The 56,444-nt window shown below is 61.9% G+C and carries 52 protein-coding genes and 1 pseudogene (2 of these 53 only partly in view); 28 read left to right on the forward strand and 25 right to left on the reverse strand.

Going from position 1 to position 56,444, the window contains the following annotated elements:
- A protein-coding gene (locus RHM60_RS16045) for an MFS transporter (RefSeq protein WP_322212200.1) crosses the window boundary here: on the reverse strand, positions 1–834 show its 5' portion. 456 nt of this gene lie to the left of the window's left edge; the window shows 834 of its 1,290 coding nt (coding positions 1–834); the start codon lies at positions 832–834; the stop codon falls past the left edge of the window.
- A 406-nt stretch (positions 835–1,240) separates the two neighbouring features.
- Between RHM60_RS16045 and RHM60_RS16050 the strand changes: the two genes are divergently transcribed.
- Both RHM60_RS16050 and RHM60_RS16055 read left to right on the forward strand, forming a co-directional pair.
- Positions 1,241–1,645 carry an acyl-CoA thioesterase gene (locus tag RHM60_RS16050; protein WP_003176975.1) on the forward strand — a complete coding sequence of 135 codons (405 nt, stop codon included), beginning with the start codon at positions 1,241–1,243 and terminating at the stop codon, positions 1,643–1,645.
- A gap of 58 nt (positions 1,646–1,703) precedes the next feature.
- Positions 1,704–2,603 (forward strand): D-hexose-6-phosphate mutarotase, encoded by a 900-nt coding sequence (locus RHM60_RS16055; protein WP_322212201.1) that lies wholly within the window; start codon positions 1,704–1,706, stop codon positions 2,601–2,603.
- A gap of 111 nt (positions 2,604–2,714) precedes the next feature.
- Here the strand turns inward: RHM60_RS16055 and RHM60_RS16060 are convergent, their stop codons facing one another.
- From RHM60_RS16060 to RHM60_RS16080, 5 genes are all read right to left on the reverse strand, one after another.
- Positions 2,715–3,251 (reverse strand): DUF3299 domain-containing protein, encoded by a 537-nt coding sequence (locus tag RHM60_RS16060; RefSeq protein WP_322212202.1) that lies wholly within the window; start codon positions 3,249–3,251, stop codon positions 2,715–2,717.
- A gap of 77 nt (positions 3,252–3,328) precedes the next feature.
- Complete coding sequence (locus tag RHM60_RS16065) at positions 3,329–3,574, reverse strand: GlsB/YeaQ/YmgE family stress response membrane protein (RefSeq protein ID WP_057006311.1); 246 nt, start codon at positions 3,572–3,574, stop codon at positions 3,329–3,331.
- Between the two features lie 105 nt (positions 3,575–3,679).
- Positions 3,680–4,765 carry a 5-(carboxyamino)imidazole ribonucleotide synthase gene (locus tag RHM60_RS16070; RefSeq protein WP_209986523.1) on the reverse strand — a complete coding sequence of 362 codons (1,086 nt, stop codon included), beginning with the start codon at positions 4,763–4,765 and terminating at the stop codon, positions 3,680–3,682.
- An 11-nt stretch (positions 4,766–4,776) separates the two neighbouring features.
- Positions 4,777–5,268, reverse strand: coding sequence for a 5-(carboxyamino)imidazole ribonucleotide mutase (gene purE, locus RHM60_RS16075; protein WP_003231730.1), 492 nt, complete (start codon positions 5,266–5,268; stop codon positions 4,777–4,779).
- Between the two features lie 285 nt (positions 5,269–5,553).
- Complete coding sequence (locus RHM60_RS16080) at positions 5,554–6,462, reverse strand: LysR substrate-binding domain-containing protein (RefSeq protein ID WP_010566930.1); 909 nt, start codon at positions 6,460–6,462, stop codon at positions 5,554–5,556.
- Between the two features lie 182 nt (positions 6,463–6,644).
- Between RHM60_RS16080 and aspA the strand changes: the two genes are divergently transcribed.
- The 5 genes from aspA (at position 6,645) to RHM60_RS16105 (ending at position 16,187) form a co-directional block, all read left to right on the forward strand.
- The gene (gene aspA, locus RHM60_RS16085) at positions 6,645–8,069 is read left to right on the forward strand and encodes an aspartate ammonia-lyase (protein WP_209986528.1); all 1,425 of its coding nucleotides are present in this window, start codon (positions 6,645–6,647) and stop codon (positions 8,067–8,069) included.
- Positions 8,070–8,459: 390 nt separating this feature from the next.
- Positions 8,460–9,905: an alanine/glycine:cation symporter family protein gene (locus RHM60_RS16090; RefSeq protein ID WP_209986534.1), complete on the forward strand. Its 1,446-nt coding sequence runs from the start codon at positions 8,460–8,462 to the stop codon at positions 9,903–9,905.
- Positions 9,906–9,982: 77 nt separating this feature from the next.
- The gene (locus RHM60_RS16095) at positions 9,983–10,960 is read left to right on the forward strand and encodes an asparaginase (RefSeq protein ID WP_322212203.1); all 978 of its coding nucleotides are present in this window, start codon (positions 9,983–9,985) and stop codon (positions 10,958–10,960) included.
- Positions 10,961–11,055: 95 nt separating this feature from the next.
- Complete coding sequence (locus RHM60_RS16100) at positions 11,056–15,627, forward strand: dermonecrotic toxin domain-containing protein (protein ID WP_322212204.1); 4,572 nt, start codon at positions 11,056–11,058, stop codon at positions 15,625–15,627.
- A 50-nt stretch (positions 15,628–15,677) separates the two neighbouring features.
- Complete coding sequence (locus RHM60_RS16105; RefSeq protein WP_245229048.1) at positions 15,678–16,187, forward strand: hypothetical protein; 510 nt, start codon at positions 15,678–15,680, stop codon at positions 16,185–16,187.
- On the opposite strand, the gene RHM60_RS16110 is transcribed toward RHM60_RS16105, so the two are convergent.
- Positions 16,149–17,699, reverse strand: a complete 1,551-nt coding sequence (locus RHM60_RS16110) for a PLP-dependent aminotransferase family protein (protein WP_322212205.1) — start codon at positions 17,697–17,699, stop codon at positions 16,149–16,151. The genes RHM60_RS16105 and RHM60_RS16110 overlap by 39 nt on opposite strands.
- A gap of 90 nt (positions 17,700–17,789) precedes the next feature.
- Between RHM60_RS16110 and RHM60_RS16115 the strand changes: the two genes are divergently transcribed.
- From RHM60_RS16115 to RHM60_RS16125, 3 genes are read left to right on the forward strand one after another with little or no spacing between them, the layout of a single operon-like run.
- Positions 17,790–18,428 carry an FMN-binding negative transcriptional regulator gene (locus RHM60_RS16115; RefSeq protein ID WP_322212206.1) on the forward strand — a complete coding sequence of 213 codons (639 nt, stop codon included), beginning with the start codon at positions 17,790–17,792 and terminating at the stop codon, positions 18,426–18,428.
- Positions 18,425–18,871 carry a GNAT family N-acetyltransferase gene (locus tag RHM60_RS16120; RefSeq protein WP_209986547.1) on the forward strand — a complete coding sequence of 149 codons (447 nt, stop codon included), beginning with the start codon at positions 18,425–18,427 and terminating at the stop codon, positions 18,869–18,871. Before RHM60_RS16115 ends, RHM60_RS16120 begins: the two co-directional genes overlap by 4 nt.
- A 10-nt stretch (positions 18,872–18,881) precedes the next feature.
- Complete coding sequence (locus tag RHM60_RS16125) at positions 18,882–19,553, forward strand: GNAT family N-acetyltransferase (RefSeq protein WP_209986549.1); 672 nt, start codon at positions 18,882–18,884, stop codon at positions 19,551–19,553.
- A 322-nt stretch (positions 19,554–19,875) separates the two neighbouring features.
- Here RHM60_RS16125 and RHM60_RS16130 read toward each other — a convergent pair whose 3' ends face one another.
- Positions 19,876–20,778 carry a homocysteine S-methyltransferase family protein gene (locus RHM60_RS16130; RefSeq protein WP_231422270.1) on the reverse strand — a complete coding sequence of 301 codons (903 nt, stop codon included), beginning with the start codon at positions 20,776–20,778 and terminating at the stop codon, positions 19,876–19,878.
- Positions 20,779–20,892: 114 nt separating this feature from the next.
- Between RHM60_RS16130 and RHM60_RS16135 the strand changes: the two genes are divergently transcribed.
- Together RHM60_RS16135 and RHM60_RS16140 are read left to right on the forward strand one after the other, a co-directional pair.
- Positions 20,893–21,714, forward strand: coding sequence for an ABC transporter substrate-binding protein (locus tag RHM60_RS16135; RefSeq protein WP_057006298.1), 822 nt, complete (start codon positions 20,893–20,895; stop codon positions 21,712–21,714).
- A complete protein-coding gene (locus RHM60_RS16140) occupies positions 21,711–22,481 on the forward strand; it encodes an amino acid ABC transporter permease (RefSeq protein ID WP_322212207.1) in 771 nt (256 codons plus the stop codon). The genes RHM60_RS16135 and RHM60_RS16140 overlap by 4 nt, the downstream gene beginning before the upstream one ends.
- 6 nt (positions 22,482–22,487) lie before the next feature.
- On the opposite strand, the gene RHM60_RS16145 is transcribed toward RHM60_RS16140, so the two are convergent.
- Together RHM60_RS16145 and RHM60_RS16150 are read right to left on the reverse strand one after the other, a co-directional pair.
- Positions 22,488–22,763, reverse strand: a complete 276-nt coding sequence (locus tag RHM60_RS16145; RefSeq protein ID WP_209986558.1) for a helix-turn-helix domain-containing protein — start codon at positions 22,761–22,763, stop codon at positions 22,488–22,490.
- Positions 22,760–24,094, reverse strand: coding sequence for a type II toxin-antitoxin system HipA family toxin (locus RHM60_RS16150; protein ID WP_322212208.1), 1,335 nt, complete (start codon positions 24,092–24,094; stop codon positions 22,760–22,762). Before RHM60_RS16150 ends, RHM60_RS16145 begins: the two co-directional genes overlap by 4 nt.
- 278 nt (positions 24,095–24,372) lie before the next feature.
- Between RHM60_RS16150 and RHM60_RS16155 the strand changes: the two genes are divergently transcribed.
- Positions 24,373–25,662, forward strand: a complete 1,290-nt coding sequence (locus tag RHM60_RS16155; RefSeq protein WP_322212209.1) for an autotransporter outer membrane beta-barrel domain-containing protein — start codon at positions 24,373–24,375, stop codon at positions 25,660–25,662.
- A gap of 85 nt (positions 25,663–25,747) precedes the next feature.
- Here the strand turns inward: RHM60_RS16155 and oadA are convergent, their stop codons facing one another.
- A complete protein-coding gene (oadA, locus tag RHM60_RS16160; RefSeq protein WP_231422267.1) occupies positions 25,748–27,556 on the reverse strand; it encodes a sodium-extruding oxaloacetate decarboxylase subunit alpha in 1,809 nt (602 codons plus the stop codon).
- A gap of 11 nt (positions 27,557–27,567) precedes the next feature.
- Positions 27,568–28,983, reverse strand: a complete 1,416-nt coding sequence (locus tag RHM60_RS16165) for an acetyl-CoA carboxylase biotin carboxylase subunit (protein WP_322212210.1) — start codon at positions 28,981–28,983, stop codon at positions 27,568–27,570.
- 194 nt (positions 28,984–29,177) lie between these two features.
- Between RHM60_RS16165 and RHM60_RS16170 the strand changes: the two genes are divergently transcribed.
- Positions 29,178–30,152 carry a LysR family transcriptional regulator gene (locus tag RHM60_RS16170; RefSeq protein ID WP_209986569.1) on the forward strand — a complete coding sequence of 325 codons (975 nt, stop codon included), beginning with the start codon at positions 29,178–29,180 and terminating at the stop codon, positions 30,150–30,152.
- Here RHM60_RS16170 and RHM60_RS16175 read toward each other — a convergent pair.
- The 3 genes from RHM60_RS16175 to RHM60_RS16185 form a co-directional block, all read right to left on the reverse strand.
- Positions 30,082–30,279 (reverse strand): PA3496 family putative envelope integrity protein, encoded by a 198-nt coding sequence (locus RHM60_RS16175; protein WP_082638316.1) that lies wholly within the window; start codon positions 30,277–30,279, stop codon positions 30,082–30,084. The two genes, RHM60_RS16170 and RHM60_RS16175, sit on opposite strands and share 71 nt — an antisense overlap.
- A gap of 151 nt (positions 30,280–30,430) precedes the next feature.
- The gene (gene hexR, locus RHM60_RS16180; protein ID WP_003177007.1) at positions 30,431–31,297 is read right to left on the reverse strand and encodes a transcriptional regulator HexR; all 867 of its coding nucleotides are present in this window, start codon (positions 31,295–31,297) and stop codon (positions 30,431–30,433) included.
- Between the two features lie 162 nt (positions 31,298–31,459).
- Positions 31,460–34,333 carry a putative bifunctional diguanylate cyclase/phosphodiesterase gene (locus RHM60_RS16185; protein WP_209986575.1) on the reverse strand — a complete coding sequence of 958 codons (2,874 nt, stop codon included), beginning with the start codon at positions 34,331–34,333 and terminating at the stop codon, positions 31,460–31,462.
- A gap of 275 nt (positions 34,334–34,608) precedes the next feature.
- On the opposite strand from RHM60_RS16185, the gene uvrD reads away from it, so the two are divergent.
- The 3 genes from uvrD (at position 34,609) to RHM60_RS16200 (ending at position 38,398) form a co-directional block, all read left to right on the forward strand.
- The gene (gene uvrD, locus RHM60_RS16190) at positions 34,609–36,792 is read left to right on the forward strand and encodes a DNA helicase II (RefSeq protein WP_209986578.1); all 2,184 of its coding nucleotides are present in this window, start codon (positions 34,609–34,611) and stop codon (positions 36,790–36,792) included.
- A 189-nt stretch (positions 36,793–36,981) separates the two neighbouring features.
- The gene (locus RHM60_RS16195; protein WP_209986582.1) at positions 36,982–37,854 is read left to right on the forward strand and encodes a Tim44 domain-containing protein; all 873 of its coding nucleotides are present in this window, start codon (positions 36,982–36,984) and stop codon (positions 37,852–37,854) included.
- Between the two features lie 136 nt (positions 37,855–37,990).
- Positions 37,991–38,398 (forward strand): SMI1/KNR4 family protein, encoded by a 408-nt coding sequence (locus RHM60_RS16200; RefSeq protein ID WP_209986585.1) that lies wholly within the window; start codon positions 37,991–37,993, stop codon positions 38,396–38,398.
- 143 nt (positions 38,399–38,541) lie between these two features.
- On the opposite strand, the gene RHM60_RS16205 is transcribed toward RHM60_RS16200, so the two are convergent.
- Positions 38,542–40,305, reverse strand: a complete 1,764-nt coding sequence (locus RHM60_RS16205; protein WP_209986588.1) for a cation:proton antiporter — start codon at positions 40,303–40,305, stop codon at positions 38,542–38,544.
- A 290-nt stretch (positions 40,306–40,595) separates the two neighbouring features.
- On the opposite strand from RHM60_RS16205, the gene RHM60_RS16210 reads away from it, so the two are divergent.
- The gene (locus tag RHM60_RS16210) at positions 40,596–41,072 is read left to right on the forward strand and encodes an acyl-CoA thioesterase (RefSeq protein WP_028618540.1); all 477 of its coding nucleotides are present in this window, start codon (positions 40,596–40,598) and stop codon (positions 41,070–41,072) included.
- Positions 41,073–41,132: 60 nt separating this feature from the next.
- Here RHM60_RS16210 and pdxY read toward each other — a convergent pair whose 3' ends face one another.
- Positions 41,133–42,005, reverse strand: a complete 873-nt coding sequence (pdxY, locus tag RHM60_RS16215; protein WP_209986591.1) for a pyridoxal kinase PdxY — start codon at positions 42,003–42,005, stop codon at positions 41,133–41,135.
- 117 nt (positions 42,006–42,122) lie between these two features.
- On the opposite strand from pdxY, the gene RHM60_RS16220 reads away from it, so the two are divergent.
- The gene (locus RHM60_RS16220; RefSeq protein ID WP_209986594.1) at positions 42,123–42,518 is read left to right on the forward strand and encodes a DUF3301 domain-containing protein; all 396 of its coding nucleotides are present in this window, start codon (positions 42,123–42,125) and stop codon (positions 42,516–42,518) included.
- Here RHM60_RS16220 and RHM60_RS16225 read toward each other — a convergent pair.
- Genes RHM60_RS16225 through dksA form a run of 4 tightly spaced genes read right to left on the reverse strand, consistent with a single transcriptional unit; the run spans position 42,512 to position 45,800 of the window.
- Positions 42,512–43,474, reverse strand: a complete 963-nt coding sequence (locus tag RHM60_RS16225) for a CobW family GTP-binding protein (RefSeq protein ID WP_322214631.1) — start codon at positions 43,472–43,474, stop codon at positions 42,512–42,514. The genes RHM60_RS16220 and RHM60_RS16225 overlap by 7 nt on opposite strands.
- A 44-nt stretch (positions 43,475–43,518) precedes the next feature.
- Positions 43,519–44,163: a DUF1826 domain-containing protein gene (locus RHM60_RS16230; RefSeq protein WP_322212211.1), complete on the reverse strand. Its 645-nt coding sequence runs from the start codon at positions 44,161–44,163 to the stop codon at positions 43,519–43,521.
- Entirely contained in the window at positions 44,163–45,368 is a 1,206-nt protein-coding gene (zigA, locus tag RHM60_RS16235) for a zinc metallochaperone GTPase ZigA (protein ID WP_322212212.1), read from the reverse strand. Before zigA ends, RHM60_RS16230 begins: the two co-directional genes overlap by 1 nt.
- Positions 45,369–45,395: 27 nt before the next feature.
- Entirely contained in the window at positions 45,396–45,800 is a 405-nt protein-coding gene (gene dksA, locus RHM60_RS16240; protein ID WP_322212213.1) for an RNA polymerase-binding protein DksA, read from the reverse strand.
- Positions 45,801–45,925: 125 nt separating this feature from the next.
- Here dksA and RHM60_RS16245 point away from each other — a divergent pair, with 125 nt between their 5' ends.
- On the forward strand, positions 45,926–46,294 hold the full coding sequence (locus RHM60_RS16245; RefSeq protein WP_209986605.1) for a glutamine synthetase: 369 nt from the start codon (positions 45,926–45,928) through the stop codon (positions 46,292–46,294).
- On the opposite strand, the gene RHM60_RS16250 is transcribed toward RHM60_RS16245, so the two are convergent.
- Positions 46,291–47,502, reverse strand: a complete 1,212-nt coding sequence (locus RHM60_RS16250) for an N-acetylmuramoyl-L-alanine amidase (RefSeq protein WP_209986608.1) — start codon at positions 47,500–47,502, stop codon at positions 46,291–46,293. The genes RHM60_RS16245 and RHM60_RS16250 overlap by 4 nt on opposite strands.
- A gap of 128 nt (positions 47,503–47,630) precedes the next feature.
- Here RHM60_RS16250 and folE2 point away from each other — a divergent pair, with 128 nt between their 5' ends.
- The 6 genes and pseudogenes from folE2 to RHM60_RS16280 all read left to right on the forward strand — a co-directional run.
- A complete protein-coding gene (gene folE2 / locus RHM60_RS16255; protein ID WP_322212214.1) occupies positions 47,631–48,521 on the forward strand; it encodes a GTP cyclohydrolase FolE2 in 891 nt (296 codons plus the stop codon).
- Positions 48,518–49,186: a metal ABC transporter ATP-binding protein gene (locus RHM60_RS16260; RefSeq protein ID WP_322212215.1), complete on the forward strand. Its 669-nt coding sequence runs from the start codon at positions 48,518–48,520 to the stop codon at positions 49,184–49,186. The genes folE2 and RHM60_RS16260 overlap by 4 nt, the downstream gene beginning before the upstream one ends.
- Positions 49,186–50,052, forward strand: coding sequence for a metal ABC transporter permease (locus tag RHM60_RS16265; RefSeq protein WP_003231793.1), 867 nt, complete (start codon positions 49,186–49,188; stop codon positions 50,050–50,052). Before RHM60_RS16260 ends, RHM60_RS16265 begins: the two co-directional genes overlap by 1 nt.
- A gap of 11 nt (positions 50,053–50,063) precedes the next feature.
- Entirely contained in the window at positions 50,064–50,942 is an 879-nt protein-coding gene (locus tag RHM60_RS16270) for a metal ABC transporter substrate-binding protein (RefSeq protein ID WP_231422257.1), read from the forward strand.
- Positions 50,939–51,499: a DapH/DapD/GlmU-related protein gene (locus RHM60_RS16275; protein ID WP_003231797.1), complete on the forward strand. Its 561-nt coding sequence runs from the start codon at positions 50,939–50,941 to the stop codon at positions 51,497–51,499. The genes RHM60_RS16270 and RHM60_RS16275 overlap by 4 nt, the downstream gene beginning before the upstream one ends.
- Before the next feature lie 3 nt (positions 51,500–51,502).
- A pseudogene (locus RHM60_RS16280) lies at positions 51,503–51,979 on the forward strand (dihydroorotase); the annotation flags it as partial.
- Between the two features lie 144 nt (positions 51,980–52,123).
- Here RHM60_RS16280 and RHM60_RS16285 read toward each other — a convergent pair.
- The gene (locus tag RHM60_RS16285) at positions 52,124–52,645 is read right to left on the reverse strand and encodes a DUF3617 domain-containing protein (protein WP_015373352.1); all 522 of its coding nucleotides are present in this window, start codon (positions 52,643–52,645) and stop codon (positions 52,124–52,126) included.
- Positions 52,646–52,780: 135 nt separating this feature from the next.
- Here RHM60_RS16285 and cls point away from each other — a divergent pair, with 135 nt between their 5' ends.
- Entirely contained in the window at positions 52,781–54,220 is a 1,440-nt protein-coding gene (gene cls / locus RHM60_RS16290) for a cardiolipin synthase (RefSeq protein ID WP_231422255.1), read from the forward strand.
- 338 nt (positions 54,221–54,558) lie between these two features.
- Complete coding sequence (locus RHM60_RS16295) at positions 54,559–54,981, forward strand: hypothetical protein (RefSeq protein WP_231422254.1); 423 nt, start codon at positions 54,559–54,561, stop codon at positions 54,979–54,981.
- Here RHM60_RS16295 and cfaB read toward each other — a convergent pair.
- Both cfaB and RHM60_RS16305 read right to left on the reverse strand, forming a co-directional pair.
- The gene (cfaB, locus tag RHM60_RS16300) at positions 54,969–56,156 is read right to left on the reverse strand and encodes a C17 cyclopropane fatty acid synthase CfaB (RefSeq protein ID WP_209986631.1); all 1,188 of its coding nucleotides are present in this window, start codon (positions 56,154–56,156) and stop codon (positions 54,969–54,971) included. The genes RHM60_RS16295 and cfaB overlap by 13 nt on opposite strands.
- A 64-nt stretch (positions 56,157–56,220) precedes the next feature.
- A protein-coding gene (locus RHM60_RS16305) for a cation-translocating P-type ATPase (RefSeq protein ID WP_322212216.1) crosses the window boundary here: on the reverse strand, positions 56,221–56,444 show its 3' portion. The gene runs 1,684 nt beyond the window's last position; only the last 224 of its 1,908 coding nucleotides appear in the window; the start codon falls outside the window, past its right edge; the stop codon is at positions 56,221–56,223.

The following is a 56,444-nucleotide window of genomic DNA, read 5'->3' on the forward strand; positions in this document are numbered from 1 at the left end:
GACGGTTTGCAGCACGGTCGGGGTCATCAGGATAACCACCACGACGCCGGCCGACAGCAACCAGGTCAGCAGCATTGACAGCACGATGGCGCCACGGTGGTCGCGCAGTACCGCACGCAACGGCAGCTCGGCGGCCAGGGCCTTGCGTTGCTGCATCTCGGCGAAGATCGGCGTTTCATGCAGCCAGCGCCGCAGGTACACCGACAGCAGACCGAACACCCCACCAAGCAGGAACGGGATACGCCAGGCGTAATCCGAGACCTGCTCGGGGCTATAAAGCGTGTTGATGGCGGTGGCCACCAGCGACCCCAACAGGATGCCGGCGGTGAGGCCGCTGGTCAGGGTGCCGCAGGCGTAGCCAATGTGGCGCGGCGGAACGTGTTCGGAGACGAACACCCAGGCGCCGGGCACTTCGCCGCCAATGGCCGCGCCCTGGATGACGCGCATCAACAGCAATAACAGCGGCGCCCACAGGCCGATCTGCGCGTAGGTTGGCAGCAGGCCCATGATCAGCGTCGGCACGGCCATCATGAAGATGCTCAGGGTAAACATCTTCTTGCGGCCCAGCAGGTCGCCGAAGTGCGCCATGATGATGCCGCCCAGCGGGCGCGCCAGGTAGCCGGCCGCAAAGATGCCGAAGGTCTGCATCATGCGCAGCCATTCGGGCATGTCGACGGGAAAGAACAGTTTTCCGACCACGGTGGCGAAAAACACGAAGATGATGAAGTCGTAGAATTCCAGCGCCCCGCCCAAGGCAGACAGCGACAGGGTTTTATAGTCGTTGCGGGTCAGCGGGCGCGAAGGTGGCGCACTGCTTGCGGGCACGGAGGACATGGCAAGGCTTCTCTTATAGTAATCAGCGTAATGAAGGACACACGCCGTGACGGGCGGCGGCTTGGCAAGATAGCAAATCGCTTGTAAAAGCACAGCGCCAGGAGAACAGTTGCGCGCAAAAGCCCCCGTACAGCGCTTGATTAATGACCAAATGAGTCCCCGGAGGTCGTAGTGACGCCAACCTGTGGATATACTCGGCCCTTGCAAGTGCAAGACCCGCAGTCTTGACGGGCTGCTGTGCCAAAACGCCGTTGGGTGCCATCCAGCCGATTTGGCAGAGTTTCCCTTCAGTACGCCTTACGAGAAACGCATCGAGCGGTGTATGTTGGTGCTGAAACGTTTTTTCGCAAGACGGCTATCCATTTGAAATACCCATGAAGCGTCACGGGTCAGAGGCACCCTCGGCATGATCGAACTCGAACAAGAAGATCCAATCCCGCAAGGCGATCTCGCCCTGCAAATCACCGCGCTCCCCCGTGAAACCAACGGTTTTGGCGATATCTTCGGCGGCTGGCTGGTTGCGCAGATGGACCTGGCTGGCACGGCAATGGCCAGCAAGGTCGCCGGTGGTCGCGTGGCCACCGTGGCGATTGATCGCATGGCCTTTCTGGTACCGGTGGCGGTGGGCGCGCAGTTGTCCTTCTATACCCAGGCCCTGGAAATCGGCCGCAGCTCGATCCAGATGATGGTCGAAGTGTGGAGCGACGACCCGCTGTCCAGTGAATGGCGCAAGGTGACCGAGGCGGTCTTCGTGTTCGTCGCCATCGATGGCAGTGGTCGCACCCGCTCGGTGCCGTCACGCGCGCGTTAAACCTCGCGCGGTTTTGACGGTCCATTGCCCCATTGCCTGCCATTGAGAGAGCTGTGACATGCCGACGCCCCACGTTGAAACCGTAAAGATCGACGAGCTGGACTGCTGGCGTATTCGCCACAACGGCGCCGAACTGATGGTGGCCCAACAGGGCGCGCATATCTTCAGCTATCAGCGTCAGGGCGAGCAGCCGCTGATATGGCCGAACCCCGACGCGGTGTTCAAGCAAGGCAAAGGCATTCGTACCGGTGTGCCGGTGTGCTGGCCATGGTTTGGCGTGTTCGACCGCAACCCGCAGAGCGTGAAGGCGATGCGCCAGAGCGAACAGCCGGCCGGTGCCCATGGTTTTGTGCGAACTGCGATCTGGGAATTGGCTGCGACCGAACTCGAAGGTGAAGCACTGCGTGTGGACCTGGTCCTGCCAGCGCCTGTCGGCGGCTTTCCTGGCTGGCCCCATCAGGTCGACCTGAAGCTGAGCCTGCTGCTGGACGACCAACTGCACATCCGCCTGACCAGCCACAACCGTGACGACCACACCGTGACACTCAGTCAGGCGCTGCACACCTATTTCGCGGTCAGCGATGTGCGCAATGTGCAGGTTGAGGGTCTGGATGGCCTGACGTATCTCGATACCGCCGATGGCTGGACCGAGAAACAGCAGTCCGGCCTACTACCGTTCGCCGCCGAGACCGACCGTATCTATCTCGACACTCCGACGCAGCTCAACATCGTCGACAAAGACTGGCAGCGCCGCATCCAGCTCACCAGCCAGGGCTCCCACTCCACCGTCATCTGGAACCCCTGGACCGAACGCGCCAAAGCCTTCGACGACATGGCCAACGATGGCTGGACGGGCATGTTGTGCATCGAGACGGCGAATGTGCTGGATGATGTGGTGGCATTGGCCCCGGGCGAAAGCCACACCCTGGCCGTGAGCATCACAACCCTCCCCCTGTAAACCCGATTCAACTGTGGGAGCTGGCTTGCCTGCGATAGCATCACCTCGATATTACTGACACACCGAGGCGTCTGCATCGCAGGCAAGCCAGCTCCCGCACGGGCAGGTTTCTTACAGGTCGGATTCCTTCACTACGCGGACCTTGCCCGCGTCCAGCGCATACGCCGCATCCGCCAGATCGTTATTCACCTTCTCCACCTTCAACGTTCCCGTGACCCACAGCGGCGTGTAGATATCATCCAGCTTCAGCCCCTTGGGATAGCGCACCAGCACCAGCTGGTTGGGCGGCGGTGGCGGCACGTGGATACAGGCGCCCGGGTATGGCACCAGGAAGAACAGCGTGCTGCGACCCTTTGCATCGGTTTCCAGCGGCACCGGGTAGCCGCCGATGCGGATGTTCTTGCCGTTCATGGCGGCCACCGTCTTGGTGGAATACATCACCGCCGGCAACCCCTTGCTTTGCTTGAGGCCACCCTTGTCGGTGAACGTGCCTTGGGCTTCGGGGGAGTTATGGTCGATCTCGGGCATGGCTTCGAGGGCTTTCTGGTCCGACAGGGGCATCAGGTCGAGCCAGTCGGTTTCCGGCAGTTCACCGGCGTGCGCCAGGCCTGAGCCCAGCAAGAGGAATGTCAACAGTAGACGGCGCATGGAGAAGCTCGGCAAATTCAAGTGCCGAGTATTCTAGCCCTCTGCGCCTGCGCAGCGCAGAGGACTTTGTCGGCTGATTACTTCCTTTTGATCAAGCCGTAGATCACCAGCAGCACGATGGCACCGACCAGTGCGCCGATGAAGCCTGCGCCCTGACCGGCCTGGTAGATACCCAGCGCCTGACCACCGTAAGTCGCGGCCAGGGAGCCGGCGATACCCAGCAGGATGGTCATGATCCAGCCCATGCTGTCGTCGCCGGGCTTGAGGAAGCGCGCCAGCAGGCCGACGATCAAGCCGATAAAGATGGTTCCGATGATACCCATGGCATTTCCCTCTGATTGGTGTGAGTCATGCCAAAGCCTGGTCAGGCTTTGCCATCCTGCAATCAGAGGGACGGCGGCAACCAATGGTTCCCGTCATCGCCAGGCTTATTGTTCGGCGATCAGCGCTTCGACCTTGAGGATCTGCGCCTGCAGCGTCGCACGGTCCTTGCAACGCAGGTTGGCGTGGCCGACCTTGCGCCCGGCCTTGAAGGCCTTGCCGTAGTGATGCAGGTGGCAATCATCGATGGCGATCACACGCTCCACGGGCGGCACCGAACCGATGAAATTGAGCATGGCGCTCTCGCCGACTTTGGCCGTAGAGCCCAGCGGCAAGCCCGCCACCGCCCGCAGGTGGTTTTCGAACTGGCTGCACTCGGCGCCTTCGGTGGTCCAGTGCCCGGAGTTGTGCACCCGTGGCGCGATTTCGTTGGCCTTGAGGCCACCGTCCACTTCAAAGAACTCGAAGGCCATCACCCCGACGTAGTCCAGCTGCTTGAGCACGCGGCTGGAATAGTCTTCGGCCAGGGCCTGCAACGGGTGATCGGTACTGGCCACGGACAGCTTGAGGATGCCGCTGTCGTGGGTGTTGTGCACCAGCGGGTAGAAACGGGTTTCGCCATCGCGGGCACGCACGGCGATCAGCGATACTTCGCCGGTGAACGGCACGAAGCCTTCCAGCAGGCAGGCGACGCTGCCCAGCTCGGCGAAGGTGCCCACCACGTCGGCCTCGGTGCGCAGCACTTTCTGGCCCTTGCCGTCGTAACCCAGGGTGCGGGTCTTGAGCACCGCCGGCAGGCCGATGCGGGCGACGGCGGCGTCCAGGTCCGCCTGGGACTGAATGTCGGCGAAGTCCGGGGTCGGAATACCCAGGTCCTTGAACATGCTCTTTTCGAACCAGCGGTCGCGCGCAATGCGCAGTGCTTCGGCGCTCGGGTACACCGGCACGAATTGCGACAGGAACGCCACCGTTTCAGCCGGGACACTTTCGAACTCGAAGGTCACCAGATCGACTTCCTCGGCCAGTTGGCGCAGGTGATCCGGGTCACTGTAGTCAGCGCGCAGGTGTTCACCCAGGGCCGCCGCGCAGGCATCCGGCGCAGGGTCCAGGAAAGCGAAGTTCATCCCCAGCGGGGTGCCCGCCAGAGCCAGCATACGACCCAGTTGGCCGCCACCGATTACACCGATTTTCATCAATAACAACCTCAGGCAATGCGTGGGTCTGGATTGTCCAGCACGCTGTCTGTCTGCTCGGCACGGAATTTTTTCAGCACCGCGTGGAACTGCGGGTGCTTGGCGCCGAGGATGCTGGCCGCCAGCAAGGCGGCGTTGATCGCGCCGGCCTTGCCGATCGCCAGGGTCGCCACCGGGATGCCGGCGGGCATCTGCACGATGGACAACAGCGAGTCCACGCCCGAGAGCATCGACGACTGCACTGGCACCCCAAGCACAGGCAGGTGGGTCTTGGCCGCACACATGCCTGGCAAATGCGCCGCACCGCCGGCACCGGCGATGATCACCTCGATGCCACGGGATTCTGCCTCATCGGCATACTGGAACAGCAGGTCCGGAGTGCGGTGGGCGGAGACCACCTTCACTTCGTACGCAATGCCGAGTTTTTCCAGCATATCGGCGGTGTGGCTAAGGGTGGACCAATCGGACTTGGAGCCCATGATCACGCCAACCAATGCACTCATCGTCGTGCCTCTTCTCTCTGGGCGCCCGCAGGCGCGTCAAAAAACAACAAGCCACGCAGGAAATCCGGCGTGGCTTGGTGTACGAAATAAGGCCGGTTGGACCGGCCGAAGGCCGCGCAGTATACCGTAATAATCGGGATAAACAGCCCCTTGGATGACCATCTGTCCAGCGGTGCAAAGTAGCGGTTTTATTGACTTAAGAGTCAGTCCAAAGCACCGCGAAATAATGTGGGAGAGGGCTTGCCCCCTCCCACATTTTGCTCTGTGTTGGGCCCGAGATTGAACTCAGGTGTTTTGCGCGGCGCCACCTTCGAGCTTGCGCCACAACAACCGCACATTCGCCTTGCGCACCAACGCGCAGCGATACAGGCGAATCTCCAGCGGCACATGCCATTGCGGCCCGCCACACACCACCAACTCGCCTCGGGCCAATTCTGCCCGTACGCTCAGTTGCGGCACCCAGGCAATGCCCAGGCCTTCCAGCGCCATACTCTTGAGGCTGTCGGCCATCGCGGTTTCGTACACGGTGGTAAAACGCAGCGCGCGCTGGCGCAGCAGCAGGTGCACCGAACGGCCGAGGAATGCGCCGGCGCTGTAGGCCAGCAACGGCACGCTGCCCTCGCCTTCCAAGTCGAACAGCGGCTTGCCGTCGGCGTCGGCAGCGCACACCGGGAGCATTTCGGTGTTACCCAGGTGCAGCGAAGGGAAGATTTCGGCGTCCATCTGCATCGCGGCATCCGGGTCGTAGAACGCCAGCATCAGGTCGCAACCGCCTTCGCGCAGGGCGTGCACCGCGTCGCCGACGTTGGTGGCGACCAGCCGCGTGGCGATGTTCAAACCTTCGTTGCGCAGTTGGGCGATCCAGCGCGGGAAGAAGCCCAGCGCGAGGGAGTGGGCGGCGGCCACTTGCATGACTTCGCCCTGCCCGCCTTCCAGATGATGCAAATGGCGCAGCACTTCACCCAACTGTTCGACCACCGTACGCGCGGTGACCAGAAACAGTTGCCCCGCCGCCGTCAGTTCCACCGGTGTGCGCGAACGGTTGACCAGCGTCAGGCCCAGCGCGGCCTCCAGGCTGCGGATACGCCGACTGAACGCCGGCTGGGTGACGAACCGCCGCTCCGCCGCCTGGGAAAAGCTGCGCGTCGCCGCCAGGGCGCTGAAGTCTTCCAGCCATTTGCTCTCAAGGTTCATCACTGCCTCCCAAGGCCACGCACCCATTTGGCACACACGCCCGTCATGATAGCCGGGTCACGCCGACATTATGCCGTTTGTGCATAGCCCAGTGTTTAACAGCATTGGCCCAAAAACGTCCACACGCCTAGCATTCGCAGCGTTCCGGCCTGTTCCGGGCCCCTATCGAGATGATTTCCGTCATGTCCTCCGCTGCATCATTCCGCACAGAAAAAGACCTGCTTGGCGTACTCGACGTACCCGCTCAAGCGTACTACGGCATCCAGACCCTGCGAGCGGTGAACAACTTCCGCCTCTCGGGCGTTCCGATTTCGCATTACCCGAAATTGGTGGTCGGTCTGGCAATGGTCAAGCAAGCGGCAGCGGATGCCAACCGCGAGTTGGGTCAGCTCAGCGAAGCCAAGCACGCGGCCATCAGCGAAGCCTGTGCCCGTCTGATCCGCGGCGATTTCCACGAAGAGTTCGTGGTGGACATGATTCAAGGCGGCGCCGGCACTTCAACCAACATGAATGCCAACGAAGTCATCGCCAATATCGCGCTGGAGGCCATGGGTCACCAGAAGGGCGAATACCAGTACCTGCATCCCAACAACGACGTGAACATGGCGCAGTCGACCAACGACGCCTACCCGACCGCGATCCGCCTGGGTCTGCTGCTGGGCCATGACGCGCTGCTGGCCAGCCTCGACAGCCTGATCCAGGCCTTCGCCGCCAAGGGTGTGGAATTCGGGCATGTGCTGAAAATGGGCCGCACCCAGTTGCAGGACGCCGTGCCGATGACCCTTGGCCAGGAATTCCGCGCCTTCGCCACCACCCTCGGTGAAGACCTGGCCCGCCTGAAAACCCTGGCGCCAGAGCTGTTGACCGAAGTGAACCTGGGCGGCACCGCCATCGGTACTGGCATCAACGCCGACCCGCGTTACCAGGCCCTGGCCGTACAACGCCTGGCCGTTATCAGTGGCCAGCCAGTAGTCCCGGCCGCGGACCTGATCGAAGCCACTTCCGACATGGGCGCCTTCGTACTGTTCTCCGGCATGCTCAAGCGTACCGCCGTGAAGCTGTCGAAGATCTGCAACGACCTGCGCCTGCTGTCCAGCGGCCCACGCACCGGCATCAACGAGATCAACCTGCCGGCCCGCCAGCCAGGCAGCTCGATCATGCCCGGCAAGGTCAACCCGGTGATCCCGGAAGCGGTCAACCAGGTGGCATTCCAGGTCATCGGCAACGACCTGGCGCTGACCATGGCGGCCGAAGGCGGCCAACTGCAGCTGAACGTGATGGAGCCGCTGATCGCCTTCAAGATCTTCGACTCGATCCGCCTGCTGCAACGCGCCATGGACATGCTGCGCGAACACTGCATCGTCGGCATCACCGCCAACGAAGCGCGCTGCCGCGAACTGGTGGAACACTCCATCGGCCTGGTCACCGCGCTGAACCCCTACATCGGCTATGAAAACGCCACCCGCATTGCGCGCATCGCCCTTGAAAGCGGTCGCGGCGTGCTGGAACTGGTGCGCGAAGAAGGCTTGCTCGACGACGCCATGCTCGACGACATCCTGCGCCCCGAAAACATGATCGCTCCACGTCTGGTCCCGTTGAAGGCCTGATGTCCGTTGCACTGCTCACCAGGTTGAGGGACTAGACACCTCTCACCTTTTGAGGGCCTGAAGGCTCGTTCTTCAGGCCCTTTTTTTTGCCTTGAGGTTGCGAAATGACGCCTATAAAAAATCCAACATCGCCCTGCAAACCCGACCTGTCCGATTCAGTGCTGCTGAAACCTTTAATCGGCCCGTGCAGACGGATCACGCGCGCCTAGGTATAGTGCCGCCCCTCATCGCGTCTGCGGCCATCGGTAACGAGGCCCGCAACAACGCGAAAGCGCATGAATAACAACACCCGCAAAAGGATTGGGGTCGAAGCATCGTGCACTGCCTGGTGCCGAGCGATGCATCGAACCGTCCTGCGTTTGCCATTAAAAAATCAGCGAGGAACACTCCATGCTCGAAGTCATCAACGACTTCCTCTCAGGGAAAGTACTGATCGTGCTCATTGTCGGGCTCGGTGGTTATTTCACGATTCGCTCGCGTTTCGTGCAGTTGCGCCACTTTTTCCACATGTTCTCGGTATTCAAAGACAGCCTGAAGAGCAGCTCCGGCCAACTCAGCTCGTTCCAGGCGCTGATGCTCAGCCTGGCGGGCCGCGTCGGTGCCGGTAACATCGCCGGCGTCGGCATTGCCGTGACCCTGGGTGGCCCGGGCGCCGTGTTCTGGATGTGGGTCACCGCGCTGGTGGGCATGTCGTCGAGCTTTATCGAATGCTCCCTGGGCCAGTTGTACAAGCGCACCGACGCTGACGGCGCCTACCGTGGCGGCCCGGCTTATTACATCCAGCACGGCCTGCACAAACGCTGGCTGGGCATGGTCATGGCGTTCCTGCTGCTGGTGACCTTCGGCTTTGCCTTCAACGGCCTGCAAGCCCACGCCGTGACCCACTCGCTGAACAATGCCTTCGGCCTCGACACCACCTACACCGGCCTTGCGCTGGCGGTGTTGCTGGGCCTGGTGTTCATCGGCGGGATCAAGCGCATCGCCTCGATCGCCGACCTGCTGGTGCCGGTCAAAACCCTCGTGTACATCGCCGTAACCCTTTACGTGATCGTGCTGCAGTTCGACCACGTACCGGCCATGCTCGCGACCATCGTCAAGAGCGCGTTCGGCCTCGACCAGGCCTTCGGTGGCCTGGTGGGCAGTGCGATCATCATGGGCGTAAAACGCGGCGTGTTCGCCAACGAAGCAGGTCTGGGCAGTGCGCCCAACGTGGCCGCCGTCGCTTCGGTAGAGCACCCGATTGCCCAGGGCGTGGTGCAGGCGTTCAGCGTGTTCCTCGACACCTTCGTGATCTGCACCTGCACCGCGTTGCTGATCCTGCTCTCCGGCTTCTACACCCCGGGCTTTGAAGGCGACGGCATTGCCCTGACCCAGAACTCCCTGGCCGCCGTGGTCGGTGACTGGGGCCGCATGTTCATCTCGGTGGCCCTGGCGTTGTTCGTGTTCACCTCGATCATGTACAACTACTACCTGGGCGAGAGCAACCTGCGCTTTCTGGTCGGCAATAACCGCAAGGTGTTGATGGGCTATCGCGCGCTGGTGCTGGTGCTGATCTTCTGGGGTTCGATCGAGAACCTGAGCACCGTATTCGCCTTCGCCGACATCACCATGACCCTGCTCGCGTTCGTCAACCTGTTCGCCCTGGCGTTCCTGTTCAAGATCGCCATGCGCATCCTGAACGACTACGACAACCAGCGCGCAGCGGGCATCAAGACGCCGGTGTTCGACTCCAGCCAGTTCCCGGACCTGGACCTGGATCGCAGCGCCTGGCCGGCCAATCCCGTGACGCCGCAGCAGGCGCCAGCGGCTGAACTGAGCGCGCACCCACAGCGCTGAGCCTAGATAGATGACACGCCGCCCGGCCTTGGGCATGCTCGGGGCCCGGCGGCGTTTTTCGTTCAGGAGACTCTTTGATGCAATCAGCCAACAACGTGATGGTGCTCTACACCGGCGGCACCATCGGCATGCAGTCCAGCGCCAACGGCCTGGCACCTGCTTCGGGCTTTGAAGCGCGCATGCGTGAGCAGCTTGCCGAGGCGCAAGTACCCGCGTGGTGCTTTCAGGAAATGGCGCCGCTGATCGACAGCGCCAACATGACCCCAGCCTACTGGCAGCGCCTGCGCTGCGCAGTGATCGAAGCGACGGACGCCGGTTGCGACGCCGTGCTGATCCTGCACGGCACCGACACCCTGGCCTACAGCGCCGCCGCCATGAGCTTCCAATTGCTGGGCCTGCCGGTGCCGGTGGTGTTCACCGGCTCGATGCTGCCGGCGGGCGTGCCCGACAGCGATGCCTGGGAGAACGTCAGCGGCGCCCTGGCCGCCCTCGGTACAGGCCTGGCGCCGGGTGTGCACCTGCACTTTCACGGCGCGCTGCTGGCCCCCACCGCGTGCGCGAAAGTCCGCAGTTTCGGGCGCAATCCCTTTGCCGCCCTCAAGCGTCAGGGCGGCGTGGCACGCGCTACCGCTCTCCCGGCGGCGCTGGATTATCGCCAGCCGAAAACCCTGGCCAGCGTCGGCGTGCTGCCGCTGGTGCCGGGCATCGGCGCAGCGCAGTTGGACGGCCTGATCGACAGCGGCATTCACGGGCTGATTCTCGAATGCTTCGGCAGCGGCACCGGCCCCAGCGACAACCCCGACTTCCTCGCCAGCCTCCAGCGTGCGCAGGACAAGGGAATTGCCGTGGTCGCGATCACCCAATGCCATGAAGGCGGCGTGGAACTGGACATCTACGAAGCCGGCAGCCGCCTGCGCGGTGTGGGCGTGCTGTCCGGAGGCGGCATGACCCGCGAAGCGGCGTTCGGCAAGCTCAACGCGCTGCTCGGCGCCGGGCTGGATCACGCCGAAGTGCGGCGCCTGGTGGAAGCCAACCTGTGCGGCGAATTGGGCTGAGGCCCGCCCTTACATAATCACCGCCCTTTCTGACCGAGCGGTTCCTAGTATGGAAACCCCCCAGTTTCCATACTCAGGCTCGTCAGGAGTTTTCCATGGCTTCAACGCTTCCCCCACGCCCCAACCTCGCCGCCACGCTGCTGGCGCAACTGTCGGTCGGCCCCTCATTTCGAGACGTCGCCGCCGTGTTGCTGCGCGAGCAACTGCGCGAGCGTTACCCGACACTGGACATCGACCCCGAAAACACACTGGTCGGCACCCCCGTGTGGGAAATCATCGAAGACCAGGTGGTGGCCCGCCCGCCACAGTTCCAGGCACTGACCAATGTACTGGCCAGGCAGGCGGTGCTGGCGGTACCGGCGCTCTACATCGAAGGCGAACACTTCCTCACCCGGCAACCCGTGGCCGACCCGCCCGTGCACTTGCCGGTGCGCATCGACGAAATCGCCGGCCTGATCAATGTGCTGGCGCCCGTGATGATCAGTGGCTACCAGGACCAGCAACTTGCGTACTGGAACGCCGACAACGGCAACAGCACGCCCCACTGGCAGCAACTGGCCAACACCCTGCGGCAAATGTGGAACGTGGATCGCATCGTTGGCTGGGCTGAATCGGACTGCATCATGGCCCGCCAGCTGTTCCGCGCCCCGGACCTGACGACCAGGAGCGCCCAGGCCCCCTACGCCACCCGCGCCTACCTGATAGAAATGGAAGACATCGATGAGCAGGGCCAGGCTCGACACCTCTACCAACACCTGATCACGGTACTGGTCGGCACCCAGGACAGTAACACGGTGATTCTCACCCACTCGCTGCTCGATGGCTTTGATCGGTTCACGTCCTTCGATCAACTGGGCGCCGCGCTGCCAACCACCCTGCATACGTCGACCGCCCACGACAAGATGCAGTGGCGACTGGTGGAACCGGCCGGCAATTATTTCGATTACCTGGCGTGCGCGTTGATTGCGGTGCAGATCGAAGCCATCGACGCGCTGGATTTTTCCGATGTACGCGGCGGCCACGCCAGCGCCGCGCCGCTCGCAGTGCCGCCCAGCGCTGCAGTGGCCGGTGCAGACGCCGACCTGCAGCATTACGAGCAAGCCCTGCCCGACTGGTTGAGGTCGGCCAGCATCTCGGACCTGAATGCCGGCTCGCGTCATCTCAGGGACCTGGCGACCCTGCATCGTCTCAATGAGGGCAGGACCCACCTGGACGGGATCGCGCCGATCCAGGCCTATGCCCTCCACCAACTGAACGCCGATATGCTCAGGGACCATCCCGACACCAGCCAACACCTGCTGGAAAAGGTCGAACTGGTGGTCAAGAGTCCGGTGGTGTGGGGCGCCTTTACCCTGCCAGGGCAGGTGGACACGACAGTGTTCAGCCTCACGGAGCTGGCCCTGCAAAACCTGATCGCCGTACCCCTGGGCAACAAGACCGTACGGCGCACCAATGGCGGCGGGCTGCCGGCCTGGCTCACCGTCGACTATGTGGAAAGCCTGGTCAAACGCGCCGATATAGGCAGCACTTACCCGGCCCTGATCAACCGTCTGTTGTTGCAGGATGCCGATGAATCCAGGCGCCGCCGCATGCTCTACAACCAGCACCTGAAAGTGCAACTGCCGCTGCTGGCCCTGCAATGCAAAATACGCGGGGAACACGGCATCGATGAGCGCGGGTACCGCTATGTAGCCACGCTGATGCAAGCCCAGGCTACGGAGGGCCTGGTGGACGAGCAACCCATCGTGATCCGTGAATTGGCGTTTGCGCCGCAACGTCGCACCGACGCTGCGCCGGACAAGGTGACCAACATGTACATCATCGGGCCCAGGGATCCCGGCGCCGGCCCCTGCCTGCTCTACCGGCCGCTGCTTGACCCGCCGCTGATCCAGTATCCGTCAGCGGCCAACGCGCTGTATGCCATCCAGCAATCGTCGCAGTTGCGTGAATCGGTGCTGGCCTGGTTACCCGACGACGTGCGCGCGGACTACAGCCGCTACGTCTTCCCCGGCGCGCTGCCATCGCCCTGGGCAGTAGCGGACTTCCTGGTCGAACCGCTCAAACTGTGGATCCTGAGTGGGCCCATGGCACTGGGAGGGCACGCCCTTGATGGCGATATCTTCGCCACCCTGTACACCGCCAACGCCACGGCACTGTTGACCCTGGCCGAACACCAGTCGGTGTCCAACGCTCAGGCACGCTGGGAAACCTTCAAGCGCGCCGGCTGGCTGATCTTCAACGCCGCCTTGCCGTTCATGGGCTCCACCGTTGGCGCCGCCGCGTGGATCTGGCAAATCATGGACCAACTGCAAGCGGTGGTTGACGCCCAGGCACACCGCCAGTCGCCCTGGGCCGCCTTCAGTGACTTGCTGCTCAACCTCGGCATGGCCATCTCATTGCTCGTCGTCACCCGCTCGACGCCACAGCGACGCGCAGCAACCAAACGCCCTGCGCCGCCATCCAGGCCCTCACCGCCCAGGCCTGTGCAGATCAAGCAACTGGCGAATATCTCTGCCGACAGCCCGAGCGCCGTTTCCATCCGACCGTTGCTGGCCGCTGGCGCCATCAACCGCACCAAGCCTCGCCTGAGTGAGGTGCTCGACAGTTTCAAAGTCGCCAAGCCCGGTGACCTGGGAGAGCCGATCAGTACCCAAGGCCCGTATTTAAACCTCTACACCAATGGCGATGGCTACTACGCCCCGGTCGGCGAGCGCTGGTTCCAGGTACAGGTGGACGAGGGCGACGCGGTGCGGATCGTCGACCCCGCCTCCCCTGAGCGCAACGGCCCACCGTTGATCGGCAACCGCCAGGGTGCCTGGTTTATCGACACCCGGCTGCGCCTGCGTGGCGGCGGGCCAAAAGCACAGATCCGCAAAGCCAAGGCGCTGGCGCAAAAACGCGCCGAGGAACTGCGTCAACAGTTGAGTGCGTTCGAAAAGGACAAGAAAAACGCCCAGACCGAACTGCAGCAAGCTCGCCAGGCCATGGACGAGGCGCCCTCCACTTCCGCCGAGGCCCGGCGCCAGGCGTACCAGCAAACCCTCACCACCCAGCGCGACGCCTATGAAACTGCCCTGCAGAAACTCAAGGAGCTGAACGTGCACGCGCCCACCCCGGATTATGCCCAAAAGGCGCTCAACTACCTCAAGGCGCAAACCGAACTCAGTTGCGAGGATATCCGCGAAGCCATGACCCGCTTCACGCCCAGGCTGCGCAGCGTGCTTGATCAAATAGAGCGAGAGGATGTCGAGCCGCAGCAACGCTACATCGCCGAGGCACAGGAAATGAGTGAGTTGAACCGGCAGATGATCCAGCGCCTGGACTATATGCAGGGACGCTTTGACGAGCTGCGCGGACTGCAACGTGACGGCATACGCCTGATCGCCACGATCAAGGGCTCGTTGCCGGTCTTCAAAAGCGACTACCTCAAGGCCTTGCAGGTGCTGCTCGGCCGTGACCTGTGCCTGTCAGCCGACACCCGGCATACCCTGCCGGATGCCTGGAAGACCCTGGGTAGCATCGTCGACAGCGCCGAAGTTGCGATCCAGTGCCTGCGCGACACTCTGGACGAACGCAGTGAAGGCCGCCTCGACGAGCGCTTTGATACCCTGAGCAGCCTGATCGAGCAATTTGAGCTGATAAACGAGCGCCTGCAGGATTTCCACGCGCAGCACACCTTGCATATCGAGGTTGAACCGTTCGACAACCTGCGCCGCCAACTGAAGGAGTTCAACCAGCGCGCCATCACACAGCTTGCTGTGCTGAGTGCCGAGAGGGAAGCCCTCAGAAAACGCCCCATCCCGCCCGTAACACCGCCACGGCCGAAGAAGAAGTTCATTCGTACACGCTTCGACGGGATGCTGATCGGCGAGCCGCGCTTGAGTGATATCGGCCTCGATACAGGCATGGTGGACATCCTGTCGCCGTTCACCCATAAAGTCGTCGCCACCTACCATGAAAAAACATCGGGTGTGTGGGTCAAGCATCTGACTCCCACGCGGGTCAGCCCGGCCTTGATCGATGCCCAAACCAGTATCCGCGCCGGCCAGGCACTGCTCGATGAACTGCCGACATTCCGAGAGCGCATGCAGAGCCTTGTGCAACAGCCAGAACGCAGTCCCCTCGGTATCGAATGGGCCTACAACCAGCAGGCCAAGAGGCTCAGGGAGGCCAACAGTGCCATCAAGCGCGCGTTGACCCAAAGCAATGCCACCGATTTGGCATCGCTGCCCGCCAGTACGGTCAACAAGGCGCTGACTGAAGCGGTGCCTGAGCTTTATCGTCAGAGCAACGAGCAGGTGCTGACGATGTTCAAGCGGCGTCCGCCCACCCCCTCCGCTGTGGAATGGCTTAAACGCCATAACGCGATCACCATCAAGAAAACCCTGAACCGACGCCGCCTCAAACGCCTGCAGCCCGACTATCTGGACGAATACACCATCACCGACCGCGGCACCCGCCAGGTGCTCTGGTACGCGCATTTTCATTACAGCGCCAGTTGGACTCCGGCGCGCTCCTACCTCTCGGCGCGCTTGAAAACCGTGGAAGAACAACGCCTGGATGCCGCCGCCGATACCCTGAGCAATGAGTCGAGCCAGGCACAAAGGCTAGCGCTTTACCGCAGTGAAATCACCTTTGAACAAGCCCGGCAGCTGTTCTTCAACTGATAAAGCGCACGCCAACTGCTTACTTTTTCAACAGGCCAAGGAGTGCCTTTATGAACGACCTCGTATTGACCGACAGCGAAACGCTGCTGACGCAATTGACCACCCATCCATCCCTGCGTGAAGTGGCATCAATCGTCTTGAAAACGGCACTGCACGAGCTGTACCCCACACTGGATATCGACCCGAATCTGGCCATCGTCAGGACCCCGAGATGGACGGTGGTGAATGGCGAGCTCATTCCCCAGAAGCCATTTGGAGAGACCCTCACCGGCGCCGGTGGCATCGACTTTTTCGCCACTCAAACACCCACCCTGCTGCCCACGCATAACCTGAATACGCAGGCGACCGGCGCAGTGATCAGCCCGTCGAAGATCGATAACATACGCAGCCCGATCACTGTTTTTTACCCCACCCGTTGCAGGAGCGGGGGCGCTCGCGAAAGCCTTCAAGGCAACGCGTTGAATCGGGATGCACGCGTTATCGTTAACGTTCTTCGCGAGCAAGCTCGCTCCTACGGTGATTTAGCCACCCCATGCCTGGCGCAGACGCGCCAGGGCTAGCGCGATCTGCGCCGGGGGCACCGCGGCAAATCCAAGCACCAGCCCGGCGCGTTGGTCGGACGGGGTGCTGGAATCCGGTAACCAGTATTTGCTCAGGCCGGTGATCTCAACCCCAACCGCCTCGGCCTGCGTCAGCAATTGCTGTTCACGGGCGACGCTGTCCACCCGCACGCTCAGGTGCAGGCCGGCGGCGACCGTGGGCAGGCAGCTCACGCCTGGCAATGGGCCCGGCCAGCCGCTGAGCAGCGCATCACGGCGGCTGAGTGCGGCGCGGCGCATGCGCCGGATGTGCCGCTGGAAATGCCCTGCCGCCATGAACTCGGCCATCACCACTTGGGTGCTGACCTCCGAGTGGCGCATGTCGACGGCACGGCGTCGGGAGAACGGTTGCACCAGACCCGGCGGCAGCACCAGGTAGCCCAGACGCAATGCCGGGAAGGCCACCTTGCCGAAGGTGCCGACATAGAGCACACGCCCGCTGCGGTCCAACGCCGCCAACGGCGCCAGGGGTGCGCCGCTGTAGCGGTATTCGCCATCGTAGTCGTCCTCGATCACCCAACCGCCGGTACGCTCGGCCCAGGCCAGCAGTTCCAGGCGTCGCGCCAGACTCATCACCACGCCCAGCGGATATTGATGGGCCGGGGTGACATAGACCAGGCGGCAATGCTCAAGGGCATTGAGCGCACCACAGTCGATACCTTCGCTGTCCACCGCCACGCCGTGCAATCGGCCACCGGCCACGGCAAACGCACGGGCGGCGGCCTGGTACCCCGGATTTTCGATGGCAACCGAGGCACCCGGCTCCACCAGCAGCTGTGCACAAAGGCTGATGGCCTGCTGCGCGCCATTGGTGATCACTATTTGCTCAGCCGTGCAGTGCAAGCCACGGGCGCTGCGCAGGTAGGCGGCGATCAAGCCGCGTAAACGCAAATCCCCTGCCGGATCGCCATAGCAGAGCTGTTGCAGGTCCGGCCTGCGCCAGAAAGCCGCGCTCAGCTTGGCCCACACTTCAAAAGGAAACAGATCGAATGCCGGCACACCCACACGAAACGCACGTGGCGGGCCACCGGGCGGGTGTGCCAGAGGGTGCTTTTGCACGCGTTCCAAGGCGCTGCTGTGGATAACTTGCGCGCAGGCAGCAGACGCTGAATCTGCACAATTTGTGGATAAAGCTGTGGGTAAGCCTGTTGATAAGCTTGTGGACAGTTTTGTGGATAGTTTTTTAGCCGGCGTGGCTGCACGCGGTAACCGGGCCACGTAGGTGCCGTCTCCGACCCGCGTTTCGATGAAGCCTTCGGCATACAACTGGTCGTAAGCGCGCACCACGCTGTTGCGGGAAATCCCGAACACTGCCGCCAGGTCGCGACTGGCCGGCAGCCGCGTGCCGCTGACCAGGCGTCCATCCAGCACTCGCTGGCGCAGGGCCTGATACAACTGGCGCGTCAGGCCCTGGCGACGGTCCAGTTCGATACCGATGGGGTTGAACGACAGGGGCGGCTCGATGGCGGGCATGGCATTGGACCTATCAAATGGGCCGGAGATGGCTCTTACAACGAACCATTAGCCTGCCTAGGATGCAGGCATTCGCCAAGGAAAACTTCCATGTACACACCCCGCGCCTTCGCCGTCGATGATCTGCCCGAACTCCAGCAATGGATCCGCCAAACCCGCCTGGCCCAGTTGGTGACGTTCGGTGAGCAAGGTCTGCTGGCCAGCCACCTGCCGCTGCTGCTCAACGCCGATGAGAGCCCCAATGGCACGCTCTACGGGCATTTGGCCAGGGCCAATCCACAGTGGCGCGACCTGCAAAATGGCGCCGAGGCTCTAGTGATTTTTGCCGGTGCCGAGGCCTATATCAGTCCGTCGTTCTATCCGGCCAAGGCCGAACACGGCAAAGTGGTGCCGACCTGGAACTACCTGGCGGTGCACGCTTACGGCAAAGCCGAGGTGTTCAGCGATGCGGCGCGCCTGCTCAAGGTGGTCACGGCCTTGACTGATCGCCACGAGGCCCGGCGTGAGCAGCCATGGCAAGTCAGCGACGCGCCGGCCGACTATATTGACAGCATGCTCAAGGCCATCGTCGGCTTCGCGCTGCCCATCGAACGCCTGATCGGCAAACGCAAACTCAGCCAAAACCGCAGCCCGGCCGACATCGCTGGCGTACGCGAGGGCCTGGCGGCCAGCGACGAGGTGCGTGACCAAACTGTGTCCCGCCTTATTCCCCAGGGAGTCTCAGAATGAGCCCGATCGATATCCGCCTCGTCACTGCCGCCGACCACGACGCCTGGCTGCCGCTATGGCAGGCGTATCTGAAGTTCTACAACACCGAGCTGCCGCAGGCCGTCAGTCACAGCACCTGGCAACGCCTGATCGACCCCGGCGAACCGACTCATTCAGCGTTGGCCTGGCAGGATGACGAGGCCGTGGGCATGGTCAACTTCATCTACCATCGGTCCAACTGGAGCATCGAAAATGCCTGCTACCTGCAGGACCTGCTGGTGGCGCCGTCCCAACGCGGTACCGGCGTGGGTCGCAAGCTGATCGAGTTCGTGTATGCCACCGCCAGGGCCGACGGCTGTGCCAAGGTGCACTGGTTGACCCATGAAACCAATGCCACGGCGATCCAACTCTACGAACGTATCGCCGAACGCCCAGGCCTCATCCAATTTCGCCAAGCCCTTTAAGGAGCGCCGCATGTCCACTTCCCTCCCCGACTGGAAAGGCGTCCCGGCGCCTGCCGTGCAACGGCTCGAAGGGCGTTTCATCCACTTGGAAAAACTCGACCCGGCGCAGCATGGCGACGACCTGTTCGACGCGCTGCAAGGCCCCGGCGCCGACCCCAGGCTGTGGGATTACTTGCCCTACGGCCCGTTCCCCGAGCGCGGCGCCTTCAACGCCTGGCTGGACAATCATGCCGCGCACAGCGACCCGTATTTTTTCACTGTGATCGACCGCGCGAGCGGCCGCGCCCAAGGCATCCTCAGCCTGATGTCCATCGTGCCCGAACACGGGCGCATCGAAATCGGCCACGTCACCTTTGGCGCACCGATGCAACGCTCGCCCAAAAGCACCGAGGCGGTGTACCTGCTCGCCAGGCACGCGTTCGACCTGGGCTATCGCCGGCTGGAATGGAAATGCAACAACGCCAACGACCGCTCCCGCTACGCAGCCGAACGGTTGGGATTCAGTTTTGAGGGGGTGTTCCGCCAGCACTCCGTGATCAAGGGCCACAACCGCGATACAGCGTGGTATTCGATCATCGACTCGGAGTGGCCGACGGTGGGTGCAGGATTTGAAGCGTGGTTGTCAGAGGCCAACCAGTCAGGCGCCAGCCAACTGAAAACCCTGGCAGAGTGCCGTGCCTGAACACAACACGGGAGGGGGCCTGCGCCCTCTTGTTAGACACAAAATAACGTGTCGATTTTAGCCTGGAGTTTCAGGCAGCCACACGCCTGTGGCGAGCGGGCTTGCCCCGCGTTGGGGTGCGAAGCGCCCCCAATCAAGCAAAACGCGGTGTACCTGATACGGCTCAGCGTCTGGTTTTGGGGCTGCTGCGCAGCCCAACGCAGGACAAGCCTGCTCGCCACAGGGAATCTGCGCTTAACTGAACGGCATTAGGGCAAGCCCGCTCGCCACAAAAATTAGCCCGCTCGTCACGCAGCCTCCTGGATTTTCAGCCTGTGGTGAATCAGCGATTCAGTTGCTCGGCCAACACCGCAATATGCTCCGGCCCAATCCCGCAGCAGCCGCCCAGGTGGCTCGCGCCCCGCGCCTGCCAATCGGCGGCCCAGTGCAGGTAGCCCGGTGGGTCGAGGTCGTCGCGCAACGGGTCCAGGCCGTCATTGGCCGTGGCTTCCTTGGGTTGCGGCGGGAAAGCATTGGCGTAAGCGCCGATCTGGATCGCCACCCCCAGCCGCTCGAAGGTGTGCCGGGCGGCATCAATCGCTGCGCCGATCACTTCCGGTTGGCTGCAGTTGAACAGCAGCACCTGCACGCCCAACTGCGCCGCCGCTTCGGCCGCCTCCGTCACCGGCTCGCCGGAGCGCAGGCGCGGGACGTCGTCGGTGTCTTCATCCTTCAAGGTAAACGACAGCCAGAACGGCTTGCCGTCCTGCGGCAAACCGGCATGAATCGCCCGCGCCTCGACGATTGAACTCTGAGTTTCCGCCAGCCAAAGATCCACATGGGGCGCCAGACCCCGCACCAACGGGCTCAGCAGTTCGTTCACACGCTCGGCCTGGAACAGATCCGGGCGGTAAGACCCGAACAGCGGCGGCAGCGAGCCCGCCACGCGCACAGCCTTGCCCGAAGCGTCCACCGCCCGCCGTGCCAGTTCTCCGGCGAGGGAAGCCAGTGCCTGGCCTTCCTCGGCAAACCGCGCTTCACCGATATGAAACGGCACCACGGCGTAGCTGTTGCTGGTAATCACGTTGGCGCCGCTGTCGATATACGCCGCGTGCACCGCCTCTACCGCTTGCGGCGCCTCGCTCAAGGCCAGTGCCGACCACTCCGGCTGGCGAAACGGCGCGCCACGGCGTTGCAGTTCGCGGCCCATGCCGCCGTCGAGAATTACTGTGCTTGCTGCGCCCATATGCTTTTTACTCATATGCTTATGAAAATAACTCACTATGAGAGTCGTTCTTATAACTATTTAATGCGTACCATCCGATTAATAACAACCTCTTTTTTATTCAGGTGTTCAATTTTGAAAATCAAACCGCTGCTGGCCCTGGGCCTGACACTGCTGGCTGCCTCCACCCAAGCCTTTGGCGGCGCCACACTGGACCGCATCGAACAAAAGAAGGAACTGGTCGGCGTGCTGATGGAAAGCTACCCGCCGTTTTCGTTCCTCAATGACCAGAATCAGCTCGACGGTTTCGACGTGGATGTGGCCAAGGCCGTGGCGCAGAAATTGGGCGTGAAACTGCGTCTGGAAACCCCCTCGTGGGACGTGATCGCCGCCGGCCGCTGGAGCGGTCGCTATGACATTTGCATCTGCTCCATGACCCCGAGCAAGGCGCGCGCCGAGGTGTTCGACTTCCCGGTGGAGTACTACGCCTCGCCTGCCGTGATCGTGGTCAATGCCAAGGATGACCGCATCCACGAGGCCAAGGACCTGAGCGGCAAGAAAGTCGGCCTCACCAGTGCCTCCAGCTACGAAAGCTACCTGAACAAGAACCTGGTGATCGAAGGCGCCGAAGACACGCAGCTGCAATACCCGTTCGAAGACGTGCAGATCGCACCGTACGATACCGACAACGTGGCCTTCCAGGACCTGGGCCTGGGCGCCGGTGTGCGCCTGGATGCGATCCTCACCAACCTGGTCACTGCACAGCCGCGCCTGAGCCAGGACAAACGCTTCAAACTGGCCGGCGCGCCGTTGTATTCGGAGCCCAACTCGGTGGCCATCGAGAAAGGCGACCCGCAGTGGGACAGCAAGGTGCGTGAGGTCTTCGCCCAGCTCAAACAGGACGGCACCTTGAGCAAGCTGTCGCAAAAATGGATCGGCGCCGACATCAGCCAATGAGTTTTCGCACACGGCTTTACCTGACCTGGGCAGCGCTGTTCGTTCTTTTTGCGAGTTTTTTCCTGAGCTTCGACCTGAAGTTTTCGATCATCCTCGACAAGCTGCCCAACCTGATCGGCCTGCATCTGGCGCCCAACGGGTTCCTGCAAGGCGCCGCACTCACGCTTTTCCTGTGCCTGTGCTCAATGCTGGCATCGTCGGTGCTGGGTTTCGTCACGGCCCTGGGGCGCCTGTCGAAAAGCGCGGTGGCATTTGGCATCGCCAGTTTCTACGCGTCGTTCTTTCGCGGCACGCCGCTGCTGATCCAGATTTTGCTGATCTACCTGGGTCTGCCGCAACTGGGCCTGGTGCCGGGCGCCATCGTTGCCGGGATCATTGCGCTGTCGCTCAACTATGGCGCCTACCTGAGCGAGATTTTCCGCGCCGGCATCCTCGGCGTGCCCCACGGACAACGCGAGGCCGCACTGGCCCTGGGCATGCGCAACAGTGCGATTTTCTGGCACGTCACCCTGCCCCAGGCCATGCGCACCATCATCCCGCCGGCGACCAACCAGTTCATCTCGATGCTCAAGGACTCGTCGCTGATCTCGGTGATGGGGGTGTGGGAAGTGATGTTCCTCGCGCAGTCCTACGGCCGCTCCAGCTATCGCTACATCGAGATGCTCACCACCGCGGCGATCATCTACTGGGTGATGTCCCTGGCACTGGAGTTGATCCAGGCGCGCATGGAGCGGCACTTCGGCAAGGGGTATATGCGGCGCGGTTGAAGCGCTTCAGTAGTTGCGGCGTATCCTGACTACGCCCATCTGCATACCGAAGGGGCGAAACACCGCGTTCAGCGATTTGAGGGTCTGATTGCCCTCGCCATGCTCGATATGCACCAGGGTGCGCACCGAGATTTTGCACATCTTGGCAAACTGGTTCTGGTGCAGCCCGGTGACCTCAGTGCGCAGGCGGCGTACGGCTTCGCCTATCTGCAGTGAACCGTCGGCAAGGCCTTGTTCAATGCTTTGCAGCAACAAGGCACGGGCATCCATGCTGGTCGTCATCTGAGCCCCCACTGCTTGAGCCGCAGGTCCAGTTTGCCCAGTGGGATACTGGGGTGATTCAAGGTCACGGCAGGCAGTCCTCCAGCCGCGAGCATGTCCGGTAACGCACGCAACTGTTCGGCGTCCTGGCGCAGTCGTTCAAACGCCAGTTCGGGATCGAGAATGTCGCCCAGCGCATCGCAGACACCCCGCCAATTGATGTCGCCCGCCACTTCCAGGGGTTTGGGCCACTTGGTCGTTCGGGTGACGCCCTCGTCATCCATCACCATGGGCGCCAGGTCATAAATGGGTGCCAGGCGAAGGGCGTCGCGTTCACGGATAATTGAGGTATTTCGCCCGTGGTTATCCGAGTTACCCAGCACTTTATTGAGCAAGTCCCGACGTAGATACTCGGCAACCAGCTCAGCTATCTGAGAGTGCTGGCCCACAGCGCGCCATTGCTCAACCAGCAGATTGATGACTTCCAGGTGATCCATATAGCTGCCTGGCGTGGTCACGCCCGCCAGGGAGTAGATCGATTCGACAGCCAGGCGTTCCACGCCGTTTTTGCCGACTCTGCGGTCAAAACGATGCATCCACAGGCTGGGTTTGGTGGCCTCTTCCAGTGCCAGGCCATCGGCAGCGACGGTGTTTATGCCAAGTGCCTGAAGCGCTTTGTAGTAGTGATATTCGCTTCTAAGGATGACCTGGTCATGCTGTGTAGCCTGGTTGCGAGCGAACTTGATGAACCAGTGTTGAGTCACGTCATCGTCATTCAGCACAGCATCTGGATACAGCAAGCCGTCCCTGCCTTGGGTCATCAACAGTTTCGGCGCCTCGCCGCCTGCTCCGGTAGCACCGCCGATCGCTGCACCCTGCTCATAGGCATATTCTAAAAAGCTGTTATCGCGAGCGACCACCTCATGCCGGGGAAAACCAACTGGCACTTCGCCGTCCACCGCTTGCACCGATTCCTTGATACGCATGTTGCCGATGGGTGCCGGTGTGCTGCGCCACAGTAGAAACAGATCGGCATTCAAGTCCTGCGGTTTTTCGTGGCCTATGCGTTTCATCAAGGAACGTCTGGCCGCACCGGATGGGACGATATCGTGCAAAAAGGCGGGCGCTGATGAAAGCCCCGCAACATCCCAGGTCAGTGGAAACCGTGCGCTGACGGACCTGGAAAAAGGTTGTTGAATGGCCTCAATGTTGTCGACGAGATAATCCTGTCGGTAGTGAAACCTGCAGGCCCCCTCCAGCCCCTTTTGAGGCTCAGAGAACTCGAGGACCATAGCGTCACGCCAATGACCGTCGGTGAAAATCTGCAACATTAAAAGGTAAGTAGTTTCCATCTGCAATTTGGTGCACCTGCCTGGCAAATTACACAGCGTTACTGCAATATAGTGCATTTATAGAGTAAATAGCGGCCATATTTACGCATTAAAATGCACTTTTTTTGCAAAAGCTCGTAAAAAACGCAATTTAATGCAAACGAGCATCTAGGGCTTGAAGTGTTTTTAATCGCCGCCAAGTAGGGACAACTCCCGCGAAACAGCAGTCGCCAGCCTGACATTTATAACCCGCCCATCTCGCTAAATTCCCGGCCTCATTTATCAGAGGTTGGGATTACATGCTTCTTACACCCCACAGATTTGCCCTGGTCATGGCCCTCGCGATCAGCACGGTCAGCCTTTCACCCGCCTATGCACAAGGTGAGTTCGACTACTTGCACCACCACTCGCAACCCGACGACACAGAGGATGCCGAGTGGTATGAAGTGCCTGAGGTCGACACGCCGCTGGTGGACGGTTATCTGATCCAGAAGGCCACCTCTTACAACGGTTTGCAGCTCGCTGCCGTGCTCGATCCCGCGCTCACCAAGCTGATGGACGCCGAACTGACATCGGAGGAGGAAGAAGAACTGGAAAAAATCGCTGACGCCCTCACCCGGGACCCCGGAGGAATGGGTGCCGCCCTTGAACAACTGGCCGGCAGTCAGAACGCCAACCTCGCCGCCGCCACTCAAAATACTACGCAGCAGCTTGGCAGCCAGCTGCTTTCAACCCTGCTGGCATTGCCCGACACCGATGAGGGCCACTTCTGGACCAAAGGCGTGCGCAACGAAGGTCGCCTGGCCAGGCAAGGCGGCAGCGCCGGCGTAAGCACCGACACCCAAGGCTTGATGCTGGGTGCCGACTGGGCCCTGGACCAGGCCTGGCGCGTGGGTGTGATGGGCGCAAAGACCAGCAGCCGCTTCGATGCCCAGCGCTTCGACGCCGACCTCGACAGTTGGCACCTGGGTGGCTACGCAGTCCGGCAGGACGGGCCCTTGGCGCTGCGCCTGGGAGGCATCTACAGCCGCCATGCCGGCACCAACAAGCGCCGCATTCAACTGCTCGACTATGAGGAACAACTCAAGGGGAGCTACGACGCCCAGAGCCAAACCCTCTTCTCTGAGCTGGGCTACCGGTTGGGCAGCGCGGATGTCAGCGCCGAGCCGTTCATCGGGCTGGGCTACCAGCGCTATCATCGCGACAGCTTCAAGGAGCGCGGCGGGCTGGCCGCGCTGAACGTCGGCTCGCAAACCCAGCAAAACCTGAACAGCACCGTTGGCCTGCGTCTGGCGACGGAGTATCGGTTCGATCACCAGGTCAGCCTCACTCCCCACCTCAGCACCCGCTGGAAACACCTCTACGGCGCGGTCGACAGCCAGGTGCGTCAGTCCTATCGCCACACCCCGGGGCTGATTGACGATTTCACCATCACCGGCACCTCACTCGACCGCGACAGCCTGGAATTGCAAGCCGGCCTCGACCTTGCGCTGTCCGCGCAACACACCGTCGGCCTCAGCTACAGCGGCCAGGCCGGTACACACAGCCGCAACCAGGGCCTGATGGGGCAGTGGACGATGAGTTTTTAAGCGCCGCGGCCGCCAAATCACAGGCAAAAAAAAGGGGAGCACCTGCTCCCCCGAGGATTAAACGGTAGCGGTCGAAGGCTGTGTGTCAGCCTTCGATTTCAATCAGAATTTCGCCCGGATTGACCCGGTCGCCCTTGGCCACATGAACAGCGCTCACCTTGCCGGCAATCGATGCCTGCACTTCGGTTTCCATCTTCATCGCTTCGGTAATCAGCACCGCCTGGCCGGCCTTGACCACGTCGCCTTCCTTGACCAGCACATCGACGATATTGCCCGGCATTGCCGTGCTGACGTGCCCTGGCTCGGTGGCGTGCTTGCGCTTGCTGCCGCCGCTGCTGACAAAGTCGTTGAGCGGTTCGAACACCACTTCTTCGGGCATGCCGTCGATGGACAGGTAGAAGTGCCGCTTGCCCTCGGCCTTCACGCCCACACCGGTGATGTCCACGCGGTAGCTTTCGCCGTGCACGTCGATCACGAACTCGGTCGGCACGCCCTCACCGCCTGCGCGGGCCACGCCGCCGGCTTCAGGGATCGGCAGCAGCACTTCCGGCGCCAGGGTGCCGGCGTCGCGCTCTTCGAGGAACTTGCGACCGATATCCGGGAACATGGCGTAGGTCAGCACGTCTTCTTCGGACTTGGCCAACGCCCCGATTTCGCCGCGCAGCTTGGTCATTTCCGGTTTGAGCAAATCGGCCGGGCGTACATCGATCACGTCTTCGCTGCCGATGGCCTGGCGGCGCAGCTTCTCGTTCACGGTGCCGGGCGCCTTGCCGTAGCCGCCTTGCAGGTAGAGCTTCACTTCGTTGGTGATGGTCTTGTAGCGCTCGCCGGCCAGCACGTTGAAGAACGCCTGGGTGCCGACGATCTGCGAGGTCGGCGTGACCAGCGGCGGGAAGCCGAGGTCCTCACGCACACGCGGGATTTCGGCCAGCACTTCGCTCATGCGGTTGAGGGCGCCCTGCTCTTTCAACTGGTTGGCCAGGTTGGAAATCATCCCGCCCGGCACCTGGTTGACCTGCACGCGGGTATCGACGGCGGTGAATTCGCTTTCGAACTGGTGGTACTTCTTGCGCACCGCATAGAAATACAGGCCGATTTCCTGCAGCAGCTCCAGGCTCAGGCCGGTGTCGAATTCGCTGCCTTTAAGCGCGGCGACCATCGACTCGGTGCCCGGATGGCTGGTGCCCCAGGCGAAGCTGGAGATCGCAGTGTCGATGTGGTCGGCACCGTTTTCGATGGCCTTGAGCTGGCACATCGCAGCCAGGCCGGCGGTGTCGTGGGAGTGGATGAAAATCGGCAGGTTCTGCTCGGCTTTCAGCGCCTTGACCAGTTCGCCGGTGGCGTAGGGGGTCAGCAGGCCGGCCATGTCCTTGATCGCAATCGAGTCGCAACCCATGGATTCCAGCTGCCGGGCCTGGGCCACGAACGCTTCGACGGTGTGCACCGGGCTGGTGGTGTAGGCGATGGTGCCCTGGGCGTGTTTGCCGGCGGCTTTGACTGCTTCGATGGCCACGCGCAGGTTACGCACGTCATTCATTGCGTCGAAGATGCGGAATACATCGATGCCGTTGACGGCAGCCTTGGCGACAAACGCCCTCACCACGTCGTCGCTGTAATGGCGATAGCCCAAGAGGTTTTGCCCGCGCAACAGCATCTGCAGGCGCGTATTGGGCAACGCGGCGCGCAGTTGGCGCAGGCGCTCCCACGGGTCTTCCTTCAAAAAGCGCACGCAGGCGTCGAAGGTCGCGCCGCCCCAGACTTCCAGGGACCAGTAGCCGACTTTATCGAGCTTGTCGCAGATCGGCAGCATGTCTTCGGTGCGCATGCGCGTGGCCAGCAACGATTGGTGGGCGTCGCGCAGGATGGTGTCGGTTACAAAGATTTTCTTGGACATTGTTGTATTCCTCACAGGCCTGCGTGGGCGGCGATGGCGGCGGCGATGGCCAGGGCCAGCTCTTCGGGTTTGCGCTTGATCGAGTAGTTGGTCAGCTCAGGGTGGCTTTCCACAAAGCTTGTATTGAACTGGCCGCTGCGGAATTCCGGATTACGCAGGATTTCCTGGTAATAGGCGGCGGTGGTCTTCACGCCCTGCAGGCGCATGTCGTCCAGGGCACGCAGGCCGCGGTCCATGGCTTCTTCCCAGGTGAGCGCCCACACCACCAGTTTCAGACACATGGAGTCGTAGAACGGCGGGATGGTGTAGCCGGTGTAGATCGCCGTGTCGGTGCGCACGCCAGGGCCGCCGGGTGCGTAATAACGAGTGATCTTGCCGAAGCTGGGCAGGAAGTTGTTCTTTGGGTCTTCGGCGTTGATGCGAAACTGCAACGCGAAACCACGGTGCTGGATATCTTCCTGCTTCACCGACAGCGGCAGGCCCGAGGCGATGCGGATCTGCTCGCGGACGATATCGATGCCGGTAATTTCTTCGGTGATGGTGTGTTCCACCTGCACCCGGGTGTTCATCTCCATGAAATACACTTCGCCCTCGGCGAGCAAAAACTCCACGGTGCCGGCGTTCTCGTAGCCCACGGCTTTGGCGGCGCGTACCGACAGGTCGCCGATGTAGGCGCGCTGTTCAGGGGTGAGTTGAGGGCTGGGGGCAATTTCGATGAGCTTTTGGTTGCGGCGCTGGATCGAGCAATCGCGCTCGAACAGGTGCACCACGTTGCCAAAGCTGTCACCGAGGATCTGCGCCTCAATGTGCTTGGGATTGACGATGCATTTTTCCAGAAACACTTGCGCCGAACCGAAAGCCTTGGTGGCCTCGGAGATCACGCGGGGGAAGGCTTGTTCGAGCTCTTCACGGCTGTTGCACCGACGAATGCCGCGCCCGCCGCCGCCGGACGTGGCCTTGAGCATCACCGGGTAACCAATGCGGTCGCCTTCGATAAGGGCTTCATGGATATCGGCGACATTGCCTTCGGTGCCGGGGGTAACCGGCACGCCGGCCTTGATCATGCTGCGGCGCGCTTCGGTCTTGTCACCCATGCGGCGGATAACTTCAGCCGAAGGGCCAATGAACTTGATGCCACGTTCGGCGCAGATGTCGGCCAGTTCGGCATTTTCCGACAGGAAGCCGTAGCCGGGGTGCAGCGCGTCGCAACCGGTCTCCACGGCCAGGTTCACCAGCTTGCGCGGGTTGAGATAACCGGCCAGAGGGTCGGCACCAATGCTGTGGGCTTCGTCGGCACGTTTGACGTGCAGCGCATGACGGTCGGCATCGGAAAACACCGCGACCGAGCGAATACCCATCTCGGCACAGGCACGCACGATGCGGACGGCAATTTCCCCACGGTTGGCGATCAGGATCTTTTTTATCACTTGGAAATTCCCTTGAGCCGATTGCTGCGTCATCGACCCGATGAAGCGGGGCCGGCGCGTGACCAAATGTTTCATGACAGTCGCGAGACACACACTAAGCCGCTGGAGGGATTAACAAAAATCAATAATTATTGGGCTGTGTATAAGTAAATGCTTATAGTCACTGCATCAGGGTTGGCCGGGGTGCTTTAAAAATGCGTAAGTCATTGATGCGACTGACATTGCGTCAGCTGCAAATCTTCAATGAGGTGTGTGATCTGCGGTCCTACAGCCGCGCAGCCGAGGAAATGTCCCTCACACAACCGGCCGTCAGCCTGCAAATTCGTCAGATTGAGGAGCTGATCGGTCAGCCGCTGTTCGATTATGTCGGCAAAAAGCTCTACATGACCGAGGCCGCCGAAGCGCTGCAGCGGGCCAGCCGCGATATTTTCGGGCGCCTGGAAAACCTCGACATGCAGCTGTCGGACATGCAGGGGTCGCTGCAGGGCCAACTGAAACTGGCGGTGGAGTCCAGCGCCAAGTATTTCGTGCCGCACCTGTTTGCCGCCTTCAAGCGCCAGCATCCGGAAGTGCAACTGCACCTCACAGTGGTGAACCGCGCGCAGGTCATTCGCAGGCTGTCGGACAACCGCGACGACCTGGTGATCATGTCCATGGTGCCTCAGGACATGGGCCTGGAATTCCTGCCCTTCCTCAACAACCCGATTGTGGCGGTGGCGCCACCGGATCATCCGTTGAGCCTCAAGGGCCCGCTGCGCCTGCAGGACCTGGAACCTTACACGCTGCTACTGCGCGAACCGGGCTCCGGCACCCGGATGGCCTGTGAGGAATACTTCAAGGAAAAACGCGTGCACTTCACCCAGACGGTGGAAGTGGCTTCGGCCGAGGCGCAACGCGAATGCGTGTGCGCCGGGCTCGGCGTGGCGCTGCTGACGCGCCATGCGGTCAACATGGAACTGGCCACCGGCGGGCTCAGGGAGCTGCCGGTGGAGGAACTGCCGCTGTACCGCAGTTGGTGCCTGGTGCAGGCCAAGGCCAAGCGCCTGTCACCGGTAGCCCATGCCTTCCTGGGCTTTATCCGCAGCGAGCGGTTGCAGATCAGCGCGCTGGCTGAGCGTTTCGCTGGGCGGCCGCGGGTGCCTGCCAATGCAGTTCCGGGTAGTCACTGATGCTCTGCAACAGTTGACGCTGGTCACAACGGTCTTCGATCGCGCGACGGAACGCCATGCGGCGCTGGTCTTCCTGCTGACGACGGGTTTTGACGGAGCTGCTGCTTTCTTCGTAGTGCCGGGCCATTTCGAGTCTCCCAATGCGAGTACGGGAGCTCAGGATGGTCCTGGGGGATGACACGACTGTGACAGCTCGGTGAAGATTCTAAAAACACTGGAGATCAAAATGTGGGAGGGGGCTTGCCCCCTCCCACATTTGGAATGGGTTTGAACTGAGGTCAGTCGTCCAGGGCTTTGACCGACTTGGGCGATAACCGCAGGCTGCGCAAGCTGCGCTTCACGCTCTTGAGGTGGTTGACCAGGCTCGGTCCGCGCGCCATGGCAACGCCCATGGCCAGTACGTCGATCACCACCAGGTGGGCGATACGCGAGGTCAGCGGCGTGTAGATTTCGGTGTCTTCGTGCACATCGATCGCCAGGTTGACCGTGGACAGTTCCGCCAATGGCGTCTGGCTCGGGCACAGGGTGATCAGCGAGGCGCCGCTTTCGCGCACCAGGTTGGCGGTGATCAGCAGGTCTTTGGAGCGGCCGGACTGGGAAATGCAGATGGCAACGTCGGTAGGCTTCAAGGTCACCGCCGACATCGCCTGCATGTGCGGGTCGCTGTAGGCAGCTGCGGTGAGCAGCAAGCGGAAGAACTTGTGCTGGGCGTCGGCCGCCACCGCACCCGAGGCGCCAAAACCGTAGAACTCCACGCGCTGGGCCTGGGACATGGCGGTCACGGCCTTTTGCAGCTCCACCGGGTCGAGCTTCTCGCGCACTTCCATCAGGGTATGCAGAGTGGTGTCAAAAATCTTAAGGCTGTAGTCGGCGACCGAATCGTCTTCGTGGATCGCAAACTGACCAAAACTCGCACCGGCGGCCAGGCTCTGGGCCAGCTTGAGTTTCAGGTCCTGGAACCCCGAGCAACCGATGGCGCGGCAGAAGCGCACGATGGTCGGCTCGCTGATGCCCACGCTGTGGGCCAGGTCGGCCATGGAACTGTGCATCACGGCCGCGGGGTCAAGCAGCACGTGATCGGCAACCTTGAGTTCCGATTTGCGTAACAGGTGGCGCGACTGGGCGATATGTTGCAGCAGATTCACAGGGCAGGACTCTTGTTATTGGCAGGCGCCAGGGATGTAGCAAGCTTGTAGTTATACTACAGGAATTGTCGTTTTGCCCGTTTGATCCTTCACTAAATCGCCCCCTTCCCCTGTGAATCTGAGGCCACACATCATGTAGCACCAGGGGCGGACCCGACGTCGTTAAGGAAAATCTGCATTCTCGCGTAACAATTGCGCGAACTGTTCAGCCGGGATCGGCCGGCTGATCAGGTAGCCCTGCACCTCGTCGCACTGTTGCGCGCGCAGGAAATCCAGTTGCTGCTGATCTTCCACGCCTTCGGCCACCACCTTGAGCGCCAGGCCGTGGGCCATGGCGATGATTGCGCGGGTGATGGCCGCGTCTTCGCGCCCCTGCCCCAGCCCACGAATAAAGGTCTGGTCGATCTTCACGTAGTCCACGGGGATGCGTTTGAGGTAGCTCAGGGACGAATAGCCGGTGCCAAAATCGTCGATGGCCAGCTTCACCCCCAGGTCGCGCAGTTGCTGGAAGGTGGCGATGATGTGCTCGACGCTGTCGAGCAACTGGCTTTCCGTCAGCTCCAGCTCCAGGTATTGCGGGTCCAGGCCGGTTTCTTCGAGTACCTGGCGCACCAGACTGACCAGCTTGCCCTGGCGCAACTGATGCACCGACAGGTTCACCGACACCCGGATCGGCGCCAGCCCCTGGCGCTGCCACTCACAGGCTTGCCAGCAGGCCTGGCGCAGCACGAACTCGCCCAGCGGCACAATCAGGCCGGTCTCTTCGGCCAGGCCGATAAAATCCCCCGGCGGCACCATGCCCCACTGCGGATGCTCCCAGCGCACCAGCGCTTCGGCCGCATTGAGCGTGCCGCTGGCCAGGCACAGCTTGGGTTGGTAGAACACCGTGAGCTGACGCTCTTCGATGGCCTTGCGCAGGTGGTTTTCCAGCTGCAGACGCTCCAGGGTGCTGGCTTGCAGGCTGTCGGTGTAGAACTGGAAGTTATTGCCGCCCAGGTGCTTGGCGTGTTGCATGGCCATGTTCGATTGGCTGACCAGCTCGGAAATTTCCCGCGCGTTATCCGGCAACAGGCTGACCCCCATAGAGGCGCTGACCACCAATTCATGCCCCTCAACGGTCACCGGCACGCGCAGCTTGGCCAACAATCGCGTGGCCACCCGGGCCAGGCTGGAGAGGTTGCCGTAGGCGTCAAACAGCACGGCGAATTCGTCACCGGACAGGCGCGCGATGGTATCGGCCTCGGGCAAGGCATTGATCAGGCGCCTCGCCATCTTTTGCAACAACTGGTCGGCCACTTCATGGCCCAGGCTGTCGTTGAGCAACTTGAAGCGGTCCAGGTTGATATGCAGCAACGCCAGGCTGCGGCCGCCCTGACGCACCCGCTGATGAGCCTCGCGCAGGCGCTCGCGAAACAGCGAGCGGTTGGCCAGCCCGGTCAATTCGTCGTAGTGAGTGAGGTAGCGCATGCGCTCCTCCGATTCACGCCTGGCGGAAAGATCGGCGAAGAAGCCCACGATATGGCTGACCTTGCCGCGAATATCGCGCACCACGTTCAGTTGCAGCCATTGCGGGTACAACTCGCCGTTCTTGCGCGTTTCCACCAGTTCACCTTGCCAGGTGCCATGGCTGAGCAGCGCCTGATGGATCAGCGGGAAGTGGCGTCGAGCGTCGCGGCTGCAGGGCAGCTCCACGACGTTGCGGCCGAGCATGTCGTCGATATCGAAGCCGGTGACCCGGCTGAAGGCCTGGTTGACAGCGATCAGCGCGTAATTCGGGTCAAGAATCACGATGCCTTCGCTGGCCGCCTCGAACACCGTCGAGGCCAGCCGCTGCTGCTCCTCCAGGACCTTGTCGGCGCTGATATCACGGCGCGTGCCGAGCATGCGGATCACGCGCCCGCTGGGTGAATGTTCCACCGCGCGGCCACGGTCTTCGATCCACACCCAGTGGCCATCGCCGTGGCGCACGCGGTATTGCACCTGATAGTCCTCGCTGCGGCCCTTGAGGTGATCCACCAGCGCACGCTTGAGCAGCGGCACATCCTCGGGGTGCAGGCGCGGCTTGAGATGGCTGAGCATGGCCGTGATGTACTCGGGTTCCAGGCCGAACAATTCCTTGAGGTGGGAGTGGTGGACTTCGTCGGTCTGCAGGTTCCAGTCCCACAGGCCCAGTTCGCTAGCTTGCAGGGCCATGGCCAGGCGCTCTTCGCTCTTATTCAGGGCGAGGCTGGCGGCATCCAGTTCCTGGCTGCGTTGCGCCACACGGTCCTGCAGGCCGATTTGCGCCTCGCGCAGGTCCTGTTCGACCTTGCGCCGCTGCTCGACTTCGCGCACCAGGTCCTGATTGAGCTGCTCGCTGCGCTGCTGGGCCTGTTGCAGGTGTTCGATCAAGGCCTGGTTCTGGAAGCGCCGCACCAGCCCGCGCTGGATCAGGCGGTTGACCTGCCAGGCGACCAGGCTGAGCGATGCCAGCAGAATTAGCCCGAGCACGGCCCAGCCACGTTGCTGCGCTGCGCCGTCCCAGAACAGATAGGCAATGGCCGGTACCAGGCACGGCAAGGCAAACGACAGGAATGCCGACAGACTCACGGCGTAGGCCACACTGGCCGACAAGGTGGCCGCCCCGAGCAGGCCGAACACCCAGGCCTGCTGCATGAAGCTGTCTTTGGGCACCAGGGCGATGGCGGCGATGGCCAGGGTCAGGCCGCTGACCGCCGAGCCGAGCATGAACATGCGCCGCCATACCGGTTGCGCCTGCCGACTGGGCATCGCCGAATCAAACGCCGCCACCTGAATCACGCGCATCGCCACCAGGGCAAGCAACCAGACCATCCAGAGGCTGTCGAGCAGGTATTGCCGGGGGTTCCACAGCAGCCAGGCACAGACCAGACCGTTCACCAACATCAATAGGGTCGGTAGCAGCGAGCCCTGATAAAGCAGGCGTGTGCGCTCGACCGCCATCTCGGTGGCGTAGTGCTTGCGGATAACCTGCGCGGGCGCGGCCGTGAGGCCAGACAGGTCAGTGCTGAGGGTCATAGGCGATGTTCTTATAATGGTGAGCCCGAACGTTCGCGGAGCATACACAAGCAAGTGCCCGGGCCAAACCGCCCTGTGCGATAAAAATCACCTGTCAAAGGCACGCAAAGCTGGGTCCAGAGGCCTTCAGCGAGACGCAGCGCGGGCTGTGGCCATGACTTACCGGTCATCCCATGCGAAAGAATGTTTACCGGACCACAGCGCGCCGCAGGTTTTCCGTCGACCGAGCGGCATTGGGATTTGCCCGACTCCCCCCGGCACCCTAGAATGCGTCGATGCGCGATGATCTCTCCCTTCTGCTGAACTCCCTCAACGATGCCCAACGCCAGGCCGTAGCCGCCCCCGTTGGCCGTCAGTTGGTCCTGGCCGGTGCTGGCTCCGGTAAAACCCGAGTGCTGGTGCACCGTATCGCCTGGTTGATCCAGGTCGAGAACGCGTCGCCGCACTCCATCCTGTCGGTGACTTTCACCAACAAGGCGGCTGCCGAGATGCGCCACCGCATCGAGCAGTTGATGGGCATCAGCCCGGCCGGCATGTGGGTGGGCACCTTCCACGGCCTGGCGCACCGCCTGTTGCGCGCGCACTGGCAGGAAGCGGGCCTGAGCCAGACCTTCCAGATTCTCGACAGCGACGACCAGCAACGCCTGGTCAAGCGGGTGATGCGCGAACTGGGCCTGGACGAACAGCGCTGGCCCGCGCGCCAGGCGCAGTGGTTTATCAACGGCCAGAAAGACGAAGGCCTGCGCCCGCAGCATATTCAAGCCAGCGGCGATCTGTTCCTGGCCACCATGCGCAGCGTTTATGAAGCCTACGAGGCCGCCTGCCTGCGTGCCGGCGTGATCGACTTCTCCGAATTGCTGTTGCGCGCCCTCGACCTGTGGCGCGACAACCCGGGCCTGCTGGCGCATTACCAGAAACGCTTTCGCCACATTCTGGTGGACGAGTTCCAGGACACCAACGCCGTGCAGTACGCCTGGTTGCGCCTGCTGGCCAAGGGCGGTGACAGCCTGATGGTAGTGGGCGACGACGATCAGTCGATCTATGGCTGGCGCGGCGCGAAAATCGAGAACATCTACCAGTATTCCGATGACTTCCCGGACGCGGCCACCATCCGCCTGGAGCAGAACTACCGCTCCACCGCCGGTATCCTCAAAGCCGCCAATGCCTTGATCGCCAACAACACCGGGCGCCTGGGCAAAGAGCTGTGGACAGACGGCGGCGAAGGCGAAGCGATCAACCTGTACGCCGCGTTCAACGAGCACGATGAAGCGCGCTACGTGGTGGAAACCATCGAAAGCGCGCTGAAAACCGGCCTGGCGCGCAGCGACATCGCCATTCTCTATCGCTCCAACGCCCAGTCGCGGGTGCTGGAAGAAGCCTTGCTGCGCGAACGTATCCCGTACCGCATCTATGGCGGCCAGCGCTTCTTCGAGCGCGCGGAAATCAAGAACGCCATGGCCTACCTGCGTCTGCTGGAAGGCCGTGGCAACGATGCGGCGCTGGAGCGGGTGATCAATATCCCGACGCGTGGCATCGGTGAAAAAACCGTTGAAGCGATCCGCGACCATGCGCGCCACGCCGATGTATCGATGTGGGAAGCCATGCGCTTGCTGATCGCCAATAAAGGCCTGACCGGCCGTGCGGCCGGGGCATTGGGCGGGTTTGTCGAGCTGATCGAGACCCTCGCCGCCAAGTGCATGGAAATGCCCCTGCACCTGATGACCCAGACCGTGATCGAACAGTCCGGGCTGATCGCCTATCACGAAGCGGAAAAAGGCGAGAAAGGCCAGGCCCGGGTAGAAAACCTTGAGGAACTGGTCAGCGCCGCGCGGGCGTTCGAAAATGCCGAGACCGAAGAAGACCTTACACCGCTCGCCGCGTTCCTCGGTCATGCCTCATTGGAGGCCGGCGACACGCAGGCCGACGAGCATGAAGACAGCGTCCAACTGATGACCTTGCACAGCGCCAAGGGTCTGGAGTTTCCGTATGTGTTCCTGGTGGGCATGGAAGAGGGTCTGTTCCCGCACAAGATGAGCCTGGAAGAGCCGGGCCGCCTTGAGGAGGAGCGCCGTCTGGCCTATGTGGGCATCACCCGGGCGATGCAGAACCTGGTGATGACCTACGCCGAGACCCGGCGCCTGTATGGCAGCGAGACCTACAACAAGGTGTCGCGCTTCGTACGTGAAGTGCCGAAGGGGCTGATTCAGGAAGTGCGCCTGTCCAACAGCGTCAGCCGCCCGTTCGGCGGTGGCCAGCAACAGAACAGCAGCACCCTGTTTGCAGGGTCCGAGATTCCCGAAACCCAGTTCAGTCTAGGCCAGCAGGTGCGGCATTCGATTTTCGGCGAAGGGGTGATCCTCAACTTCGAAGGCGCCGGCGCCCAGGCTCGGGTGCAGGTGAACTTCGCCGAAGGCAGCAAGTGGCTGATGATGGGTTATGCCAAGCTCGAGGCGGTCTGACACATTTGCCTACATGAAGGCTGTTGGTCCGCCCTTGTTTTTAACGAGCGCGGGCCAATATCTGTAACTAGTCCTACAGACCCTTCGGAATAGGTCCTACGCAAAAGCCCGAAACACTCTGCCGCTAGCCACTGCCACAACACCTGTGCAACATGGCGCGCGTGCAATCCACAAATGGGAATTCCCTTTATGAAACGTTTTCTTAGCATCGCCATGGCGTTGTGCATCGGTTTGACGATGAGCATCGACGCTAACGCCAAACGCTTCGGTGGCGGCAAAAGCATGGGCTCGGCACCGACTCACCAAACCAGCCAAATGGCTCCTTCCGCGGGTGCCGGCGGTGCTGCAGCTACCGCAGGTGCAGCCGGTGCTGCTGGCGCTGCTGCCAAAGCCGGCGGTGCGTCGCGCTGGCTCGGCCCTCTGGCCGGCATCGCAGCCGGTGGCCTGCTGGCCTCCATGTTCATGGGCGGCGGCTTCCAGGGCATGCAGATTTTCGACATCCTGATCCTGGCGGTCATCGCCTTTGTGATCTTCCGCTTCATCGCCGCCCGTCGCCGCAAGCAGCAGGAGCATATGGCCCCGGCCGGCGCGCCGATGCAGCGTGAAGTCTTCGAGCAGAAGCCTGCGGCAATGGGTTCGATCTTCGGTGGTTCGGCAGCACAGGCTCCCGCTCGTCCGGTGATCAATGCACCGGCCTGGTTCAACGAGGAGCGTTTCGTCGAAGCGGCCCGCAGCCACTTCCAGTCCCTGCAGCAGCACTGGGACGCCAACGAAATGGACAAGATCGCCGAGTTCGTGACCCCGCAACTGCTGGAGTTCCTCAAGCGCGAACGTGCCGAGATTGGCGATGCGTTCCAGTCGACCTACATCGACGACCTGCGCGTCCAGCTGGACGGTGTGGATGATCGCGCCGACAAGACCATCGCCACCCTGACCTTCAGCGGTGTGTCGAAGACCTCGCGCTTCGACCAGGGCGAAGCGTTCAGCGAAAGCTGGAACATGGAACGTCCACAGGGCGAGAACCAGCCATGGCTGGTCGCCGGTATCCGCCAGAACAGCTGATACCCGCACGCTTGAGCATGCGGTAATAAAAAACCCCGGACTTGTCCGGGGTTTTCTATTTCACGGTTGCACTTATAGCGAGCTACTGTATAAAACGCCCCTATTAACCGCGCCATCTAGCAAGAGGATCCCGGCCGTGGAAGAAATCATCGAACAATTGCGTGAAGCCAACGAGCCCGTACCGGTTCCTCTGGAACTGCCTGACGAAGACCAACTGGTGGAAATCGAGGAACAACTGTTCATCGACATCCCGTTCGTCTTCCGCGAATTCCTGCTCACCGTCAGCGACGTGGTGTACGGCAGCCTGGAGCCGGTGACCGTCACCGACCCCCAATCGCACACCTACCTTCCGGAAGTGGCGGCCAACGCCTGGGATGCCGGCGTGGACCGCAGCCTGATCCCGATCTGTCAGGACGGCGACGACTATTACTGCGTCGAGGAAGACGGCACTGTGGTGCTGTGGTCCGCTGAAGAAGAACTGGTCCAGGAAGAAACCTGGGAATCGGTGTGGCACTGGGCGCGGGACGTCTGGCTGGAAAGCTGATCGCGACTGCATGGGCACAGCCAAGCCGATTCAAATGTGGGAGGGGGCCTGCTCCCGATAGCGGTGGATCAGTCAACACCCTCAGTGACTGACACACTGACATCGGGAGCAAGCCCCTCCCACATTGGATACTCAGCGCATCCTCAGTGCTCCGACGTATCCTTATGGTTATCCAGCGTCTCCAGCAACGCCACCTGCATCCGCGTATGCACGCGGATGAACCAGCGCCAGAGCACCGCTGCCACCGCCGCCGTCACCACGGCAATCAACACCAGCAACTTATTGGTCGGCAAAATGCTGGCTGACAAAGCTGCCAGCAGCACGAAAATCACCAACAGCGACAGAATCGGAATCAGCTCCGCGATCACCCGTCGCACACGCTGGGTATGCCGCCCGGCCATCTCCGGCTTCACGCTCATCTCGGCCAGCAACATCGACAGTGCCTTGAGCTTGCGGTACGCCGCAATCAGAAACGGCAGCGACAGCAGCAACGCCCCACCCCAGATCAGAGCCTTCTGCCAGCTTGGATCGCTGATCCAGCCTTCCAGATAACCTCCGATGCGCGCCGCAAAAAAACTGCCGGTGAAGAAAATCGCAATCACCAGCGCCAGGTTCACCCCCACCTGCAGGATGATCTTGCGGATCATCGACGCCAGCATCGCGCCCTCGCCTTGCGGCTGGATACTGCGCAACCACTCGCCGTACAGGCCAAACACCCGGCTCAAGCGCGTGGGCATTACGGCGGCAATCTTCAGTGAAAGCGGGTCGGCACTGCGAATCAGGTAGGGCGTGAGCAAGGTGGTGATCACCGAGACGGCCACCGCCACCGGGTAAAGAAAGTCGCTGGTTACCTGCAACGTCATCCCCAGCGCGGCGATGATGAAGGAAAACTCACCAATCTGTGACAGCCCCATGCCCACGCGCAGTGAGGTGCGGCCGTCATTGCCGGCAATAAACGCCCCGAGGCCGCAGGACAGCATCTTCCCCAGCACCACCGCCACGGTGATCACCGCGATCGGCCAGGCGTATTGGAGCAGGATCTGCGGGTCGATCATCAAGCCGATCGCTACGAAGAAGATAGCGCTGAACATGTCGCGAACCGGCTCGATCAGGCGCTCGATCTTAATCAACTGGCGGGACTCGGCCATGATCGCGCCAATCAGGAACGCCCCCAGCACCATGCTGTATTCCAGCTTGACCACCAGCAGGCAGAAGCCGAAACACAGGCCCAACACGGTGATCAGCAGCATTTCGTTACTTTCGAACCTCGCCACATAGGCCAGCAAGCGCGGCACCAGCAGAATGCCGATCACCAGCGCCACAATCATGAACAGCGAGAGCTTGCCGACCGTGGAAAACACCTCGCCGGAGCTGACCGTGCCACTGACGGCGATGCTCGACAGCAAGGCGATGATGCCGATACCCAGGATGTCCTCGACGATCAACACGCCGAAAATCAGCTGGGCAAAGCGCTGGTTCTTCATCTTCAGGTCATTGAGCGCCTTGACGATGATGGTGGTCGAGGAAATGGCCAGGATTGCCCCGAGGAACAGCGAGTCCATGGTGTTCCAGTCGAACCACTGGCCGATCTCGTAGCCGATCCAGATCATCAGGATGATTTCGAGGAACGCCGCGATAAACGCCGTGGCGCCCACCTTGAACAACTTGCGCAGGCTGAATTCCAGGCCCAGGCAGAACATCAGGAAGATTACCCCCAGCTCGGCGAGGGTCTTGATGGTGTCTTCGTCATGGATCAGACCGAACGGCGGGGTGTGCGGGCCGATGATGAAGCCGGCGACGATGTAACCGAGTACCACCGGCTGCTTGAGTCGGTGAAACAGGATGGTGACCACCCCTGCCACCAGCATGATCACGGCCAGGTCCTGAATAAAGCTGATGGCGTGCATGGCGAGGGGCTCCTTGAGGGTACTGGCGCTTTTCCCACTTCCGCTCGCGCCGCTGAGCAGTCGCCAAGAGCGGAAGAAAGTCTACCTTGAACGTAAGAAATGCCCTGAGATGGGCGTTTGAAGGTTAACACCGCGACTTCCAGTGAAAAGCCGGTGCAATATATGGAAACAATCGCTGCGGGGCGTGACGGCAAGCCGCCCGTCGGCGTCCCGTTACCGATAGCGCTGCAAATGATTCCAGCACCCGCAGAGGTGCCTCCCCAACCAATGCCTACAACCGTGAGTGTGCTATGGAACCCGGAAACGCCCAACTGTCGATGACGGTATTGATGACCCCAGACATGGCCAACTTCTCAGGCAATGTCCACGGCGGCACATTGCTCAAGTACCTCGACGAAGTGGCCTACGCTTGTGCCAGCCGTTATGCCGGCCGTTATGTAGTCACCTTGTCGGTCGACCAGGTGATTTTTCGCGAACCGATTCATGTCGGCGAACTGGTGACCTTCCTCGCGTCAGTCAACTACACCGGCAATACCTCGATGGAAGTGGGCATCAAGGTGGTGACCGAGAACATCCGCGAACGCTCGGTGCGCCACACCAACAGTTGCTTCTTCACCATGGTGGCAGTGGACGACCAGCGCAAACCCGCCGCCGTGCCGCCGCTGCAACCGCAGAACAGCGAAGACAAGCGCCGCTTCGTGCAGGCCCAGCAGCGCCGGCAGATTCGCCAGGAGTTGGAAAAGCGCTATCAGGAAATCAAAGGCTGACAGGCTCACCGAATCAAAATATGGAAGGGGACTTGCCCCCTCCCACATTTTTCTGCGTGCTTATAGACCGATCGGCGTGGCCTCAAACCGCACGCGCGGGTGGGCGATTCGATCCTGGGCCCGCACCAGCTCCAACTCGTAACTGGCGCAGGCCTGGGTTTCCAGCAGCACTTCATGCACCGCCGCAGCGGTGAATTCGAACGCCGCCAGCAAGCTGTCGCCCAGCAGCACCCGCGCCAGGAACAGCCCCGAGGTCAGGTCGCCCACGCCCACCGGTTGGCGCGGGAATGCCAGCAGCGGCCGACGCAAGTGCCAGCTGCCGTCGGCGGTCACCAGCAGCATCTCGAAGCCGTCCGGCAACTTGCCCGGGTAATCGAGGTGCTTGACCAACACCGCCTTTGGCCCGCGCGCCAGCAAGGCCTTGGCCATCGCCAGGCAATCGAACAATGACTGCGGCTTGCGCCCGGCAAAGCTGTCCAGCTCGAGCTGGTTGGGGCAGAGAAAATCGGCCATGGCGGCAGCTTCATCCAGCAAGAAATCACTGACCTCCTGAGGCACGACGCAGCCTTTCTCCGCATGGCCCATCACCGGGTCGCACAGGTACAGGGCTTTGGGGTTGATCGCCTTGATGCGCGCCACGCCGGTGAGGATCGCGCGGCCCTGAGCGGCGCTGCCCAGGTAGCCAGAAAGAATGGCGTCGCAGTTGCCCAGTTCGCCAATCGCCGCAATGCCTTCCACCAGCGCCGGAATCTGCTGCGGCGCCAGCACCTCGCCGGCCCACTGACCATACTGGGTGTGGTTGGAGAACTGCACCGTGTTGAGCGGCCAGACATTCACCCCGACCCGCTGCATGGGGAATACGGCGGCGCTGTTTCCGGCGTGGCCAAAGACCACATGAGACTGGATCGCAAGCAGATGGGGTGTACGTTTCATGCAGGAAATGTCCATAAAGCCGTTGAAATTCCGGCCGCGCAGTATGCGACTAAACGCAGCCTGTACGACAGACCGGCGACACAGTTAAGCTGCTCTCACTTTGTTGGAGTTCATCGCATGCTGACCCTGGGAAACATCTTCGTGTTGATGCTGCTGGCGACCGGCGCCGCCTGGGTCTGGCACAACCACGGCTTGCGCGAGCGTGCGCTGGCGCGGGTCAAGCAGCATTGCGCCCGGCTCGACATCGAACTGCTCGATGGCGCGGTGGCGCTCAAGCGCATCGGTTTTGTGAAGGACGCCAACGGTCGACGGCGCCTGGCGCGGATCTACAATTTTGAATTTACCGTGACCGGCGAAACCCGCCACGCCGGTGTCATCACGCAGTTCGGCGCTCACAGCGCGCAAATCGAGCTGGCGCCCTACCCGTTCGAAGCCAAAGAGCCATTGCCCAGTGCCGAGGTGATCGAGCTGAGCCAATGGCGCCAGGATCACCCGGCCAAGAACCGTCAATAACGGCAGGCGGCAAGTGCAGTCTGCAACGCGGCGACTGCCTGAGGTTCGCTGAAGATCAATTCGATACGCGAGTCCCGCCGCCATTCGCTGGTCTGCCAGACGAGCACGCTGTTATCCACAGCGTTGGCCGAGACCCAGCCTTGGGTGCTGTGGATAACCAGCTTGGCGCGGCGCCAATCCAAACCTGACAGCCAGTGCTGCAGGCGCTCAACGTCAAAGCGCTGGCTCGGATGCCAGCGCCAACCGATGCTCCAGCCGCCCTCCTGGCCCTGGCTCAAGCAGATGGGCAGTGCGGGATCGCTCCAGATCGCCGGCAGTTGCGCCAACCCCTTGGGCACTTCGACGTTATCCACAGCCGCTTCGGCCTGCGTGTTCAAACCGGGCAGATACTCAATCGGCAGTTGCGCCTGGCGCGTCCAATACACTTCACAATCGGGTAATTGCCGTTCGATGGCCTGGCGCTGTTCGGTTTCCAGCCCCTCATCCTTGTTCAACACCAACAGACCCGCGCTGGCCAATGCCTCCTGCTGCGCAGGCGGCAGGGGTTTGCCCGACGCCAGCGCCTGGGCATCCAGCACCAGCACACAAGGCTGAACCGCCAGCACGTCCCGCCACGGCGTCTCGCGCAGTTGTTTGAGCAACTGCGCCGGGTGGCCCAAGCCTGAGGGCTCGATAAACAACCGGTCCGGCCTGGCCTTGCGCAACAGGCGGCCAAGGCCTACCTGAAACGGCGCACCATTGACGCAACACAGGCAGCCGCCCGCCACTTCGCCCAAGGCAATACCGTCGTCGTCCTGGGTGAGCAAGGCAGCGTCCAGGCCGATCTGCCCGAACTCGTTGATCAGCACCGCCCAACGCTCATTGGCCGGACGCTGGGCGAGCAGCTGCTTGATCAGGCTGGTCTTGCCGGCGCCCAGGGGCCCGGCGATCACATGGGTGGGAATGTTCTGCAGCATCGTGGGCATCGTTCAGGCCGTGTAAAGCGCTTGATCCTACGCGGTTATGCCAGCCAATCCAGCGTCAGGATCAATCGGCGCTCGCCGGCTTTGAGGGCGGGCGAGCGATGAATCAGACCGTGCGCTTCGTTGCCATGCCATTGGGTGCCTTTGAGCAGGGCCACTTCGCCGCACTGGACCTGTTCGATGCGCTCGCTGGGTTCGGCCTCCGGCTGGCCGAGTGCGCGCCGGTCCATCACGCCCTCGCGCACCCATTGGCTGCCGATACCGGCGTAGGTGGTGATCAGCCGCACCGGCACATGGTCCACGTGAAAGCGCGGGCACATGGCTTTGTCCAGCAGCCGCAGGCGCACGCCGATGCGTTTGGCCCCGAGCAGGCAGGCAAACGCGCTGACCAGCCATGACACATCGGCGATGAAGCCCTCATAGCCTTCAAGATCGCTGCAACTGGACGCCAGGCCCTGCAAGTTCGGCATCGCGTCTTCATCACTGAGTTCGATGACCATGGAATCGGCCAGCGGCTCATCGAGCGCCACCAGCAACTGCCCGAATTCAGCAATATGCAGCGGCAGCTGACGCTGCCACAGCGCCAGGTTCACGCCGTCTTCGAGGATATCGGACAGCGCCAGCGGGGTTTCTCCGCGCGTCTGGCGCACTACGGGACGCAGTTGGATGATCGGCGCAAGCATCAGGCGGCCTCTTCATACCAGGGGCCAAATGGATCGGCCAACACGCGCCATCCTTCGACGCCCAGGGCCATTTCTTCGTCGGTGAGCAAACAGGCATCCAGCTCGGCACGCATCAGTGCGAAATCGATGTTCTGCCCAATGAACACCAGTTCCTGACGGCAGTCGCCGGTGCTCAGCTGCCAGTTGCCCATGATCGCTGCGACGCTTTCCTTGTCCTCGGGCCACTGGCTTTTCGGCACGAAGCGCCACCAGCGTCCGGCAAAACCGTGACGCATCAAGCCACCGGCCTGGGACCAACTGCCCGCATCCTGATGCTTGCTGGCCAACCAGAAAAAACCCTTGGAGCGCAGCAGCTTGCCGTTGACCCAGGGACGGTCGATAAAGTCGAAAAAGCGCTGCGGGTGAAACGGGCGACGCGCGCGGTAAGAGGTGGACGCGATGCCGTACTCTTCGGTTTCCGGCACATGCTCGCCGCGCAACTCCTGCAGCCAGCCTGGGGCCTGGGCTGCGCGTTCGAAGTCAAAGCGGCCGGTGTTGACGATCTTGTTCAGCGGCACGTCGCCCATGACCATCGGGATAATTTCGGCCTGGGCGTTCAGGCGTTCGAGGATGGCCATCAGCTCTTCGCGTTCGTGGCTGCTGATCAGGTCGATCTTGCTGATCAGGATGACGTCGGCGAATTCGATCTGTTCGATCAACAGGTCGGTGATGGAGCGCTCGTCGTCTTCGCCCAGGGTTTCGCCGCGTGAGGCCAGGCTTTCAGCCGCCTGGTAATCGAGCAGGAAGTTCATGCCATCAACCACGGTGACCATGGTGTCCAGCCGCGCGATATCCGCCAGGCTTTGGTCGTTTTCATCGCGAAAAGTGAAGGTTTCAGCCACCGGCAGCGGTTCGGAAATGCCGGTGGACTCGATCAGCAGGTAATCGAACCGGCCCTCTTTGGCGAGCTTGGTGACTTCTTCGAGCAGGTCTTCACGCAAGGTGCAGCAGATGCAGCCATTGCTCATCTCCACCAGCTTTTCTTCGGAACGGTTGAGGGTGACGTCGCGCTGAACTTCGCTGCCGTCGATGTTGATTTCGCTCATGTCGTTGACGATCACCGCCACCCGCAGGTTTTCGCGGTTGCGCAGGACATGGTTGAGCAGCGTGCTTTTACCGGCGCCGAGAAAGCCGGACAACACGGTCACGGGGAGACGATTGGGCATCAGGTTTTCCTCATCAGGGTTGGCCGGTCAAACAGCCCGTTTATGGCGTTCGCGCAGCTCTTCACGTTCTTTGGCTTCGATACACAGGGTGGCGGTGGGGCGCAGCAGCAAGCGTTGCAGGCCGATCGGTTCACCGGTTTCCCGGCACCAGCCGTATTCGCCGCGCGCCAGCAACTCGAAGGCGTCGTCGATCTTGTCCAGCAGCTTCTTTTCCCGCTCCAGCAGGCGCAGTTGCCATTGGCGCTGTTCTTCGGCACTGCCCACATCGGCGGGGTCGCTGTTGGTTTCCTGCTCGCGCAGCACCAAAAGTTCGGCTTCGATGCGCACTTGCAACGCCTTGCGTTGGGCCATCAACAACGCACGGAAGAAGCTTTGCTGGGCTTCATTCATGTAATCGTCAGGCGATTGGGCCAGGAGTTCTTGTTCAGTCATGGGCAGCGGTTCACGCGTGGGGCTGGCTTTTAATGTTATAGTATAACAACTCAAATAAGCCAATCCCCTTGTCTGCGGCGACGAAGGGCGCAATGCTTGCCCACTGTTCACTCCCGAGAAACCTTATGAAATACCTGGTGTGCGCCCTGTTATTGGCAACGGCAGGACCGGCCTGTGCCGAGGTTCCGAACCTGCTGGCCAACTGCACGCGCAGCGCCACCCTGCTGGCCTGCGTCGATCCGCTGGGCAATGCCTACAGCGTGGCCACGGTGGGCAGCACCACGTATCTGCGCGGGTTCGAGGTGATCGGCAAACGTTACTGGGCACAGACCAACAGCCGTTACGGGCAACTGACGTTCTTTACCGGGCTGGCCTCCGATGGCGAGGCGTGGGTGGGCTACACGCGGCGCGTGGGCTGGACGACGATCAACCGGTTTTCCAGTTCAGGTGGGGCCAGCGCTAAATTCACCTGCAGCCGGATAACCGGCTGCTAGACCTGGCCGTTCTTCTGTTCCTGGGCCCACGCCATGTAGCTGTTCATGGGCGGGTTCTTCTGGAAATATTTTTTCAGGCCCTCGAACAACCCATCCGCCACCGCCTGTTGATGACGCGCCGTGACCAGCCGCGCACTGTCCCGTGCGTTGGAGATGAACCCGGTTTCCACCAGGATCGATGGCACGTCAGGTGACTTGAGCACCGCAAATCCTGCCTGTTCCACGCGCTTTTGATGCAGGCTGGTAATACCCTCCAGGCTGCCCAGGATCGAGTGGCCCAGTTGCAGGCTGGACGCGATGGTGGCGTTCATCGACATGTCGAGAATCACCCCGGCCAGCATCGGGTCCTTGTCCTTGAGGTTCAGCAGGCTGGTGGCGCCCAGCAGGTCGGCACCGTTTTCCCGCTGCGCCATGAACCGCGCGGTGGCGGACGTGGCGCCGCCTTCGGACAACGCATACACCGAGGCGCCCGACGCGGTGATACGCGGCGCCGCATCCGCATGCACCGAGATGAACATGTCGGCATTGTGTTTGTGCGCAATCTCCACGCGCTTGCGCAGGGGCACGAAGAAGTCGTCGTTGCGCACCAGCTTCACGTCAAAGCCCTTCTCGCGCTTCAAGCGTTTGGCCAGCAGTTGGGCAATCGACAACACCACGTCTTTTTCGCGCTGGCCCTTGGAGCCCACGGCGCCCGGGTCCTTGCCGCCATGGCCGGGGTCGACCACCACAATGATGTCGCGCCGGGGGTGGGTTTTATCCACAGGCGCCACCCACGGCGCGGGTTCGGCGGCGATCTGCCGCGGTGCATGGGTAATGCCGCTGAGGTCCAGCACCAGGCGATGGCCCTGGCCGTCCTGAGGCGGTAACAGGAAGCTGTTGAGCTGCATCGGTGAGGCCAGGTCCAACACGATCCGTGTGTCGTTGGTGCCGAAGTGCCCCGAGCGAATCGAGGTAATCCCGCTGTTCTTCAGCATCAGCTGAGAGAAATCACCCGTCAGACCGGCGCCGCTCAAGTCGATGATCACGCGCTCCGGGGCAGTCAGGGAAAAGGTCTTGTATTGCACCGGCCCGCTGAGATCGAACACCAGCCGCAGCTTGTCTGCCGAGCGCCACAAGCGGGCGTTGCGAATCTGCGTGGCGTGGGCCGCGAACGGCAGGGTAAATAACGGGCTGACCAGGAGCAGGTTGAGGAGCTGACGTCTGTGCATGACCTATACCGCAAATAAAGGAGCGTCCCTGCTCGACATGACTGAGCAAAACCTGGAGCAGAAAATTAATCGTCGACCTTGTCGTTATACTATAACATGTCTAAATATTTCCAACGACGGACCTGCTCATGAATGCGCTGACTCTGCCGGATATTGCCGCGCAGGCTTCACGCCAGGCCATGCCACTGGACTGGGTGGGCATGTGCGGCATCGCCCTGCCCATCCTGTTCGACGGCCAACGTCTGCCTGCCACCGCCGACGCCGGCGTGAGCCTGGATGACGGCGCCGCCCGTGGCATTCACATGTCACGCCTGTACCTGGCGCTGGAGCTGCTCGACCAGCAAACCCTCACGCCTGCACTTCTGCGCAATGTACTGCAGCGCTTTCTCGACAGTCATGAAGATTTATCTAAGAACGCCTACCTGCGCATCCACACCGATTTGCTGCTCAAACGCCCGGCCCTGGTCAGCCCTCTGGCAGGCTGGAAAAGCTATCCGGTGAGCATCGAAGCGCGTCTGGAAAATCAGATGTTCCACGTGGAACTAAAAATTGACGTGAGTTACTCCTCAACCTGCCCTTGCTCCGCTGCCCTCGCCAGGCAGTTGATTCAACGACAGTTTCTTGATGACTTCGGTGACAAGCCGCTGCAGCACGAAGCCGTAATGACCTGGCTCGGCAGCGCCAATGGCATCGTTGCCACGCCCCACAGCCAACGCAGCAGTGCGCAACTGCATGTCGAACTGCAAGGCGAGCACCTGCCATTGGTCGACCTGATCAACGGCGCCGAAGCCGCCCTTGGCACCGCCGTACAAACCGCCGTAAAGCGTGCAGACGAACAAGCCTTCGCCCTGGCCAATGGGCAGAACCTGATGTTCTGCGAAGACGCCGCCCGCCGCCTGAACCTCGCCTTGAAACGCTCGGACGCCGTCAAAGCCTTCCACCTCAAAGTGATCCACGCCGAAAGCCTGCACGCGCACGATGCCGTGGCCGAAAGCCGCTGGACGAGAAACCCTGCATGATCACCTGCACTGCCCTGCGCTGGGGCGCCCCCGGCCAACCGCTCACACCCGCCATCGATTTCACCCTGGAAAAAGGCAGCCTCACCGGCGTCATAGGCCCCAATGGCTGCGGCAAGAGCAGCCTGCTCAAAGTCATCGCCGGCTTGCAGAAACCGCTGGCCGGGAAAGTCGTCGTGGAAGTGCCACGCCGTGGCGGCCTGGCGTTCCTGCCCCAGCAGCAACAGCTCGACCGCCAGTTCCCGATCAACCTGCAGGAACTGGTCGCCGCCGGTTTCTGGGGCGCGCGGCTTTCTGCTGCGCAGCGCAGCGAACGCCTGCAAGCGGTGCTCGAAGACTGGTGCCTCAGCGGCCTGGAGCTGCGCCCGTTGATGGCGTTGTCCGGCGGCCAATTGCAACGTGCCCTGCTTGCCCGCATGAGCCTGGCCGACTCGCCCGTGCTGCTGCTCGACGAGCCCCACGCCGCCCTCGACGAAGAAGGCCAGGCGCTGTGCTGGAATCACATTCACGCCTGGCATGCCGAAGGTCGCACGGTGGTGGTCGTTTGCCACGACCTGGCCTCGGTGCGTCATCACACCCAGAAGGTGCTGCAGATCAAAAGCAACGGCTGCGTGTTCGGCTCGAGCAAAGAGCTGATTCGCGCGCAACCTCAGATGCAGGTGGCCTGATGCATTTTGCCGCTCACCTGTGGATGCCGTTTCTCGATTTTGTGTTCATGCGTCGCGCCCTCATCGGCGGCCTGGTACTGGCCTGCAGCACTGCGCCGCTGGGGGTGTTCCTGATCCTGCGGCGTATGAGCCTGATCGGTGACGCCGTCGCCCACGGCATCCTGCCCGGCGCGGCACTGGGCTTCTGGTTCGCCGGGCTGAGCCTGCCCGCGCTGACCATCGGCGGTCTCGGCGCAGGCCTGAGCATGGCCGGCCTGTCGGCGTGGATCACCCGTCGCACCGGCCTGCGCGAAGACGCCAGCCTGGCCGCCATCTACCCCATCTCCCTCGCCGCCGGCGTGCTGATCCTCGGCATCGCCGGCAAACGCCTGGACCTGCTGCACCTGTTGTTCGGCTCCGCCCTGGCGGTGGACGAAACCACCCTCACCGGCATGCTCTGGGTCTCCAGCTTCAGCCTGCTCGCCATGGCACTGATCTACAAACCGCTGCTGCTGGACACGCTGGATCCGCTGTTCCTGCAAACCGTCAGCCGCCTGGGGCCCCTGGCCCACGGCTTATTCCTGACCCTGGTGGTGCTGAACCTGGTGATCGGCTTCCAGGCCATCGGCGCATTGATGGTGGTGGGCCTGATGATGCTGCCGGCCATCGCCTCACGTTTCTGGAGCAGGCGCCTGCCGGTGTTGATCGCAATATCGGCGGTGCTGGGATGCCTGTCGGTATGGCTTGGCTTGTTGCTGTCGTTTTACTACTCGCTGCCCAGCGGCCCGGCCATCGTGCTGGTGGCTGGCGGCGGGTATCTGCTGTCCGTGGTCTTTGGTCCGGTGCACGGCCTGCTGCGCCGCCCGCCCTTGCTTACATCCCAATGAGGTGTTTCCCGATGCGCGCTCTACTCGTGCTGTTCAGCCTGCTGCTGCCGCTGTCGATGGCCCATGCCGCCGACAAACTCCAGGTGGTCACCAGCTTCAGTATTCTCGATGACATCACCCACCAGATCGGTGGCGATCACATCCAGATCAGCAACATGGTCGGCCCCGACGCCGACGCCCACACCTACGAACCCACGCCGGATGATGCCAAGGCGCTGCTCAAGGCCAAACTGATCATCAAGAACGGCCTGGGCTTCGAGCCGTGGCTGGACCGCCTGATCACCAGCACCGAAACCAAGGCCACGGTGGTCACCGCCAGCAAAGGCGTGATTTCCCACACCATGGACGAAGACGGCGAAACCATTCCCGACCCGCACGCCTGGCACAACCTGGCCAATGCCGAAATCTACGTGAACAACATCACCAAGGCCCTGATCGCTGCCGACCCGGCCAACCAGGCCGACTACCAGCGCAACAGCCAGGCCTACCTGAAAGAAATCTACCGCCTGCTGGCTGAAGCCAAGGCCAAGTTCGGCGCACTGCCTGCGGGTAACCGCCGCATCGTCACCTCCCATGACGCCTTTGGTTACCTGGGCCAGGCCTACGGTATTCAGTTCCTCGCGCCCCAGGGCTTGTCCACCGAGCGTGAACCGTCCGCCGCCGAAGTGGCTGCGCTGATCACGCAGATCCGCAAAGACAAGGTCAAGGCCGTGTTCATGGAAAACATCAAGGATTCGCGCCTGCTCAAGCAGATCGCTGACGAAAGCGGTGCGCAGATCGGCGGCACGCTGTACTCAGACGCCTTGGCCGCCGAAGGCCCTGCCAGCACCTTCACCGGGTTGTTCGAATACAACCTCAACACGCTTTGTGCAGCGTTGAGCAAACCATGATCCGTAAAAATCCCTCGGGCGACCTGCCGGTCATTGCCGAATCGGCCTACGTCGACAAGACCGCAATCATCTGCGGCAAAGTCATCATCGGCGAGAACGTGTTCGTCGGCCCCTACGCCGTGATCCGCGCCGACGAAGTCGACGCCAGCGGCGCCATGGACCCCATCACCATTGGCGCCAACTCCAACATCCAGGACGGCGTGGTCATCCACTCCAAATCCGGTGCGGCGGTGACCATCGGCGAGTTCACGTCCATCGCGCACCGCTCCATCGTGCACGGCCCCTGCACGGTGGGTGACCGCGTGTTTATCGGCTTCAACAGCGTGCTGTTCAATTGCGTCGTCGGCGACGGCTGCGTGGTGCGCCACAACTCGGTGGTCGACGGTCGCGATTTGCCCGACGCGTTCTACGTACCCTCCACCACCCGCATCGGACCGAATACCGACCTGTCGCAATTCCCGCCGGTGAGTGTCAGCGCCTCGGAGTTTTCCGAAGACGTGGCCCGTACCAACGTCGACCTGGTGCGAGGTTATAAAGCCCTGCAAAACGAGTTCTGAACCATGACCCGCCTGTTGATCCGCAACGCCCGCCTGGTGAACGAAGGCCAGGCATTCGACGCCGATGTATGGGTCGCCAATGGCCGCATCGAGAAAATCGCCAGCAGCATCGAGGATTGTAAGGCGCCCCTGGCGATTGACGCTCAGGGTCAATGGCTGCTGCCGGGCATGATTGACGATCAGGTGCACTTTCGTGAACCTGGCGCGCCGGAAAAAGGCAGCTTCTACAGCGAATCAAGGGCAGCGGTGGCCGGTGGCATCACCAGCTTCATGGACATGCCCAATACCCGTCCGGCCACGCTGACCCTCGAAGCGCTGGCCGACAAGAAACGCCGCGCCGGCCTGCATTCGGTGGCCAACTATGGTTTTCACTTTGGCGTCAGCAACGACAACCTCGACACCGTGGCGGCTCTGGACCCGCGCGAAGTGGCCGGGGTCAAGGTGTTCATGGGCGCGTCCACCGGCAATATGCTGGTGGACGCCATTCGCCGAGCGCCGCTTTCGCCACAGCGTCAGCACCACCCTGGTCTCCGGTCACCTGGCGTGGCACAACGGCCAGGTGGTCGAGAGCTGCCAGGGTTTACCGCTGCACTTCCTGAGGTAGGCTGAGGTAGGCGCAGCCGGTTATGCGCGAGGCTTGACGGTGCCGCAGTCATTGCCCAGCCATTGGGCGTGGCTGTCCAGGCTGCCTTTTTGCTGGATGCCGGTGGCATTGAAGGTGCCGTTGACCGTGGTGGTGAAGGCCTTCTGGCTCTGGAAGGTCGCCACGCCAGTGCCTTGAGCTTTCGGGCAACTGAAGCGGAATTTCCACTGGTTGCCGGTCTTCTCGGTGATTTGCTGCTTGCAACCCGATTGTGGGTCGGTCAGCGGGATGGAGTCGGTCGCCACCTGGGCGGGCGTGAGGCACACCTGCACGCCTTTACCGGCCATGGTAATGCCCTGCTTTTCGAGCATGGCGCGCTGTTCGGGGGTCATCTGTTGCTTGAGCTGACCGAGGATCAGCGACAGGTCCGGCAGGTCCTGGTTATCGACCTTCATATTGCTGGTGGTCAATTCCCACAAGCCCGGCGCCAGCATTTGCGCCTGTGCCGCCACCGGCAGCGCCAAACCAACAACCATGGACAAACACAGCAGACGAGCCTTCATCGGGTAACTCCTGGGTAATTGTGGGCGTTAGACGCCGCGGACGTGACAGTGTTGCACGGCAAATAAAATAGCGACATTCGTGGCCGAACATGGTCTGTTACGCACTGCACTGGATTGTCTGGAGTATCGCCGTTCATGGATTTTTTTGGCCCGCACCTGCTCGCCTACTTCATCGCCACGCTGCATTTTTTCGGGACACTCGCCGCGATCCACGCGGTGCTGACGGTGCGCACCGCTCAAGGCTCGATCGCCTGGGCGCTGTCGCTGATGTTCATGCCGTACCTCACGCTTGTCCCCTACCTGATCTTTGGCCGCAGCACGTTCGATGCGTACATCCAGGCGCGTCGCCAGGCCAACCAGGAAATGCACACCGCCATCAATGAGCTGAACTGGCGCCCGTGGGTCGAGGAGGCCCTGGCCGCGCGCAATTCCGCCGCCTACACCTCCCTGCGTGCCATGCCCAAACTGGGACGCATGCCGTGCCTGGCCAATAACCAGGTGCGCCTGCTGATCAACGGCGAGGCTACCTTCAGCGCGATTTTCGACGCCATTCGCGGCGCAAAATCCGCCGTGCTGTTCCAGTTCTTCATCATTCACGACGATGCGCTGGGCCGCCAGTTGCACGCCCTGCTCAAGGCGAAGGCCGCCGAAGGGGTCGATATCCATGTGCTCTATGACCGCATCGGCAGCCACGCCCTGCCCCACCGCTACGTCCAGTCGCTGCGTGACGCCGGAGTGAAGGTCAAGGCGTTCGCCACTCGCAGCGGCTGGCTCAATCGCTTCCAGGTCAACTTCCGTAACCACCGCAAAATCGTGGTAGTGGATGGCGTTACCGGGTTTGTGGGCGGGCATAACGTGGGTGATGAATACCTCGGCAAAAAGCCGCCGCTGGCGCCCTGGCGCGATACTCACGTGCAGGTTGTCGGCCCGGTGGTAGCGTGCCTGCAGGAGTCATTCGCCGAAGACTGGTTCTGGGCCGCGCGGGAGTTGCCACCCCTGATCCTGCCGGACACCTACCCCGAAGACGGCGTGCTCTGCCAACTGCTCGCCAGTGGCCCGGCAGACCCGTATGAAACCTGCTCGCTGTTCTTCGTCGAAGCCATCCATGCCGCCACCGAACGGGTCTGGATCACCACCCCGTATTTCATCCCCGACGAAGCCGTGTTCGCTGCGCTGCGCCTGGCGGTACTGCGCGGCGTCGATGTGCGCATCCTGCTGCCATCGCGCCCCGACCATCGCATCGTGTATGCCGCGTCCAGCCTGTACGCCATCGAAGCGGTGCGCGCCGGCGTGCGGGTGTTTCGCTACACGCCCGGTTTTCTGCACCAGAAAGTGGTGCTGGTGGACGGCGAAATCAGCGCCATCGGCAGCGCGAACATGGACAACCGTTCTTTCCGGCTGAATTTCGAGGTGATGTTGCTCACGGTTGACGAGGCCTTCGCCAAACAGGTGGAGCAGATGCTGCTGGAAGATTTCGCCCAGGCCCATGAGATGAGCCTGGCGGAAAGCCGCGAGACCCGGCGCCTGCAGCAACTGGGCATGCGGATCGCGCGGCTTATTTCACCGATTCTCTAACCGCCAACCCAACGTCCTGTGGGAGGGGGCCTGAAATGTCAGGCAACCACACCCTGTGGCAAGCGGGCTGTCGTGGCGAGCGGGCTTGTTGTGGCGAGCGGGCTTGCCCCGCGTTGGGGTGCGAAGCGCCCCCAATCAAGCAAAACGCGGTGTACCTGATACGGCTCAGCGCCTGGCTTTGGGGCTGCTGCGCAGCCCAACGCAGGACAAGCCTGCTCGCCACAGGGAATCTGCGCTTAACTGAACGGCATTAGGGCAAGCCCGCTCGCCACAATAGGCACGCTCACCACAGAGGCGGTTTAGAATCAGGCCGTCTCCCTCGATAAGGAACGCAGACCATGCAAGACAACGCTGTCACGATCCCTGTGGAACTGGGTGCGCCCACTTACAAAATCGATTTGCTCTACGCCGTGCTCTACGAAGCCAAACCGTTCACGGACGCAGTGCTGCTTCTCTACGATAACGGCGTGTACAAAATACTCTCGCCTGGCGAAAACCATTACGGCGTCTACGTCACAAAGGGGCACGTGGACGGCGGCACCTGGGAGATGACCTTCATCTCGCTGCCCCATGCCGACTGGTACGACAACGTCGCGCTGCACACGCTCACCTTCGACAAACCCGCGATGACGTTCGGGCAGCAAGCCTACCTGCCTTCAGACCCGAACATTCCCAAGCAGCACGGCACCTTTCAGATACACCCGAATGACATCGTCGACCCACGCGATATCTCGTGGGACGACCTGCCTCATCCTCGATAAATATCGTCACGCGTCCACGGCAGTTCATGGCTGCCGTCCGCATGGGGCTTGAGCGCAAGAATCTGATGCAGATTGATCCAACCCCGTGCAAACGCGTATGCGCATCCGGCCAGGTACAAGCGCCAGATGCGCAGCGCCTGCTCCGGCACCATCCGCGCCGCCGCTTCCAGGTTGTCTTCCAGGCGTTCGCTCCAGTGGTCCAGGGTGCGCGCGTAGTGCAGACGCAGGCTTTCGACGTCGACCACTTCCAGCCCAGCGTCACTGATCTCGGCGGTCATCATCGCCAAATGCGGCAGCTCACCGTTGGGGAACACATAACGCCCGATAAACTCACCGGCGCCACGCCCCACCGGGCGACCGTCGGTGTGCTTGGCGGTGATGCCATGGTTCATCACCAGGCCACCTTCGCGCACCGCGCCAAACAGCGTCTTGCAGTATTGCGTGAGGTTGGCATGGCCGACGTGTTCGAACATGCCCACGCTCACCACCTTGTCAAAACGCCCGTCCTGGGGCAGGTCGCGGTAATCGAGCAGTTGCAGGTCGACCTGGTCCTCCAGTCCTTCGGCTTTCACCCGCTCACGCGCCAGGGCCAATTGCGCCTTGCTCAGGGTGATGCCCAACACGTTCACCCCGAACTCACGCGCGGCATACCGTGCCAGTCCGCCCCAGCCGCACCCTACGTCCAGCAGGTATTCGCCGGGCTGCAAGCGCAACTTGCGGCACAGGTGGCGAAATTTGTCCTGCTGGGCCTGGTCGATGGATTCGCTACCGGTTTCGAAATAGCCGCAGGAGTACGCCATGTCCTGATCCAGCCACAGCTGGTAGAACTCATTGGAGAGGTCGTAATGGTAGGAAATGGCCGCCGCATCGGTGGCCTTGTCGTGGATCGAGCGCACCGGGCGAGTGTCTTCGTCATCGTCGATCAGGGCGTGACTCAGCTCGTCACACACCCGGATGACGTCGGTGATGGAGCCTTCCAGCTCGAGCTTGCCCTCGACGAACGCTTCGCCCAGCGAGTCGAGCGTGGGGTGGGTCAGCTGTGTGACGACAGTGGGGTCCTTCACCACAATGGTCACACTGGGCTCGGGGCCCAGGTTGAATTCATGGCCATCCCAGAGTCGCAGACGCAGCGGGAGCTGAAGATTCTGTAAGGCCGGTGGAAGTTGCGCGAGCATGAGTAGTCCCCCCTTGTTCAGAAGTCCGAATTGAGGGTAGACCATCCGCAGACAAAGTAGGAGGCTATCTATCTGCCAACGGACTACCGGCAACCTCTTCGAGCTTCAACAGTGGCTCCTGAAAACGCAGCAAACGCCCGGCGTTGCCCAGCACCAGCAAGGTGCTGAGGTTATGCAGCACCGCCGCAATCATGGCGCCTGCAGCGCCCAGCCAGCCAAACGCGGCGAACACCACAATGGCAAGCGTCCAGCCCAGACCGATGATCACGTTGACCTGCAACGTGCGCC

Source organism: Pseudomonas sp. MH9.3 (genome assembly GCF_034354675.1).
GTDB lineage: Bacteria > Pseudomonadota > Gammaproteobacteria > Pseudomonadales > Pseudomonadaceae > Aquipseudomonas.

Excerpts from the sequence above, each read along its gene's own strand:
- RHM60_RS16110 (WP_322212205.1), bottom strand. The coding sequence starts at position 17,699 with ATGCCCGCCATCGAGCCGCCCCTGTCGTTCAACCCCATCGGTATCGAA.
- RHM60_RS16115 (WP_322212206.1), top strand. The coding sequence starts at position 17,790 with ATGTACACACCCCGCGCCTTCGCCGTCGATGATCTGCCCGAACTCCAG.
- RHM60_RS16170 (WP_209986569.1), top strand. The coding sequence starts at position 29,178 with ATGCGTAAGTCATTGATGCGACTGACATTGCGTCAGCTGCAAATCTTC.
- RHM60_RS16150 (WP_322212208.1), bottom strand. The coding sequence starts at position 24,094 with ATGGAAACTACTTACCTTTTAATGTTGCAGATTTTCACCGACGGTCAT.
- pdxY (WP_209986591.1), bottom strand. The coding sequence starts at position 42,005 with ATGAAACGTACACCCCATCTGCTTGCGATCCAGTCTCATGTGGTCTTT.
- RHM60_RS16155 (WP_322212209.1), top strand. The coding sequence starts at position 24,373 with ATGCTTCTTACACCCCACAGATTTGCCCTGGTCATGGCCCTCGCGATC.
- RHM60_RS16220 (WP_209986594.1), top strand. The coding sequence starts at position 42,123 with ATGCTGACCCTGGGAAACATCTTCGTGTTGATGCTGCTGGCGACCGGC.
- cls (WP_231422255.1), top strand. The coding sequence starts at position 52,781 with ATGGATTTTTTTGGCCCGCACCTGCTCGCCTACTTCATCGCCACGCTG.
- RHM60_RS16245 (WP_209986605.1), top strand. The coding sequence starts at position 45,926 with ATGAAATACCTGGTGTGCGCCCTGTTATTGGCAACGGCAGGACCGGCC.
- RHM60_RS16090 (WP_209986534.1), top strand. The coding sequence starts at position 8,460 with ATGCTCGAAGTCATCAACGACTTCCTCTCAGGGAAAGTACTGATCGTG.
- RHM60_RS16070 (WP_209986523.1), bottom strand. The coding sequence starts at position 4,765 with ATGAAAATCGGTGTAATCGGTGGCGGCCAACTGGGTCGTATGCTGGCT.
- RHM60_RS16185 (WP_209986575.1), bottom strand. The coding sequence starts at position 34,333 with ATGACCCTCAGCACTGACCTGTCTGGCCTCACGGCCGCGCCCGCGCAG.
- RHM60_RS16120 (WP_209986547.1), top strand. The coding sequence starts at position 18,425 with ATGAGCCCGATCGATATCCGCCTCGTCACTGCCGCCGACCACGACGCC.
- RHM60_RS16050 (WP_003176975.1), top strand. The coding sequence starts at position 1,241 with ATGATCGAACTCGAACAAGAAGATCCAATCCCGCAAGGCGATCTCGCC.
- RHM60_RS16295 (WP_231422254.1), top strand. The coding sequence starts at position 54,559 with ATGCAAGACAACGCTGTCACGATCCCTGTGGAACTGGGTGCGCCCACT.
- RHM60_RS16260 (WP_322212215.1), top strand. The coding sequence starts at position 48,518 with ATGATCACCTGCACTGCCCTGCGCTGGGGCGCCCCCGGCCAACCGCTC.
- RHM60_RS16230 (WP_322212211.1), bottom strand. The coding sequence starts at position 44,163 with ATGCTTGCGCCGATCATCCAACTGCGTCCCGTAGTGCGCCAGACGCGC.
- RHM60_RS16265 (WP_003231793.1), top strand. The coding sequence starts at position 49,186 with ATGCATTTTGCCGCTCACCTGTGGATGCCGTTTCTCGATTTTGTGTTC.
- RHM60_RS16095 (WP_322212203.1), top strand. The coding sequence starts at position 9,983 with ATGCAATCAGCCAACAACGTGATGGTGCTCTACACCGGCGGCACCATC.
- RHM60_RS16125 (WP_209986549.1), top strand. The coding sequence starts at position 18,882 with ATGTCCACTTCCCTCCCCGACTGGAAAGGCGTCCCGGCGCCTGCCGTG.
- RHM60_RS16225 (WP_322214631.1), bottom strand. The coding sequence starts at position 43,474 with ATGCTGCAGAACATTCCCACCCATGTGATCGCCGGGCCCCTGGGCGCC.
- RHM60_RS16080 (WP_010566930.1), bottom strand. The coding sequence starts at position 6,462 with ATGAACCTTGAGAGCAAATGGCTGGAAGACTTCAGCGCCCTGGCGGCG.
- dksA (WP_322212213.1), bottom strand. The coding sequence starts at position 45,800 with ATGACTGAACAAGAACTCCTGGCCCAATCGCCTGACGATTACATGAAT.
- aspA (WP_209986528.1), top strand. The coding sequence starts at position 6,645 with ATGTCCTCCGCTGCATCATTCCGCACAGAAAAAGACCTGCTTGGCGTA.
- purE (WP_003231730.1), bottom strand. The coding sequence starts at position 5,268 with ATGAGTGCATTGGTTGGCGTGATCATGGGCTCCAAGTCCGATTGGTCC.
- folE2 (WP_322212214.1), top strand. The coding sequence starts at position 47,631 with ATGAATGCGCTGACTCTGCCGGATATTGCCGCGCAGGCTTCACGCCAG.
- RHM60_RS16285 (WP_015373352.1), bottom strand. The coding sequence starts at position 52,645 with ATGAAGGCTCGTCTGCTGTGTTTGTCCATGGTTGTTGGTTTGGCGCTG.
- RHM60_RS16060 (WP_322212202.1), bottom strand. The coding sequence starts at position 3,251 with ATGCGCCGTCTACTGTTGACATTCCTCTTGCTGGGCTCAGGCCTGGCG.
- RHM60_RS16140 (WP_322212207.1), top strand. The coding sequence starts at position 21,711 with ATGAGTTTTCGCACACGGCTTTACCTGACCTGGGCAGCGCTGTTCGTT.
- RHM60_RS16130 (WP_231422270.1), bottom strand. The coding sequence starts at position 20,778 with ATGGGCGCAGCAAGCACAGTAATTCTCGACGGCGGCATGGGCCGCGAA.
- RHM60_RS16175 (WP_082638316.1), bottom strand. The coding sequence starts at position 30,279 with ATGGCCCGGCACTACGAAGAAAGCAGCAGCTCCGTCAAAACCCGTCGT.
- RHM60_RS16205 (WP_209986588.1), bottom strand. The coding sequence starts at position 40,305 with ATGCACGCCATCAGCTTTATTCAGGACCTGGCCGTGATCATGCTGGTG.
- oadA (WP_231422267.1), bottom strand. The coding sequence starts at position 27,556 with ATGTCCAAGAAAATCTTTGTAACCGACACCATCCTGCGCGACGCCCAC.
- uvrD (WP_209986578.1), top strand. The coding sequence starts at position 34,609 with ATGCGCGATGATCTCTCCCTTCTGCTGAACTCCCTCAACGATGCCCAA.
- RHM60_RS16270 (WP_231422257.1), top strand. The coding sequence starts at position 50,064 with ATGCGCGCTCTACTCGTGCTGTTCAGCCTGCTGCTGCCGCTGTCGATG.
- RHM60_RS16275 (WP_003231797.1), top strand. The coding sequence starts at position 50,939 with ATGATCCGTAAAAATCCCTCGGGCGACCTGCCGGTCATTGCCGAATCG.
- zigA (WP_322212212.1), bottom strand. The coding sequence starts at position 45,368 with ATGCCCAATCGTCTCCCCGTGACCGTGTTGTCCGGCTTTCTCGGCGCC.
- RHM60_RS16145 (WP_209986558.1), bottom strand. The coding sequence starts at position 22,763 with ATGACGACCAGCATGGATGCCCGTGCCTTGTTGCTGCAAAGCATTGAA.
- RHM60_RS16210 (WP_028618540.1), top strand. The coding sequence starts at position 40,596 with ATGGAACCCGGAAACGCCCAACTGTCGATGACGGTATTGATGACCCCA.
- RHM60_RS16065 (WP_057006311.1), bottom strand. The coding sequence starts at position 3,574 with ATGGGTATCATCGGAACCATCTTTATCGGCTTGATCGTCGGCCTGCTG.
- RHM60_RS16100 (WP_322212204.1), top strand. The coding sequence starts at position 11,056 with ATGGCTTCAACGCTTCCCCCACGCCCCAACCTCGCCGCCACGCTGCTG.
- RHM60_RS16250 (WP_209986608.1), bottom strand. The coding sequence starts at position 47,502 with ATGCACAGACGTCAGCTCCTCAACCTGCTCCTGGTCAGCCCGTTATTT.
- cfaB (WP_209986631.1), bottom strand. The coding sequence starts at position 56,156 with ATGCTCGCGCAACTTCCACCGGCCTTACAGAATCTTCAGCTCCCGCTG.
- RHM60_RS16195 (WP_209986582.1), top strand. The coding sequence starts at position 36,982 with ATGAAACGTTTTCTTAGCATCGCCATGGCGTTGTGCATCGGTTTGACG.
- RHM60_RS16105 (WP_245229048.1), top strand. The coding sequence starts at position 15,678 with ATGAACGACCTCGTATTGACCGACAGCGAAACGCTGCTGACGCAATTG.
- RHM60_RS16055 (WP_322212201.1), top strand. The coding sequence starts at position 1,704 with ATGCCGACGCCCCACGTTGAAACCGTAAAGATCGACGAGCTGGACTGC.